At 64.1% G+C, this 57,671-nt stretch carries 49 protein-coding genes and 1 tRNA gene (2 of these 50 only partly in view); 27 read left to right on the forward strand and 23 right to left on the reverse strand.

Features of this window, described 5'->3' with window-relative positions; genetic code table 11:
* Positions 1–341, forward strand: the end of a protein-coding gene (locus LOZ77_RS15320) for a BON domain-containing protein (protein WP_230279841.1). Its footprint begins 1,045 nt before the window's first position; the window shows 341 of its 1,386 coding nt (coding positions 1,046–1,386); its start codon lies off the left edge, out of view; its stop codon occupies positions 339–341.
* A 62-nt stretch (positions 342–403) separates the two neighbouring features.
* On the opposite strand, the gene ppa is transcribed toward LOZ77_RS15320, so the two are convergent.
* Both ppa and LOZ77_RS15330 read right to left on the reverse strand, forming a co-directional pair.
* Positions 404–943 (reverse strand): inorganic diphosphatase, encoded by a 540-nt coding sequence (gene ppa, locus LOZ77_RS15325; protein WP_230279842.1) that lies wholly within the window; start codon positions 941–943, stop codon positions 404–406.
* Positions 944–1,116: 173 nt separating this feature from the next.
* Positions 1,117–3,099 (reverse strand): M61 family metallopeptidase, encoded by a 1,983-nt coding sequence (locus LOZ77_RS15330; RefSeq protein ID WP_230279843.1) that lies wholly within the window; start codon positions 3,097–3,099, stop codon positions 1,117–1,119.
* Positions 3,100–3,197: 98 nt separating this feature from the next.
* Here LOZ77_RS15330 and hisS point away from each other — a divergent pair, with 98 nt between their 5' ends.
* The 12 genes from hisS to LOZ77_RS15390 all read left to right on the forward strand — a co-directional run bounded on the left by hisS (position 3,198) and on the right by LOZ77_RS15390 (position 17,915).
* Positions 3,198–4,442: a histidine--tRNA ligase gene (gene hisS / locus LOZ77_RS15335; protein ID WP_230279844.1), complete on the forward strand. Its 1,245-nt coding sequence runs from the start codon at positions 3,198–3,200 to the stop codon at positions 4,440–4,442.
* 7 nt (positions 4,443–4,449) lie between these two features.
* Complete coding sequence (gene prfA, locus LOZ77_RS15340; protein WP_230279845.1) at positions 4,450–5,517, forward strand: peptide chain release factor 1; 1,068 nt, start codon at positions 4,450–4,452, stop codon at positions 5,515–5,517.
* 9 nt (positions 5,518–5,526) lie between these two features.
* Positions 5,527–6,378, forward strand: coding sequence for a peptide chain release factor N(5)-glutamine methyltransferase (prmC, locus tag LOZ77_RS15345; protein ID WP_370638023.1), 852 nt, complete (start codon positions 5,527–5,529; stop codon positions 6,376–6,378).
* A 298-nt stretch (positions 6,379–6,676) separates the two neighbouring features.
* Positions 6,677–7,321, forward strand: a complete 645-nt coding sequence (locus LOZ77_RS15350; protein ID WP_230279846.1) for a DUF4167 domain-containing protein — start codon at positions 6,677–6,679, stop codon at positions 7,319–7,321.
* Positions 7,322–7,350: 29 nt separating this feature from the next.
* The gene (lnt, locus tag LOZ77_RS15355) at positions 7,351–8,973 is read left to right on the forward strand and encodes an apolipoprotein N-acyltransferase (protein WP_230279847.1); all 1,623 of its coding nucleotides are present in this window, start codon (positions 7,351–7,353) and stop codon (positions 8,971–8,973) included.
* A gap of 68 nt (positions 8,974–9,041) precedes the next feature.
* Positions 9,042–10,301 carry a methionine adenosyltransferase gene (gene metK / locus LOZ77_RS15360; protein ID WP_230279848.1) on the forward strand — a complete coding sequence of 420 codons (1,260 nt, stop codon included), beginning with the start codon at positions 9,042–9,044 and terminating at the stop codon, positions 10,299–10,301.
* Between the two features lie 91 nt (positions 10,302–10,392).
* On the forward strand, positions 10,393–11,136 hold the full coding sequence (locus LOZ77_RS15365) for a lysozyme (RefSeq protein ID WP_230279849.1): 744 nt from the start codon (positions 10,393–10,395) through the stop codon (positions 11,134–11,136).
* 42 nt (positions 11,137–11,178) lie between these two features.
* Positions 11,179–12,900, forward strand: coding sequence for a bifunctional UDP-sugar hydrolase/5'-nucleotidase (locus LOZ77_RS15370; RefSeq protein WP_230279850.1), 1,722 nt, complete (start codon positions 11,179–11,181; stop codon positions 12,898–12,900).
* Positions 12,901–12,943: 43 nt separating this feature from the next.
* The gene (gene glnE / locus LOZ77_RS15375) at positions 12,944–15,670 is read left to right on the forward strand and encodes a bifunctional [glutamate--ammonia ligase]-adenylyl-L-tyrosine phosphorylase/[glutamate--ammonia-ligase] adenylyltransferase (RefSeq protein WP_230279851.1); all 2,727 of its coding nucleotides are present in this window, start codon (positions 12,944–12,946) and stop codon (positions 15,668–15,670) included.
* Between the two features lie 2 nt (positions 15,671–15,672).
* Positions 15,673–16,164 carry a peroxiredoxin gene (locus tag LOZ77_RS15380; RefSeq protein WP_230279852.1) on the forward strand — a complete coding sequence of 164 codons (492 nt, stop codon included), beginning with the start codon at positions 15,673–15,675 and terminating at the stop codon, positions 16,162–16,164.
* Complete coding sequence (locus tag LOZ77_RS15385; RefSeq protein WP_230279853.1) at positions 16,161–16,952, forward strand: ferritin-like domain-containing protein; 792 nt, start codon at positions 16,161–16,163, stop codon at positions 16,950–16,952. Before LOZ77_RS15380 ends, LOZ77_RS15385 begins: the two co-directional genes overlap by 4 nt.
* A gap of 213 nt (positions 16,953–17,165) precedes the next feature.
* Entirely contained in the window at positions 17,166–17,915 is a 750-nt protein-coding gene (locus LOZ77_RS15390) for a M23 family metallopeptidase (RefSeq protein ID WP_230279854.1), read from the forward strand.
* Positions 17,916–17,998: 83 nt separating this feature from the next.
* On the opposite strand, the gene LOZ77_RS15395 is transcribed toward LOZ77_RS15390, so the two are convergent.
* Together LOZ77_RS15395 and LOZ77_RS15400 are read right to left on the reverse strand one after the other, a co-directional pair.
* Positions 17,999–19,015, reverse strand: coding sequence for a PAS domain-containing protein (locus tag LOZ77_RS15395; protein WP_230279855.1), 1,017 nt, complete (start codon positions 19,013–19,015; stop codon positions 17,999–18,001).
* Positions 19,016–19,326: 311 nt separating this feature from the next.
* Positions 19,327–20,220 carry a UTP--glucose-1-phosphate uridylyltransferase gene (locus LOZ77_RS15400; protein ID WP_230279856.1) on the reverse strand — a complete coding sequence of 298 codons (894 nt, stop codon included), beginning with the start codon at positions 20,218–20,220 and terminating at the stop codon, positions 19,327–19,329.
* A gap of 143 nt (positions 20,221–20,363) precedes the next feature.
* Between LOZ77_RS15400 and murA the strand changes: the two genes are divergently transcribed.
* Positions 20,364–21,647 (forward strand): UDP-N-acetylglucosamine 1-carboxyvinyltransferase, encoded by a 1,284-nt coding sequence (gene murA, locus LOZ77_RS15405; RefSeq protein ID WP_230279857.1) that lies wholly within the window; start codon positions 20,364–20,366, stop codon positions 21,645–21,647.
* Between the two features lie 399 nt (positions 21,648–22,046).
* On the opposite strand, the gene arfB is transcribed toward murA, so the two are convergent.
* Genes arfB through polA form a run of 5 tightly spaced genes read right to left on the reverse strand, consistent with a single transcriptional unit; the run spans position 22,047 to position 27,886 of the window.
* Positions 22,047–22,469: an alternative ribosome rescue aminoacyl-tRNA hydrolase ArfB gene (arfB, locus tag LOZ77_RS15410; RefSeq protein ID WP_230279858.1), complete on the reverse strand. Its 423-nt coding sequence runs from the start codon at positions 22,467–22,469 to the stop codon at positions 22,047–22,049.
* The gene (locus LOZ77_RS15415) at positions 22,445–23,134 is read right to left on the reverse strand and encodes an RluA family pseudouridine synthase (RefSeq protein ID WP_230279859.1); all 690 of its coding nucleotides are present in this window, start codon (positions 23,132–23,134) and stop codon (positions 22,445–22,447) included. Before LOZ77_RS15415 ends, arfB begins: the two co-directional genes overlap by 25 nt.
* Positions 23,131–24,327, reverse strand: coding sequence for a pyridoxal phosphate-dependent aminotransferase (locus LOZ77_RS15420; protein ID WP_230279860.1), 1,197 nt, complete (start codon positions 24,325–24,327; stop codon positions 23,131–23,133). The genes LOZ77_RS15415 and LOZ77_RS15420 overlap by 4 nt, the downstream gene beginning before the upstream one ends.
* Positions 24,324–24,980 carry an aminotransferase class IV gene (locus tag LOZ77_RS15425; protein WP_230279861.1) on the reverse strand — a complete coding sequence of 219 codons (657 nt, stop codon included), beginning with the start codon at positions 24,978–24,980 and terminating at the stop codon, positions 24,324–24,326. Before LOZ77_RS15425 ends, LOZ77_RS15420 begins: the two co-directional genes overlap by 4 nt.
* A complete protein-coding gene (polA, locus tag LOZ77_RS15430) occupies positions 24,977–27,886 on the reverse strand; it encodes a DNA polymerase I (RefSeq protein WP_230279862.1) in 2,910 nt (969 codons plus the stop codon). Before polA ends, LOZ77_RS15425 begins: the two co-directional genes overlap by 4 nt.
* 267 nt (positions 27,887–28,153) lie before the next feature.
* Between polA and LOZ77_RS15435 the strand changes: the two genes are divergently transcribed.
* The gene (locus tag LOZ77_RS15435; RefSeq protein WP_230279863.1) at positions 28,154–28,426 is read left to right on the forward strand and encodes a hypothetical protein; all 273 of its coding nucleotides are present in this window, start codon (positions 28,154–28,156) and stop codon (positions 28,424–28,426) included.
* Between the two features lie 118 nt (positions 28,427–28,544).
* On the opposite strand, the gene LOZ77_RS15440 is transcribed toward LOZ77_RS15435, so the two are convergent.
* Both LOZ77_RS15440 and LOZ77_RS15445 read right to left on the reverse strand, forming a co-directional pair.
* The gene (locus LOZ77_RS15440; protein ID WP_230279864.1) at positions 28,545–29,627 is read right to left on the reverse strand and encodes a serine hydrolase; all 1,083 of its coding nucleotides are present in this window, start codon (positions 29,625–29,627) and stop codon (positions 28,545–28,547) included.
* Positions 29,628–29,716: 89 nt separating this feature from the next.
* Complete coding sequence (locus tag LOZ77_RS15445) at positions 29,717–29,899, reverse strand: hypothetical protein (RefSeq protein WP_230279865.1); 183 nt, start codon at positions 29,897–29,899, stop codon at positions 29,717–29,719.
* A 129-nt stretch (positions 29,900–30,028) separates the two neighbouring features.
* On the opposite strand from LOZ77_RS15445, the gene LOZ77_RS15450 reads away from it, so the two are divergent.
* Together LOZ77_RS15450 and LOZ77_RS15455 are read left to right on the forward strand one after the other, a co-directional pair.
* Positions 30,029–30,103: transfer RNA gene (locus LOZ77_RS15450), tRNA-Thr, on the forward strand.
* Positions 30,104–30,293: 190 nt separating this feature from the next.
* Positions 30,294–30,725, forward strand: coding sequence for a hypothetical protein (locus LOZ77_RS15455; protein ID WP_230279866.1), 432 nt, complete (start codon positions 30,294–30,296; stop codon positions 30,723–30,725).
* Between the two features lie 105 nt (positions 30,726–30,830).
* Here the strand turns inward: LOZ77_RS15455 and LOZ77_RS15460 are convergent, their stop codons facing one another.
* The 3 genes from LOZ77_RS15460 to LOZ77_RS15470 all read right to left on the reverse strand — a co-directional run bounded on the left by LOZ77_RS15460 (position 30,831) and on the right by LOZ77_RS15470 (position 32,224).
* Positions 30,831–31,196: a hypothetical protein gene (locus LOZ77_RS15460; protein ID WP_230279867.1), complete on the reverse strand. Its 366-nt coding sequence runs from the start codon at positions 31,194–31,196 to the stop codon at positions 30,831–30,833.
* Positions 31,197–31,215: 19 nt separating this feature from the next.
* Positions 31,216–31,506 carry a GNAT family N-acetyltransferase gene (locus LOZ77_RS15465; protein ID WP_230279868.1) on the reverse strand — a complete coding sequence of 97 codons (291 nt, stop codon included), beginning with the start codon at positions 31,504–31,506 and terminating at the stop codon, positions 31,216–31,218.
* A gap of 61 nt (positions 31,507–31,567) precedes the next feature.
* Positions 31,568–32,224 (reverse strand): YggS family pyridoxal phosphate-dependent enzyme, encoded by a 657-nt coding sequence (locus LOZ77_RS15470; protein ID WP_230279869.1) that lies wholly within the window; start codon positions 32,222–32,224, stop codon positions 31,568–31,570.
* Positions 32,225–32,246: 22 nt separating this feature from the next.
* On the opposite strand from LOZ77_RS15470, the gene LOZ77_RS15475 reads away from it, so the two are divergent.
* A complete protein-coding gene (locus LOZ77_RS15475) occupies positions 32,247–32,840 on the forward strand; it encodes a thiamine phosphate synthase (protein WP_230279870.1) in 594 nt (197 codons plus the stop codon).
* A 115-nt stretch (positions 32,841–32,955) separates the two neighbouring features.
* Positions 32,956–35,334 (forward strand): DNA translocase FtsK 4TM domain-containing protein, encoded by a 2,379-nt coding sequence (locus tag LOZ77_RS15480; protein WP_230279871.1) that lies wholly within the window; start codon positions 32,956–32,958, stop codon positions 35,332–35,334.
* Positions 35,335–35,539: 205 nt separating this feature from the next.
* On the opposite strand, the gene LOZ77_RS15485 is transcribed toward LOZ77_RS15480, so the two are convergent.
* On the reverse strand, positions 35,540–36,490 hold the full coding sequence (locus tag LOZ77_RS15485; protein WP_230279872.1) for a GGDEF domain-containing protein: 951 nt from the start codon (positions 36,488–36,490) through the stop codon (positions 35,540–35,542).
* A gap of 111 nt (positions 36,491–36,601) precedes the next feature.
* The gene (locus LOZ77_RS15490; RefSeq protein WP_230279873.1) at positions 36,602–37,237 is read right to left on the reverse strand and encodes a flavin reductase family protein; all 636 of its coding nucleotides are present in this window, start codon (positions 37,235–37,237) and stop codon (positions 36,602–36,604) included.
* 203 nt (positions 37,238–37,440) lie between these two features.
* Between LOZ77_RS15490 and LOZ77_RS15495 the strand changes: the two genes are divergently transcribed.
* The gene (locus LOZ77_RS15495; RefSeq protein ID WP_230279874.1) at positions 37,441–39,174 is read left to right on the forward strand and encodes a diguanylate cyclase; all 1,734 of its coding nucleotides are present in this window, start codon (positions 37,441–37,443) and stop codon (positions 39,172–39,174) included.
* On the opposite strand, the gene LOZ77_RS15500 is transcribed toward LOZ77_RS15495, so the two are convergent.
* Both LOZ77_RS15500 and LOZ77_RS15505 read right to left on the reverse strand, forming a co-directional pair.
* Positions 39,171–39,596 (reverse strand): thioesterase family protein, encoded by a 426-nt coding sequence (locus tag LOZ77_RS15500; RefSeq protein ID WP_230279875.1) that lies wholly within the window; start codon positions 39,594–39,596, stop codon positions 39,171–39,173. The two genes, LOZ77_RS15495 and LOZ77_RS15500, sit on opposite strands and share 4 nt — an antisense overlap.
* Positions 39,597–39,598: 2 nt before the next feature.
* Positions 39,599–41,686: a S9 family peptidase gene (locus LOZ77_RS15505; protein WP_255671139.1), complete on the reverse strand. Its 2,088-nt coding sequence runs from the start codon at positions 41,684–41,686 to the stop codon at positions 39,599–39,601.
* A 145-nt stretch (positions 41,687–41,831) separates the two neighbouring features.
* On the opposite strand from LOZ77_RS15505, the gene LOZ77_RS15510 reads away from it, so the two are divergent.
* From LOZ77_RS15510 to LOZ77_RS15525, 4 genes are all read left to right on the forward strand, one after another.
* Positions 41,832–43,634, forward strand: a complete 1,803-nt coding sequence (locus LOZ77_RS15510) for an aminopeptidase P family protein (protein WP_230281901.1) — start codon at positions 41,832–41,834, stop codon at positions 43,632–43,634.
* A 288-nt stretch (positions 43,635–43,922) separates the two neighbouring features.
* The gene (locus LOZ77_RS15515; RefSeq protein WP_230279876.1) at positions 43,923–44,441 is read left to right on the forward strand and encodes an EF-hand domain-containing protein; all 519 of its coding nucleotides are present in this window, start codon (positions 43,923–43,925) and stop codon (positions 44,439–44,441) included.
* A 39-nt stretch (positions 44,442–44,480) separates the two neighbouring features.
* Positions 44,481–45,239, forward strand: a complete 759-nt coding sequence (locus tag LOZ77_RS15520; protein ID WP_230279877.1) for a response regulator — start codon at positions 44,481–44,483, stop codon at positions 45,237–45,239.
* A gap of 60 nt (positions 45,240–45,299) precedes the next feature.
* Positions 45,300–46,688, forward strand: a complete 1,389-nt coding sequence (locus LOZ77_RS15525; RefSeq protein ID WP_230279878.1) for an ATP-binding protein — start codon at positions 45,300–45,302, stop codon at positions 46,686–46,688.
* A gap of 289 nt (positions 46,689–46,977) precedes the next feature.
* On the opposite strand, the gene LOZ77_RS15530 is transcribed toward LOZ77_RS15525, so the two are convergent.
* On the reverse strand, positions 46,978–48,564 hold the full coding sequence (locus tag LOZ77_RS15530; RefSeq protein ID WP_230279879.1) for a helicase HerA-like domain-containing protein: 1,587 nt from the start codon (positions 48,562–48,564) through the stop codon (positions 46,978–46,980).
* A 188-nt stretch (positions 48,565–48,752) separates the two neighbouring features.
* Here LOZ77_RS15530 and LOZ77_RS15535 point away from each other — a divergent pair, with 188 nt between their 5' ends.
* Both LOZ77_RS15535 and LOZ77_RS15540 read left to right on the forward strand, forming a co-directional pair.
* The gene (locus LOZ77_RS15535; protein ID WP_230279880.1) at positions 48,753–50,069 is read left to right on the forward strand and encodes a sensor histidine kinase; all 1,317 of its coding nucleotides are present in this window, start codon (positions 48,753–48,755) and stop codon (positions 50,067–50,069) included.
* Positions 50,070–50,124: 55 nt separating this feature from the next.
* A complete protein-coding gene (locus tag LOZ77_RS15540) occupies positions 50,125–51,258 on the forward strand; it encodes a mechanosensitive ion channel family protein (protein WP_230279881.1) in 1,134 nt (377 codons plus the stop codon).
* Between the two features lie 49 nt (positions 51,259–51,307).
* Here LOZ77_RS15540 and LOZ77_RS15545 read toward each other — a convergent pair whose 3' ends face one another.
* Both LOZ77_RS15545 and LOZ77_RS15550 read right to left on the reverse strand, forming a co-directional pair.
* The gene (locus tag LOZ77_RS15545) at positions 51,308–53,626 is read right to left on the reverse strand and encodes a CDC48 family AAA ATPase (protein ID WP_230279882.1); all 2,319 of its coding nucleotides are present in this window, start codon (positions 53,624–53,626) and stop codon (positions 51,308–51,310) included.
* Between the two features lie 421 nt (positions 53,627–54,047).
* Positions 54,048–54,518, reverse strand: coding sequence for a COG3650 family protein (locus LOZ77_RS15550; RefSeq protein WP_230279883.1), 471 nt, complete (start codon positions 54,516–54,518; stop codon positions 54,048–54,050).
* Between the two features lie 92 nt (positions 54,519–54,610).
* Here LOZ77_RS15550 and LOZ77_RS15555 point away from each other — a divergent pair, with 92 nt between their 5' ends.
* Complete coding sequence (locus tag LOZ77_RS15555; RefSeq protein WP_230281902.1) at positions 54,611–55,585, forward strand: agmatine deiminase family protein; 975 nt, start codon at positions 54,611–54,613, stop codon at positions 55,583–55,585.
* Here LOZ77_RS15555 and LOZ77_RS15560 read toward each other — a convergent pair.
* Both LOZ77_RS15560 and LOZ77_RS15565 read right to left on the reverse strand, forming a co-directional pair.
* Positions 55,582–56,139 (reverse strand): hypothetical protein, encoded by a 558-nt coding sequence (locus LOZ77_RS15560; protein ID WP_230279884.1) that lies wholly within the window; start codon positions 56,137–56,139, stop codon positions 55,582–55,584. The two genes, LOZ77_RS15555 and LOZ77_RS15560, sit on opposite strands and share 4 nt — an antisense overlap.
* A protein-coding gene (locus LOZ77_RS15565) for an HWE histidine kinase domain-containing protein (protein WP_230279885.1) crosses the window boundary here: on the reverse strand, positions 56,108–57,671 show its 3' portion. 995 nt of this gene lie beyond the right edge of the window; the window shows 1,564 of its 2,559 coding nt (coding positions 996–2,559); its start codon lies off the right edge, out of view — the gene reads right to left on this strand; it ends in the stop codon at positions 56,108–56,110. Before LOZ77_RS15565 ends, LOZ77_RS15560 begins: the two co-directional genes overlap by 32 nt.

Here is a 57,671-nt window from a genome sequence, read left to right on the forward strand (position 1 = left end):
CGAATATCGTGATCCGCTTCCTTGGCTGGCTGGATCAGGAGCAGACCGATTTCTACAAGGGCCGCAGCCTTGGTATACGCGCGGGCAAGATCGCGTTGGAGGATGCAGGTTTTGCGCTTCCCGAACCGATCTATCGCCTGCGCATGGACCCGCGCAGCGCGCCCGTCACCACGGTCGGCCCGTCTACGCAGGACGATGCGAAGCCAGCGGCCAAAGAACCGCGCCAGCGCATCATTTCACAAGAGGATTTGCGCCCCGAAAGCCACATCGCCGAGCTGGTAGAGCGCGAGCGGGCCGCGACCGGCGGGGACTTGCTCGATTCGGGCCGTCCCATCGAATAGGCAAAGCAAAAGGGCCGCCCGAACGACCGGGCGGCCCTTTCATAAATTCCGGTCCGGAAGGATCAGGCCGATTTCGCGTCATTGGCGCGTTCGATCGCTTCCTTGATCACGCGGCGGGCTTCTTCTGCGCCGCCCCAGGTGCCGATGCGCACCCATTTCTCGCTCTCAAGGTCCTTGTAGTGGGTGAAGAAATGCTCGATCTGCTTCAAAACGATCTCGGGCAGATCGTCGAGCTCTTCCACCTTGGTGTAATAGGGGAAGGTCGAATCGACCGGCACGCAAACCAGCTTTTCGTCGCCGCCATGCTCATCTTCAAGATTCAGGACGGCGATGGGGCGGGCGCGCACGACGCAGCCGGGAATGAACGGGCTGCGCGCAACGACCAGCGCGTCGAGCGGATCGCCATCGGGCGACAATGTGTGCGGGACAAAGCCGTAATTGGCGGGATAGCGCATCGGCGTATGCAGGATGCGGTCCACGAACAGTGCGCCCGATTCCTTGTCGAACTCGTACTTCACAGGCTCGCCACCGGTCGGAACCTCGATCACGACATTGAGGCTATTGGGCGGATTGTCGCCGGTGGGGATCATGTCGATGCGCATGGGTTTTCTTGCCTTCGCTGTTCTGAACGTCTGGTCGGGGCCGATACGCTGCGATGCGCCATACCGGACCCGCCGTTGCAGGATTGCCCGCGCGCTCTAGCGTCGTAAGGCGTCGCGGCCAAGGGGATTAACCCCGCTTGGCCAACGTCTCACCGAAATGCCGCAGCTGCGAATTAGCGCCGGGGCGAGAGGAATTCGTCAAGCAGGGTTTCGCCCTCGCCCTTCTTTACCAGCCAGGGCCAGCGCAGTCCGCCGGTATAGTCGATCGACACGGTGCGATAATCCCCACCCCGATTGACCAGCAGTTCGATCGGCGAACCGTCCTTTGCCTTGGTGATCGCGGCCTGCATCGCATCGGCGGAATAGGCCTTGCCATTGACCGCCTGAATGGTCTGGCCTGCGACGATATCGTTCTTGAAGGCGATCCCGTCCCACAACACGCCGCGCACCTTGCCATCGCCATTCACCGACATGCCCAGCGAGAAATACAGGTTCAGATAGTCGTATTCGGTCTGGATGCCCGCGCGGAAGGGGTTGGGTTCGTCCTTGAACACCAGTTCGTACCCACCGAGTTCGATGCCCTTTACCGGAGCGGGAGCGCCCGGCGTATAGACGCGGTCGCGCAGGAATTTGGCCCAGTCATAGGCATAGACGCTGTTAAGATCGGCGACCAGATCGTCGAAGCTGTATGTCTTTTCGCCATAATCGCCGTTTTGCGCGGCGAAAAAGATTTTGGCGAAATCCTCCAGCGATTTTGCGCCCTGGGTCTCGGTGCGGATCATCATATCCGCTTCCAGCCAGACCAATGCGCCTTCGTTGTAATATTCCTCTCCGCGAGAGAAGGAGGAGAAGGGTTTGGACTTGCGGTTGGCCGTGATCGGATCATGGGTGGTGTCGACCAGCGCGCGCCATGCGCGGCCCGGATCGGCTTCGGCATAGCTGCCCGCCGCATCGGCAATCTCGCCCAGCGTCAGCTCTTTGGTATTGATCCCCGAACGCGCGGCCAGCGGCAGATCCCAATATTGGGTCATGCCTTCATAGACCCACAGCAGGTCGTTGCGCATCGGCTGCCGGTAATCGGGCGTCCACGTCAGCGCGGGGCGGCGGAACTTGCCGTTCCAGCTATGCACCAGCTCGTGCGGGATGACATCGACGGAAAAGCCGTATTTGTCGGGATACTTTCCGCCTTCCGCGCTTTGGCCGCCTTCCCAGCTTTTGAATGTGCCCGGGTCCAGCGTGATTTCGGTGGAACGATGATGTTCCAGCCCGATGCCGCCCAGATCGTCGGACAGGGCGATCAGGAATTCATAATGGTCGAACGGGCGCGATCCGAACAGCAGGTCCGATTCGGTCATCATCGCCTTCATCGCGTCCAGCTCACCCTCGGGCATGACCAGATCGTCGGGATCGTGGGCGAACGCCTCGATCGTGACCTTGTCCGCGATTTCCCAGCTCTTGTGATACTTGCCCGCAAAGATTGGACTGTCGACCAGCGTCTGGTAATCGGTTTCGGCAAAGCTGACGACATCGCCCTTTTGCGTCTGCCCGTCGAGCGCGGTGGCGGTGGCCCAGCCCGCAGGCATGGTCACGCGGGGCTTCACCCTGATCTGGCGGACATAATGGCCCGCGGGATACAGCGTCATCTGGTTGAACTGCAGGTTCATCAGATCGTCGGTCATCACCACGCGCCCCTCGCTGCCGGTGACGGGGGAGGTATAGACCAGCTCTGCGGTGACTTCCTTCGCGCCGTCGGGCAGGAAGACGTGGAAGGCATAGACTTCGACATTATCGCGGCTCCACGCGACGGGCTTGCCATCGACGAGGAAGCGGATGCCGTTCAGCGCGTCGATCGTGCCGTCGGGGCCGTGATGGCCGGGCAGCCATTCGGGATAGAGCAGCGTCAGCGTCTTGGTGCCCGCGGCGACGGGGATCACCTGTTTCGTGCGGAACACGCGATGCGCCAGATCGGTCGCGTCGATGTCGATCTGGATCGTCCCGCCATAGGGCGTATCGACCGCATCGGGCACGCTGGCCGCGACGGGCAAGGCGGTGGGCGCAGAGCGGACGGCCTGCGCATGGGCGGGCGTGATTGAGAGCGGAAGGACGAGAGCGGATGCGAGCAGAGCGGCCCGCGCGCGAAGCGTGATGGTGATCATGGCCGGATGGATTGGCGGTTCATCGTATCAAATGCAACCTTCGTCGCGTGATACGTCGGCTTTTCACCGCCGATGCTTGGCGCTAAGGGCGCTGGCCTATGAGCACAGAAACCCCACCCTCTGGCAACAAGACCCCACAGGCCATTCGCGGCACGCAGGATATTTTCGAGGAAGCCGAGAGCTTCGCCTTTGTCGTCGAGACGTTCGAGCGTTTGCGCAGGCTCTATCGCTTTCGCCGCGTCGAGATGCCGGTGTTCGAAAAAACGCCCGTCTTCTCGCGCTCTCTGGGCGAAACGACCGATGTCGTGTCCAAGGAAATGTATTCGTTCGAGGATCGCGGCGGCGAATCGCTGACCCTGCGGCCCGAATTCACGGCAGGCATCGCGCGCGCCTATCTGACCAACGGGTGGAAGCAATATGCGCCGGTGAAGTTGGCGACCCACGGCCCGCTGTTCCGCTATGAACGCCCGCAAAAGGGGCGCTATCGCCAGTTCCACCAGATCGATGCCGAGATCATCGGCGCGGCCGAACCGCAGGCCGATGTCGAACTGCTCGCCTTTGCCGACCATTTGCTGAAGGAGCTGGGCATCGCGGACGGGGTGACGTTGCAGCTGAACACACTGGGCGATGCCGACAGCCGCGACGCATGGCGCGCCGCGCTGATCGACTATTTCGAGGCGCATCGGGCGGAATTGTCCGAGGATTCGCAGGACCGCCTGCAGCGCAATCCGCTGCGCATCCTCGATTCCAAGGACCCGCGCGATAAGGCTTTCGTCGCCGACGCGCCGCTGATCGACGAATATCTGTCGGGCGAGGCGCAGGAATTCTTCGGTGCGGTGACCGGCGGGCTGGACGCGGCGGGCGTGGCGTGGACACGCGTGCCCTCGCTGGTGCGCGGTTTGGACTATTACCGCCACACCGCGTTTGAATTCGTGACCGACCGGCTGGGCGCACAAGGCACCGTGCTGGGCGGTGGGCGCTATGACGGGCTGATGGAAGCGCTGGGCGGACCGCCTACGCCTGCGGTTGGCTGGGCTGCGGGGATAGAGCGGCTGGCGATGCTGGTGGGTGATCGGGACGCGGATGCCGTTGCGGATGCCATTGTGGTGGCAGAGGACGATGCCGCCATCGGCGATGCAATCGCCGCCATTGGCCACTTGCGCCGCGCAGGTATCTCTGCCGAGATGATGGCAAGCGGATCACCCCGCAAGCGGTTCGACAAGGCGGTGAAGATCGGGGCCGACGCCATTGTTGCCTTCGCCGTTCGCGATGGTGAAGTCGCGCGCCGCATCCGCGCCGAGGATGGCGTGATCGCGCGGATCGAACAGGCTCTGGCGAACTGATCGACGCATGAACGTTTCCGACACCCGCCTGTCCCAGATCGCGCAGCGCTTTGCCGAGCTCGAGGCGCGGCTGGCGTCGGGCACGCTGGAGGGTGACGAATTCGTCGCCGCCAGCCGCGATTACGCGGAGCTGGAACCCGTCGCGCGCGAGGCGGCGGGCGTTGCCGCGATGCGGGCCGAACTGGCCGAACTGCGCGAGATGCTGTCGGACCCCGAGATGAAGGCGATGGCCGCCGACGATATCGATCGGATCGAGCGCGAATTGCCCGATGCCGAGGCGAAGCTGGCGGTTGCCCTGCTGCCGCGCGATTCCGCCGACAGCCGCCCCGCCATGCTGGAAATCCGCGCGGGCACCGGCGGCGACGAAGCGGCGCTGTTCGCTGCCGACCTGTTCCGCATGTATGAACGCTATGCATCGGAACAGGGCTGGAAGGTCGAGACGATCAGCGCCAATGCGTCCGACATCGGCGGGTTCAAGGAAGTGGTCGCCAATGTCTCGGGCCAAGGCGTTTTCGCCAAGCTGAAATTCGAAAGCGGCGTCCACCGCGTGCAGCGCGTGCCCGTCACCGAAAGCGGCGGGCGCATCCACACCAGCGCCGCCACCGTCGCCGTCCTGCCCGAACCGGACGAGGTCGATGTGCAGATCGACCCCGGCGACCTGAAGATCGATATCTACAGGGCCAGCGGCGCGGGCGGGCAGCACGTCAACACCACCGATTCGGCCGTTCGCATCACCCATCTGCCCAGCGGCATCGTTGTCACCCAGCAGGACGAACGCAGCCAGCACAAGAACCGCGCCAAGGCGATGCAGGTGCTGCGCGCGCGTTTGTACGAGAAAATGCGCGACGAAGCCCATGGCGAGGAGGCCGAGGCGCGCAAGGCCATGGTCGGCAGCGGCGACCGTTCCGAACGCATCCGCACCTATAATTTCCCGCAAGGGCGCGTGACCGATCATCGCATCGGGCTCACCTTGCACAAGCTGCCCGAAGTGCTCGAAGGCCCCGGCCTTGGCGAACTGGTCGATGCGCTGATCGCCGAGGATCAGGCCAAGCGCCTCGCTGCCCAGAATGGATAAGGCGCATGCATGATGCGCATGGCTGATGTCGCCGCTGCGTTGCGCGACGGTGCGGCGCGGCTTGCCCCCGTGACCGATGCCGCGCGGCTGGAGGCCGAATGGCTGATGGCGCATGCGCTGGGCTGTTCGCGGTCCGATCTGCTGCTGCGCCATATGGCCGATGCCGCGCCGGATTCGTTCGACGCGCTGGTCACGCGCCGTGCGGGCGGCGAACCGCTGGCCCATGTGACCGGCGGGACCGAGTTCTATGGCCTGCCGCTACGGGTGACGCCCGATGTGCTGGTCCCGCGCTCCGACACCGAATTGCTGATCGAGCTGGCGCAGGAAGCGCGGGCAAACACCGCGCCGCAACGCGTGCTCGACTGCGGAACGGGGTCGGGTGCACTGCTGCTGGCGGCCTTGTCGGTCTGGCCCGAAGCCCGCGGCATTGGGATAGAGCGCAGCCTTGCCGCGATAGAAGTCGCGCGCGTCAATATGGCGGCTTTGCAAATGCAGAACCGCGCCGAAATCATGGAAGGGGACTGGACGCAGACAGGATGGGCGGACGCATTGGGCCGGTTCGACCTGATCCTTGCGAACCCGCCCTATATCGCGACCGCCGATCCCGACCTTGCCGCCGACGTCGCCGCCAGCGATCCGCATCAGGCGCTGTTCGCGGGCGATGACGGGCTGGACGATTATCGCTTGCTGGTCCCCGCGATGCCGACGCTACTGGCAAAGGGCGGCGTAGCGCTCTTCGAGATAGGGTCGCGACAGGCCGAAGCGGTCATCGAACTTGCGCAAACGGCGGGATTGCGCGCCCGCGCGCACAAGGATCTGGCCCATCGACCACGCGCCGTCGCGATGTGGTCCGCGATCTGACACGTTTCGGGGCATAGCGGGTAAAAACACTTGGCACTGGCCTGATTTGTCGATAGTCCTGCCTGTGACGAGCGATCGGAGGTCGATTTTCTCATCGCTTTTCACTCCTCTTTATCTGTGAGCCCGCGGCCGCTTTTATGCGGTTTCGGCATGACAGAGAGGGCGGTCTGACGCTTTGAATGGCGTTATGCCGCTGAAAGAGGGGGCTTACTCGACGCATTTGGTGTCGGGTTTTCCGGCTGAGTTAGCGACGCGAGCGGCAAATTCCGCAGCGCGCCGGACAGAGGAAAGAACTCAATTGAACAGCAATCGTGGCAATAACCGCCGCCGTGGCCGTAATAACAACCGGTCGCAGGGTGGCGGACAGCATCTAAACCGGATCGACAGCCGGGCACGTGGCAATGCGCCGCAGCTGCTCGACAAGTATAAAAAGCTTGCCGAGGAAGCGTCGCGCAACGGCGATCGTGTCCAGGCCGAATATTACTTGCAGTTCGCCGACCATTATTTCCGCGTCATCGCCGACGGCAAGGCCCGTCAGGACGAGCAGCGCCAGAAGCGCGAAGATGCGCGCGGCGATCGCGATTCGGACGACGATACGAACGAGGACGAGTACGACAATCGCGGCAATGACAGCGACCGCGAGCCGCGTTCGCGCCGCGAATCGTCGGACGACAATCCCTTCGTGCGCGACAATCGCCAGCGCCGTTCGCGCCGCCAGCGCGATGACGAACAGGCCGCCGATAATGACGAGACCGAGGATTCGGTGAAGAATTCGGGTGGTCTCGATCCTCAGGCTCTGCCGCCTGCGATCGGCGATACGGGCAGCGACGATGCGCCGGCCGAAAAGCCCAAGCGCACGCGCCGTCCGCGCAAGCCCAAAGTGGCCGAATCCGAAGCGGCCGGCGGCGACGATAGCGACATGCAGCAGGCCGTGAACGGCTGACACTGACGCGGGCGGGCACGGCGATGCAGATGGCGAAAGCCGTGTCCCTGCCTGCGCGCATCAAGCCGCTTGCCGATGCGCGCTGGTTCCGGCCAGCCGCAGCCCTGGCATGCGGGCTTTTCGCGGCAACGGGCTTCGTGCCGCTGGGTTGGTGGCCACTGGCGCTGGCGGCGCTTGCCGGATTGATGGCGCTGGGCTTCACCGCGCCGAATGCGGCCAAGGCGTTCCGCACCGGATGGCTGTTCGGCCTGGGCCATTTCACGCTTGGCCTGAACTGGATTGCGACGGCCTTTACCTATCAGGCGGCGATGCCCGTCTGGCTCGGCTGGGTCGGCGTGGTGCTGCTGTCGGGCTTTCTGGCGATTTTCACCGGCCTGATCCTGCTGGCGGCATGGGCGACGGCTGTGCATGGCCGCGACCGGCTTTCCCCCGCCGCTTTCCTGTTCGCCTTTGCGGCGCTGTGGATCGGCGGCGAATTCCTTCGCGCCACAATATTCACCGGTTTTGCATGGAACCCGCTGGCCGCGATCGCGCTGGGCGGGTTCGACCGGCCGGGACTGGCGGTAACGGCGCAATTTCTTGGCACCTATGCGCTGTCGGGGCTGGTCGTGCTGCTTGCCGGGTGCTGGTGGCTGGCGGTTCGGCAATATCGTCAGCCGCTGGTCGCAGGTGCTTTGGCCCTATTGCCAATCGCGATGATGCTGGGCCCCTGGCCCGTCGTTGGCCAGCGCGCGGGCACTTTGCCGTTCCGGCTGGTGCAGCCCGACATCCGGCAGGAAGTATTGAACGAGCCGCAATGGTACGAACGCCATTTCGTCAAAACCATCCAGCTTTCGGGCGTCGAGCCCGACGATAATCGCACGCGACTGGTGATCTGGCCCGAATCGGGCGTTCCCGACTATCTGCGCGAAGGATACCCCGAACGCTATTACCGGCAGGCGACCTTTGCCGCCGATCCCGCCATCGCCCGTGCGCGCATTTCGACCCTGCTGGGGCCGGGGGCATTGCTGCTGACAGGCACGATCGATCTGGTGATCCCGCCCGGCGGCAACCGGGCGACGGGTGCGGAAAACGTCGTGACCGCCATCGGACCGGACGGAGAGATCGCTGGCGGCTATGCCAAGGCGCATTTGGTGCCGTTCGGCGAATATCTGCCGTTGCGCCCCTTGCTGGAGCCGGTCGGGCTGACGCGGCTGGTGCCCGGCACGCTGGATTTCCGTGCCGGTCCGGGCCCCCGCACGCTCGATCTGGGCCGTTGGGGCAAGGCGGGCATCCAGATCTGTTATGAAATCGTGTTTTCGGGAGAGGTCGTTGATCCCGACCACCGCCCCGATTACATCATGAACCCGTCCAACGACGGCTGGTTCGGCGCATGGGGGCCGCCGCAACATCTGGCGCAGGCACGTCTGCGTGCGATCGAGGAAGGGATTCCCGTCCTGCGGTCCACCACCACAGGAATCAGCGCGGTAATCGATGCGGGCGGCGTGGTCCGCGCCCATGTCCCGCGCCATACTGCCGCGGCGATAGAGGGCAAGGTGCCCCCCGCGCTGGCGCCGACGCCCTTTGCCCGATGGGGACTCGCCCTCTCTCTGGGATGGGGTGTCCTACTATTCGGGATCGCGCTTGTTGCCTTGCGGCTGCGCGGGGTTTAATGCAGATATAAAGAACTCTTTATACGTGCATCGGGTCGTTTACGGCCTTTCAGATAGCGGGACAATCCATGCGTCAGAACTTCCTCTTCACCTCGGAAAGCGTGTCCGAAGGCCATCCTGACAAGGTTTCGGACCAGATTTCGGACGCCATCGTCGATCTGATGCTGGCCAAGGACCCCGAGGCGCGCGTCGCCTGCGAAACGATGACGACGACCCAACTGGTCGTGCTGTCGGGCGAAATCCGCTGCAAGCCGATGTACGATCTTTCGCGCGAGGAGTGGAAGTTCAACAACTACTGGGCCCCCGGCGCGCGCGATGAAATCGAAAGCGCAGTGCGCCGCACGGTCAAGGAAATTGGCTATGAACAGACCGGCTTCCACTGGGAAACGCTGACGTTCGAAAACCACCTGCACGGCCAGTCCGCCGAAATCGCGCAGGGGGTGGACGCCGACGAATCGACCAACAAGGATGAGGGCGCGGGCGATCAGGGCATCATGTTCGGCTTTGCCTGTGACGAGACGCCCGATCTGATGCCCGCCACGCTGGATTACAGTCACAAGATCCTGCAGCGCCTTGCCGACGACCGCAAATCGGGCGCGGCCCCTTTTCTGGAACCTGACGCCAAGAGCCAGGTGACCCTGCGGTTCGAGGATGGCAAGCCCGCCGCCTGCACCGCCATCGTCGTCTCCACCCAGCACAAACCCGGCTATCACACGGGCGAGAAAGAGGCGGAGCTGAAAGCCTATGTAAAGCAGGTGGTGGCCGATATCCTGCCGCACAATCTGCTGTCGGAAGAGACAGTCTATCACATCAATCCCACCGGCGCGTTCGAGATTGGCGGACCCGACGGCGATGCGGGCCTGACCGGCCGCAAGATTATCGTCGACACCTATGGCGGCGCGGCCCCGCATGGCGGCGGTGCGTTTTCGGGCAAGGACCCGACCAAGGTGGACCGTTCGGCGGCCTATATCGCGCGCTATCTGGCGAAGAACATCGTCGCCGCCGGTCTGGCCACGCGCTGCACGATCCAGCTGTCCTATGCCATTGGTGTGGCGCACCCGCTGTCGATCTATGTCGATACCCATGGCACGGCGGCGGACGGCGTTGCCGATGCGGCGCTGGAAGATGCGATCCGCAACATCGAATCGCTGGGCGGATTGACCCCGCGCGGTATTCGCACCCGTCTGCAGTTGAACCGGCCGATCTATCGCACTTCTGCCGCCTATGGCCATTTCGGGCGCAAGGCAGCTGACGGCATGTTCCCGTGGGAACAGACCGATTTGGTCGAAGAGCTGAAGGCCGCGCTGGCGACCCCTGTCACCGCCTGATTTTTTCAGCGCAGCGGAAACGCATCTTTTATTTTCCTACGGGCGTTTCGCCATGCAGCAGGGCGGCTTCCAACAAGGAGCCGCCCTTCCCATGCCCAGCTATCCCGCCAAGCCCTATAACCCCGCTGCGCCCGACCTGACCCCCCGCATCATCGCCGAACTGATCGCGCATGAAGGGATCGTCTGCGAAGCCTATCGCGATTCGGTAGGTGTATGGACGTGGAGTGTCGGCCTGACCGATGCGTCCGGTCACAAGGTGGAGCGGTACAAGGATAATCCGCAAAGCCTGTCGCATTGCATGGCCGTGTTCGTCTGGGCACTGCGTCGCCAGTATCTGCCCGATGTGCTGGCCGCATTCGGCGCGCACCAGCCCGCAGAGCACGAGCTGGCCGCGGCGCTGTCGTTCCACTGGAACACCGGCGGAATCGCGCGGGCCGAATGGATGCGGCTGGCCATGGCGGGCGACCGCACGGCTGCCCGTCCCGCCATGCTGAACTGGGCGAAACCCGCTTCGCTGCTGGGCCGTCGCCGCAAGGAGCAGGCCCTGTTCTTCGATGGCATATGGAGCGAGCAGGGCAAGGCGCTGGTCTATAGTGTCGCCAAGCCGTCCTATAGCCCCGTCAATGGTCGGCAAGTGCCGGTGGCTGATGTGCTGGCGGGCGTTTTCGCGGCAGAGGAGCAGCCGGTCATGGCGCCCGTGCCCGTGCCCGTGCCCGGACCAGTGGCCGAACCAGTATCGGCATCCACGTCCGTCACACCGCCTGCTTCCGCCGCGCCGGTCTGCACCGCCGAATCGCAAACGGGCTGGCTGCGCCGAATTTTCGGCTTTGGCTGATCGCGTCTGGCACTGCGCTGCGGTGCCGTTACACAAGGGGGCATGATTCGCCCCCTTATCGCTTCGCTGGCCGCGCTGGTCCTTACCGCCTGTGCCAGCGTTCCTGCCGGTCCCGCCGCCCCTTCTTCCGATCTTGCGCCGCTGACCGTGCGGATCATCGGAATCAATGATTTTCACGGCAATTTGCTGCCGCATAAGCGAAAAAGCGATGCCGGACCGCTGACGCCCGACGGCAGGGCGATCGATGCGCCTGTCGGCGGTGCGGCAGTATTAGCGACGGCGGTGCGGCAATTGCGCGCGCAGAACAGCGATTCGCTGGTCATTTCCGCAGGCGATCTGATCAGCGCCAGCCCGCTGGTCTCCTCGCTGTTTCTGGACGAGCCATCTATCGGGGTGATGAACCGCATCGGTCTGGAGTTCAATGCGGTCGGTAATCACGAGCTTGATCGCGGGTGGCAGGAATTGCTGCGCATGCAGAACGGCGGGTGCGAGCAATTCGGTTTGCGCGAACCCTGTCAGGTCGAAAACCCGTTCGAGGGGGCAGACTTCCCGTTTCTGGCCGCCAATGTGACCCGTCCCGACGGATCGCTGCTATTGCCAGCCTATGGCATCAGGCATTTCGGCAGCGGAGAGCGCGAGGTCGCGGTCGCCGTGATCGGCCTGCCGCTGCGGGGCGTGCCCGCGCTGGTATCGCCCACGGGGATCGAGGGGCTGAATTTCGGGGACGAAGCCGACGCGATCAATGCGCTGGTGCCAAAGCTGCTGGACGAAGGGGCGGACGCGATCATCGTCGCCATCCATCAGGGGTTCGAGGCGGATGGCTATTACGATTCGGGCGACGATTGCGGCGGGGCCATCGGGCCGCTGAACGATATCCTGAAACGGCTCGATCCGCGGGTGGACCTTGTGATTTCGGGTCATACGCACCGCTATTTCATCTGCGAATACAGCCAATTCGATCCGACCCGCGATTTTCTGGTGACCAGCACCGGATATGGATCGGGCATGGTTGCCGATCTGGTGGTGACCATCGATCCCGCAAAGCATGACGTGCGGGTCAAGGCCGCCGAAATGGTCATCGTGCAGTCCGAAGACCCGAATTTCCGCCGTTTCGCGCCCGATCCCGAAATCGCCGCCTATGTCGCGCAATATGAACAGGCTTCGCGCGCGGCGGCGGAACGCCCGGTCGGACGCATTTCGGGCCCCGCGCGCGAGGATGGCTGGGAAAATGCGCTGGGCAATATGATCGCGGATGCCCAGCTGGCCGCCACCCGCGCCAATGGCGCGCAGATCGCCTTTATGAACGAGGGCGGGGTGCGCACCGATCTGGTGCCCGAAACGGCGGATGGCACGGTGACATTCGCGCAAATCTATGCCGTGCAGCCATTCGGCAATGTGCTGATGACGATGGATCTGACCGGCGCGCAGATTGCCGCCGCGCTGGAACAGCAATTCACCGTGCCCGACGCGCCTGAAGTGCTGTCGGTGTCCGACGGTTTTACCTATCGGCTGGACCGCACCAAACCGGTGGGCCAGCGCGTTTCGGACATGCGTCTGGACGGCACGCCGATTGTGTCCGATGCCCGTTACCGCGTCACGGTGAACAGCTTTCTGGCAGGCGGCGGCGACCGGTTCACGGTGTTCGCCGAGCCGGAGAACAAGACAATCGGCCCGGTCGATCTGGATTCGTTCGAAGCATGGATCGACGGCGAAGGCGGGCGCGCCTTGCCCGCGACGGACCGGATCACGCTGATCGGCGGTTAAGCCGCGGCTTGCCTGCCGCGCCGCGCCGCGCCACACCGGAACGATGGTAGAGGAAACAACATCCGCCCGCTGGGACGATGCGCTGCACCGCGCGCGTGCCCATGCCCCGTTTCTGTCGGACCTGCTCGACCGCGAAACCGACCTCGCGGCACTGCTGGCAAAGGGGGAGGGGGAGGCCGCGCTGGCGGCGGCGCTGGCGCGCGATGATGCGGATGTGGGCGTACGGCTGCGGCGGCAGAGGCGCGGTCTGGCGCTGGTGCTGGGCGTAGGCGATCTGGCAGGCGCATTCCCGCTGCCGCGCGTGATGGCGGAATTGAGCGCCTTTGCCGACCGCTCGCTCGACACCGCGATCCGCGAGGCGGTCGGCCATCGCGTGCCCGATCGTGACGTTTGGGGCGACGCGCCCGTCGGCATGGTCGCGCTGGCGCTTGGTAAACAGGGTGCGGGGGAATTGAACTACTCCTCCGACATCGACCCGATCCTGCTTTTCGACCCGCAGACGATCCCGCGCCGCGAACGCGACGAACCCGCCGAAGCCGCGCAAATGGCTGCGCGGCGGCTGGTCCAGACGATGGGGGCGGCCACGGCAGAGGGCTATGTGCTGCGCGTCGATCTGAGGCTGCGGCCCGCATCGGAAGTCAGCCCGCTGGCCATCAGCTATGATGCCGCGATGACGCATTACGAAAGCTCTGCCCTTGCGTGGGAGAGAGCGGCGTTCATCCGCGCGCGCAGCGCATCGGGCGATGTCGCGGCGGGGGAAAGGTTTCTGAATGCGATCAAGCCGTTCGTCTGGCGTAAATCGCTCGATTTCGGTGCCATCGACGAAATTTCGCGCCTCGTCCGCCGTATCCGCGAAAGTTACGACGGCACGCCGCGCCCCGGCCCCGGCTATGATCTGAAACGCGGGCGCGGCGGCATCCGCGAGGTCGAATTCTATGCCCAAACGCATCAGCTGATCCATGGCGGGCGCATTCCCGAATTGCGGGTGCGCGGCACGCGGCAGGCGCTGGACGCGCTGGCGGCGGCGGGCATCATCGGCGCGGCGGATGCGCAGGAACTGGGCGAAAGTTACGACCGGCTGCGCGTGATCGAACACCGGTTGCAGATGGTGCGCGACCGGCAAACCCATTCGCTGCCCGCCACCGCCGGGGAACTCGACAATGTCGCACGGCTCGACGGGCTGGCCGATGGCGCGGCGCTGGTGGCAGAGCTGGACCATGTTACCGCCCGCGTGGGCGAACGGTTCGACCGGCTGCTCGAGGCGCATGGCGGCAAGGCGGAGCCTGCCGCGTCCGCTCCCGCCAATCTGGCAGAGCTGGGGTTTGAAAATCCCGCTGCCCTTGCCGAACGGATCGCGGGGTGGAAGGACGGGCGCGTCAAATGCCTGCGATCCGACAATGCGCTGGCCGCCTTTGCCGAGATCGAGCCCGCGCTGCTGACCGCTCTGGCGGGCGCGCCCATGCCCGAACGCGCGATCACGCGCTGGGAACAGATGCTCGCGCGGCTGCCCTCGGCGTTCAACCTGTTCAAGCTGCTGGCGGCGCGGCCCGGCCTGCTCGATACTCTGGCGCGGGTTCTGGCGCTGTCGCCCGCTCTGGCCGATGCGCTGGCGCGGCGGGGCGATCTGCTCGACACCCTGATCGACCGCACGGCATTCGCCCTGCCGCCATCGGTGGAGGAGCTGGAGCGCGAATATGCCGCCGATGCACCGGATTACGAGACTTTGCTGGACCGCGTGCGCCGTGAAGTGAGCGAGCGGCGCTTTGCCATGGGCGTGCAGCTTCTGGACCATGCGCATGACCCGCTGGCCATTGCGGCGGGCCTGTCGCGCACGGCAGAGGCGGCCATCGATGTGCTGGCCAGGGGTGCGGCGGATGAATTTGCAAATGATCACGGACGGATAGAGGGCAGCCAACTGGTCGTGCTGGGTTTCGGGCGGCTGGGGGGCGGCGTGCTGACCCATGCCAGCGACCTTGACCTTGTCTATCTGTTTACCGGCGATCATGCGGCGGAATCGGACGGGCGACGCCCGCTGGGCGCAACGCAATATTTCAACCGGCTGGCCCAGCGCGTCAGCGCGGCGCTGTCGGTCCCCACGGCCGAGGGTGCGCTTTACGAAGTGGATACGCGGCTGCGCCCGTCGGGATCGCAAGGATTGCTGGCGGTCAGCATCGATAGCTTTGCCCGCTATCAGCGCGAACAGGCATGGACGTGGGAGCATATGGCGCTGATGCGCGCGCGCGTGTTGCACGGTCCGCCGCAGGCCGCCGCCGTTCTGGACGCATTTGTGCGTGATCTGGTCGCCGATCCGCGCGACGGGGACGCCTTGCGCGGCGCCGTGCTGGAGATGCGGGGCGAAATGGCGCGGCACAAGCCGCCTGCGGGCCCGCTGGATGTCAAACTGTTGCGCGGCGGGTTGGTCGATCTGGAATTTCTGGCGCATTATCTGCAACTGCGCGAAGGTGGTGGTCCCGATGGCGCCTTTCTGACACCCGATCTGCGCGGGGCAGTGCACGCCTTGGCACAGGCGGGGCTGGTGCCGGGCACGCTGGTCGATGCGCATGATCTGCTGACGCGGCTGCTGGTATCGCTGCGGCTGGTCGCGCCCGATGCAAGGGAATTGCCCGATGCCGCGCGCGATGTGCTGGTCGCCAACGCGCTTGACGGAGCGGAGGGCGATTGGGACCTGCTGCTCGCCGCCCTCGACAAGGCGCGCCATGCGGTGGCAGGGGCATGGGCACAGATCTTTGGCGAAACACTGGAGCTTTGACGATGACTGCCACCCGCCCCGATGCCGGCGACGCCTTTCCCGCGATCGCACTGGAAACGCCCGATGGCAAAAGCGTGTCGATTGCCGATTTCGCCGGCAAGCCCGCCGTTGTGTTCTTTTATCCCAAGGACAACACCCCCGGCTGCACGACCGAGGCGAAGGATTTTACCGCGCTGAAGCCTGAATTCGACAAAGCGGGCATCGCTCTGCTGGGCGTGAGTAAGGACCCGCCCAAAAGCCATCTGAAATTTATCGAGAAGCAGGAACTGACCGTGCCGCTCGCCAGCGATACGGCAGCCGATAGCGGGCAGGACGGTTTGGCCGAGGCGCTGGGCATCTGGGTCGAAAAGAACATGTATGGCCGCACCTATATGGGGATGGAGCGGAGCACGTTCTTGGTCAAACCGGACGGCACCATCGCGCAGGTCTGGCGCAAGGTGAAGGTGAAGAACCACGCCGACACGGTGCTGGAGGCCGCGAAAGGCATCGCATGATGCGCAGCATCGGGCAGGCGGTGCGCGATGCGCTGTTGACTGCCGACCCCCGCGCCAAGGCGATGGCGGCGCGCGCCGTGGCGCGCGACTGGCGGCTGGGGCGGCTTTCGCCCCGATTCGACGTGACCATGCCGGATGAACCCGCGCGACCCGCCCATCCTGAACTATTGCCGCCCAATAAAATGCCCAAGCGCGGGCGCGGCGGATCGGACCGCGCGCGCATTGCGCTGTGGCATTCGCTGGCGCATATCGAATTCGTCGCCATCGATTTGGCGCTGGATATGGTGGGCCGCTTCGGCGGGCAGATGGGCAGTCAGTTCGTCTCCGATTTCCTGTCCGTCGCTGCGGACGAGGCGATGCATTTCGCCTTGCTCGACCGCAAGCTGGCGACATTGGGCAGCCATTATGGCGCATTGCCCGCGCATGGCGGATTATGGGAATCGGCGCGCAACACGGCGCATGACGTCGCGGCGCGGCTGGCCATCGTGCCGATGGTGCTGGAAGCGCGCGGCCTCGATATCACGCCGGTGACGCTGGAACGCGTGCGCGCGCAGGGGGATGAAAACGGTGCGCGAATCCTGCAGCGAATCCTTGACGACGAGATTCGCCACGTTGCATTCGGCGCCAGTCATTTCGACCAACTGTGCCGTGACAGCGGCGAACCCACTGTCGAAAAATGGCAATTTCTCATCAAAACCTATTTTCGGGGCAGCCTTAAGCCACCGTTCAACGACTCAGCGCGCGAGTCAGCCGGTTTATCGCGGGAGTTTCGGGCAGGTATTGTCTGATTAACCTTTTTCACCCTAGCCAGTAACTCATGAGACGGCGGGGGGTTCCGACGATCTCAATTTTTTCAAAGCAGCTTGTCTGCGCGTGCTCTGGATGCGTGCCCCGACGGGGACCGGATCGCGCAAGGACCGAAGCTGTGCCGGAGGGATCACCCGGCATCGTCTGCCCGGACGGATTATGGGCGCGATGCCGAGAAACAGAGGTTCGGCAGTATGCTTGGTAGTAATCGTTTCTTTCTTCCCGGTACCGCGCGTTTCATCGCGCTGGGCACCATGGCTGCGCTCTCGGCAGCGATGACTCCGGTCACCGCGCTGGCCCAGCCGGGGAACAACACCACGACGATCGCTGCCACTGCCACCGAAGTAGCCTCGAACTCTGTATCGCGTGATGTAAAACACGCCGATACCAGTGCCGAAAAGGCCGATCCCCGTTACCGCAATCTGTTCGCCCGCTGGAAATCGGTGGAGGTCGCACAGCAAGTGCCCGAACCGGTCGCCGGTCGGCAGGCCGTGAACATCCCTTCGCGCATGCCTTTGGCCGATGCGCGTCTGTCCAGTAATTTTGGTATGCGCACCCATCCCGTCACGGGTCGCCGCGCCGGTCACAAGGGTATCGACCTGGCTGCGCCGTCGGGCACACCGATCTATGCCACCGCAGACGGCACCATCGATATGGCGCAATGGTTCGGCGGCTATGGCAATTTTATCAAGATCGAACATGGCGGCGATATGGAAACGCGTTACGGCCATATGTCGAAGCTGAATGTCCGCGCCGGGCAGGACGTGAAAAAGGGCGATCTGATCGGCTTTGTCGGCAGCACCGGCCGTTCGACCGGCCCGCATCTTCATTACGAAGTGCGCATCGCGGGTGAGGCAGTCGATCCGACCCCCTATCTGCATGCCGATACTTTTATGGAAGCGTTCGCTTCGGCATCTGAAAACGGTGCTGGCGGACCCGAGTAAGCCTTTCGGATCAGATTTCAAAAGGGCCCGGCAGATCCGTTCTGCCGGGCCCTTTTGCATGTCGGGTTGCAAGGCTTCGCCCGTCAGGCCGCGCGCATCTTGCGGCTGGACGGGCGAAGGTGCTGCGGCCCTGCCATCAGGCGAAGGTGGCGAGCCAGCAGGTCCCAGTCGGTCTCTTCAGCATTGCCTTCGTCGCCGATGCCGATCCGGTCGAACACGGCGCGCATCTGGCTTTCCTTTTTCGCCAGTTCGGATTCCGCGCCGCGCTGGCGGGTAATGTCGATATTCATGCCGACATAGCCGGTGACGCGCCCGTCGGCGTCGATTTGCGGCGCGCCGGTGGTGGCAACCCATACGACCGATCCATCGGACCTGCGCCAGCGCCATTCTCCCTCGAACGCGGCCTTTTGCGCGACGATATCCTTCCAGCTTGTGACCACGCGGTCGAAGTCGTCCGGATGGATCGCGGTGATCCAGTGCGAACCTTCCCATTGTCCGTCGGCAAGGCCGGTCATCGCCTTGAACGCGCGGTTCACAAACAGGGTGTCGCCGCGCGCATTCGTGCGCCAGATGCCCACGGGCGACGCATTGGCCAGCGTGGTAAAGCGCCGCTCGGCATCCTCGAGCGCGTGGCGGTAGCGGGTCGTTTGCGTCACATCGCTGATATGGCCGACCAGCCCCACCGGACGACCCTCGCCATCGAATGCGCCGCGCATGCGGACTTCGATATGGCGGGTGTCGCCATCGGGACGCCGAATCGTGTGAAGCGAGGTGACGAGCCCGCGTTCGCCCCTGATCAGCCGGGCGAACTTGTCCCGCTCGGTGCTATTGCCCAGTGCGGCGAGGAATTCGTCGACGGGACGACCGAGCGCGTCGGCGCGGTTGATGCCCGTAATCCGTTCCCACGCGGCGTTCAGCGATACCCAGCGCCCGCTGTCGTCGATGCGGAAGATCACCTCGTCAATCGTGTCGAGCATACGCTCGCCTTCGGTGCAGCGGGCGGCCAGTGCGGCGCGGTCGCGGCGGCTGATGCCCGCCAGAACGGCCAGCGGCAGGATAGTGACGGCCAGCGTTGCGCAAAGCAGCCCCGCTTCGGCCATGCCGCCCAGCGGGAAGAGCGCGAGCGCTGCGGAAGACTGCGTGAAAACGCCTAGAGCGCATGCCGCCAAGGCCGCCCAAATCGCCGTTATCGACCAGACGCCGGCTAATGGCGCACCCCCGCCTTCGCACGGGGGCGGTGTTCCGGCTGGTCGATGATCTGGCAGAGCCATGGCTTGCAAACCCTTTGTCGCGCATCGCGGACTTGCGATACGCGCCCATGCTGTCGGCATGGGGTGCAAAGGGGATGCGAATCCGGACCTAGGGGGTTGCCCCTAGGTCCCGAAAGGAAACAGTACGGACTGCGCTGCCGTCAGTTCGCCAGCAGGCGTTCGGCAATGGCGCGCACTTCGGCGCCCATGTCGTCACGCTCCAACGCCAGCGCCAGCGTCGCTTCGACAAAGCCGGTCTTGGACCCGCAATCGTAGCGCTTGCCTTCGAAAGTGACCGCGTGGAACGGCTGGCTGCCGATCATCTTGGCCATGGCATCGGTCAGCTGGATTTCACCGCCCGCGCCCTTGTCCTGCGTTTCCAGCGTGCGCATCACTTCGGGCTGCAGGATATAGCGGCCCGACACGATCTTGTTCGAAGGCGCCTCGTCCACAGGGGGTTTTTCGACCAGTCCCTTCACCTCGGTCAGATTGCCCGATTCCTCGCCCGGATCGATCACGCCATAGGACGAGACCTGCGACATCGGCACTTCCAGCACCGACACCAGATTGCCGCCGACTTCGTTATAGGCCTCGACCATCTGCTTCATGCAGCCGGGCTTGCCCCACATCAGCTCGTCCGGCAGCAGGATGGCAAAGGGTTCGTCGCCCACGATGGCGCGCGCACACCAGATCGCGTGGCCCAGACCCATCGGCACCTGTTGCCGCACGGCGATCAGATCGCCCGGGGTGAACCGCGTGGGGTTCAGCACGGACAGATCCTTGCCGCGCTCTTCCATCGTCGCCTCAAGCTCGTAAGCGATGTCGAAATTCTCGACCAGAGCGGTCTTGCCGCGGCCCGTGACGAAGATCATCTGCTCGATTCCCGCCTCGCGCGCTTCGTCGACAGCGTACTGGATCAGCGGACGGTCGACGATGGGCAACAGTTCTTTCGGGATCGCCTTAGTCGCGGGCAGGAAGCGCGTGCCCAGTCCTGCGACGGGAAATACGGCCTTGCGGATCGGCTTGCGGCCAGACTTCGGAGCAGTTGCGACCATGAGTGAGATCATTCCTTTGTGCTGCAAAAAGCGAACTCTTTGTGTTTTCTAGGCATTGCCGCACAAAGGTTGCAAGTCCGTGTCTGGTGGACCGGTGCTCCCATACGGCTTGCGGTCAGTCTATTTCGGGCTAAAGCGGGTCGATGGACAAGATCGTTATTCAAGGTGGCAAGCGCCTTTCGGGCACATTGCCGATTTCGGGCGCGAAGAACGCCGCTCTCACCCTGCTGCCCTGCGCATTGCTGACCGAAGAGCCGGTGACATTGCGCAATCTGCCGCGACTGGCCGATATCGACCAGTTCCAGCATTTGCTGAACGGATTTGGCGTATCGACCGCCATCGCCGGTTCGCGCCCCGAAGATTTCGGGCGGGTGATGACGCTGCAGGCGACCCGTCTGACCAGCACGGTCGCGCCCTATGACATCGTGCGCAAGATGCGCGCCTCGATCCTTGTGCTCGGCCCGCTGCTGGCCCGCGCGGGTGAGGCGACCGTGTCCCTGCCCGGCGGCTGCGCGATCGGCAACCGGCCCATCGACCTGCATCTGAAGGCGCTGGAAGCCATGGGGGCGGAGATCGAGTTGGCCGCAGGCTATGTCCGCGCCCGCGCGCCCGATGGCGGATTGCCGGGCGGCGATTTCACCTTCCCCGTCGTATCCGTCGGCGCGACCGAGAATGCGCTGATGGCTGCGGTTCTGGCCAAGGGCACCACGCGGCTGGAAAACGCCGCGCGTGAGCCCGAGATCGTCGATCTGTGCAAGCTGCTGGTCGCGATGGGTGCGGATATTGAAGGCATCGGCGAATCGGAACTGACGATCCATGGCGTCGAGAGACTGCACGGCGCAACCTATCGCGTGATGGCCGACCGGATCGAGGCAGGCAGCTATGCCTGCGCCGCCGCGATCACCGGCGGCGAGGTGTTTCTGAAAGGTGCGGACGCCCATGATATGCGTTCGACCACACAGGCGCTGCGCGCAGCGGGCGTGGTGGTGGAAGAGCGCAAGGACGGCATCCAGATTTCGCCCAACGGTCCGCTGAAGGCGATCAATATCTCCACCGCGCCATTCCCCGGTTTCGCCACAGACATGCAGGCGCAGCTGATGGCGCTGCTATGCCTTGCCGATGGCGCGAGCGTGCTGAACGAAACGATTTTCGAAAACCGGTACATGCACGTGCCCGAACTGAACCGCATGGGCGCGCATATCGAGACGAATGGCCGCACGGCGGTGGTCCATGGCGTGAAAAAGCTGACCGGCGCCGAAGTGATGGCGACCGATCTGCGCGCATCGATGTCGCTGGTGATTGCGGGCCTCGCTGCCGAGGGCGAGACGACGGTGCACCGCCTCTATCACCTCGACCGTGGGTATGAGCGGCTGGAGGAGAAGCTGCAACTGGTCGGCGCGCAGGTGGAGCGAGTTGGCGGCGATTGATTGGGGGTCATGTCGGAAGGGCAGCTAATGCCTCATTGTGGACGCTAGCCTACAAGTTTACTTATGGGCGATGTCTCATATGAAGCTACACGCGCTAAACTTCCTTCTTCAGGTTGGGCTTGTTGTTAGCAACCTCGCCCTTTGGAGTTTGATGTTCGGCTTTTTCCCTGACCTCTCAAAATTCACAGCGGCACTTATCCTGCTCGCGGCGTTGTCAGTTTTTTACATTGTGTACTTTCAGCGTCGGTTATGCGGCCATGGAAGGATAACCGAAGGTGGACGGAACATGTGGTGGCCTCACGTGGTCAAATGCTGTCCTGAATGTGGGGACGAAGTCTAATGTAGTCGGGGTCGTGCGGCAGATTCCGCTTTCTACCGAATACCGGGCATTGTGCCGCCTCAATCCCAACTCTTCACCGCGCCACGCTTCGCCTTAACCTCCCCGCGTTCCTTCTTGCTCTTCAGCCGCTTCACCTTGCCCACGCGGTTGACGCGGCTTTTGGCGCGGGTTTTCGGTTGCACCATCGCCTGTTCGAGCAATTCGGTCAGCCGCTCGCGCGCGTCGCTGCGGTTGGCGTCTTGGGTGCGAAAGCGCTTCGCCTCGATCAGCAGATCGCCGCTGGCGGTCAGCCTGCTGCCAGCCAGCCGCTGCAACCGGTGAAAGACCGGCTGCGGCAGGTTCAGTGCATAGATATTGACGCGCAGCTGCACCGCGGTCGCCACCTTGTTAACGTTCTGCCCGCCGGGGCCGGAGGCGGTGACGAACCGCTCCTCGGCCAAGGCGTGCGCCCGATCGACTATGCCTCCGCCGCTGTGGGCCATTCGATAACCTCGGGAATCTCGGGGCACAGCCGCGCGAAATCGGCGGGCAGGGGCGCGACCGCGCTGATCGGCTCCTTGCCCTCGCGCTGCACGATCAGTTCGGCCGCGTGCAGCATGGTGCGGCCCGCACCCTTTCCCGTGCCATAAACCGGATCGCCCAGCAGCGGAAAACCCAGCCCCGCCAGCGCATGAATGCGGATCTGGTGCGTGCGGCCGGTTTCGGGCGCAAAGGCCACGGCGGTGACGCCATTCTTCACGCCCAGCTTCTTCCAATGCGTAACCGAGGGCTTGCCCTTCTTCGCCGCGATCATGCGCCAGCCTTTTTCCGCGCTGCTGATCTTGGACAGAGACAGCGCGATGGTGCCCTCATCCTCGGCCAGTTCGCCCGCGACAAGGCCGATGTAATGCTTGGTCACGGCCCGCGCCTCGAACGCGGCGGCAAAGCGTTTCAGCGCCTTGGGATTGCGGGCCAGCAGCAGGCAGCCCGACGTGTCGGTATCGATCCGGTGCACCGGAGCGGGATCGCGCTGAAAACCCAGACGCAGGACGGCCAGATGATCGTCAAGGCTGGGCCCGCCCGCGCGCGGGCGTTCGATGGGAAGGCCCGCCGGCTTGTCGATGACCAGCGCCTCGCCGTCCTCGAACAGGATTTCGATGTCTTTCATATGCTTTTGACTGCCGTTTCGATGCGCCGCATGGCTTCGCGCAGAGTGTCTGCGCCTGCGGCAAAGCTGATGCGGAAACCCGAAAGCCCGCAATGCGCGCCGCCGAATGAGGATGCGGGCACGATGGCAACGCCGTGGTCCAGCAGATGGAGCGCCAGCGCCATATCGTCCCTGAATGCCCCGCCGATCAGCGGCGCGGCATCGGTCAGGCAATAGAACGCGCCATCGGGCACGGGTGTCGACAGACCGGGAATGGCGTTCACGGCCGCGCACACCAGATCGCGGCGGGTGCGGAATATATCGCGCCATTCGCCCAGAAAATCCTGCGGCCCCTGCATCGCGGCGACCGCGCCCGCCTGGCTGATCGAGCAGGGATTGCCGCTGCTGTGCGATTGCAGCCGCTCCATCGCGCGGATCAGCCATTCGGGGCCAGTGGCGAAACCGATGCGCAGGCCCGTCATCGCATGGCTTTTCGATACGCCGGAGACGGTGAGAACCCTGTCGGCCAGATCGGGCCGCAACGCCGCCAATGTTGCATGCGGTTCGTCCGAATAGCGCAGCGGGGCGTAAATATCGTCGCTCATCACCAGAACTTGCGGGTGGCGGTCCAGCACCTCGCCAATGGCGAGCAATTCGTCCGCCGGAAACACCGCGCCGGTCGGATTGCCGGGGCTGTTCAGCAGCAGCCAGCGGGTGCGCGGGGTGATCGCGGCCTCCAGCGCTTCTGCCGTAAAGCGGAACGCGCTGGCGGGCGTGGTGGGTAGAGGGATCACATTGGCGCCCGCGAAACGCGCGATTTCGGGATAGCTGACCCACCATGGCGCGGGGATCACAACCTCGTCCCCCGCATCGAGGGTGGCGCATAAAGCGTGAAAGATCGCCTGCTTGCCGCCCGCGCTGATCGTGACATTGGCGGGGGTGGCCGCGATGCCCAGATCGCGCGTGAAATGCAGCGCGGCGGCGCGTTTGCATGCGCTGGTCCCGCCCACCGGCGTATAGCGGGTCTGCCCGTCGCGCAGCGCTTTCGCCATGGCCTCCACCACATGCGGCGGGGTGGCGAAATCCGGCTCTCCCACCGACAGCGATATGATGTCGCGCCCTTCCTCGCGCAGCGCGGTCGCACGGTCGGTCATCGCAGAGGTCTGCGAGGGCTGGATGCGTTCCAGCGCGGCGGAAATCAGCGGGCCGCTCATGCGCAGGGCACCAGCCGTGCGCGCATCAATCCGCGCAGGGAATTGCCGATCATCAGCCCTTCGCACAGATCGTCGGCGCGCAATTCAGCCTCACGCGCGCGGGCCTGTTCCAGCAGGGACCGGCGCAGCACGCCCGGCAGCAGGCCCAGCGACAAAGGCGGGGTCAGCAAGATGCCGTCCCGTTCGACGAAAACATTGGTGAAACTTCCTTCGGTGACCAGCCCGTCATGGCGCAGCAGAACAGCCTCCTGCGCGCCTTTTCCCGCAGCCTCCAGACGGGCCGCGTCATAGAAATTGCGTTCGCTGGTCTTGTGGCTCAGCCGCGGATCGTCTGCCGCGATATCCAGCGTGACCAGTGCCACCGGCACAGGTTCGGCCAGCGGCGCCGGAAAGTGGTTGAGGCGGATTGCGAATTGCCCGTCCCTGTGCAGCTCGATCTTCAGCCGTGCCTTGTCCCGATGGGTAAAGCACACGGCCTGCACCTCGTTCCGGATGGCGTGCCGGTCGCAGGCATAGCCAAGCTCTGCCGCGCTGTCCTTCAGGCGCTCCAGATGGAATTCGATCATCGGCACGCCCGCCTGCGGGTCATAGCCCATGGTCTCGATCAGCAGCGTATCGGGGGCGAGGGCGCGGGAAGGCGCGGCTACGCTCAATGCGCGGCTCCCCAGCTGTGGCCGGTGCCGATCTCGATCCCCAGCGGCACGGTCAGATCGACCGAGGGGAGCGCGGCTTCGGCCATCACCCGTTCGATGACGGGCGAGGCGGCGGCGACATCGCCTTCGGGCAGTTCAAAGACCAGCTCGTCATGCACCTGCAAAAGCATTCTGACATGGCCCAGACCCGCATCGTGCAGCGCGGGCATCATGCGGACCATGGCACGCTTGATAATATCGGCGCTGGTGCCCTGAATCGGCGCGTTGATCGCGGCGCGTTCGGCGCCCTGCCGCTCGTTCGGGTTCTTGGAATTGATGTTGCGGAAATGGGTTTTCCGGCCGAACAAAGTCTCGGAATAGCCCTTTTCGCGCACGCTTTCCAAAGTGTGGACGATATATTTCTGGATGCCGGGGAAGCGTTCGAAATAACGGTCGATCACTGCCTGTGCCTCGTCCGCATCGGTGCCAAGGCGGCCCGCCAGACCCCAGCGCGAAATGCCGTAAAGAATGGCGAAATTGATCGTTTTGGCCTTGGCGCGGGTGTCGCGGGTAACCTCGCCATACATTTCCTGCGCGGTGCGGGCGTGAATATCCTCACCGTGGGCAAAGGCCTCTTTCAACGGCGGCACATCGGCCATGTGCGCGGCAAGGCGCAATTCGATCTGCGAATAGTCGGCGGCCAGCAGCACATTGCCTGCCTCTGCCACAAACGCCTCGCGGATCTGGCGGCCGGTTTCGGTGCGGATCGGGATATTCTGCAGGTTCGGGTCGGTGGACGACAGGCGGCCCGTCTGCGCGCCGACAAGGGAATAGCTTGTGTGCACACGCCCCGTCGCTGGGTTGATCGCCTGCTGCAATGCCTCGGTATAGGTGGAGCGCAGTTTTGACAGCCCGCGCCATTCCAGCACCTTCGACGCCATCTCGACGCCTTCGCCCGCCAGCTTTTCCAGCACGGTCTGGTCGGTCGAAAACTGGCCGCTCTTGCCTTTCTTCCCGCCTTTCAGCCCCATCTTGTCGAACAGTATATCGCCCAGTTGCTTGGGGCTGCCGATGGCAAAACTTTCGCCGGCCAGCGCATGCACCTCACCCTCAAGCGCGGCGATCTGTTCGGCGAATTCGGCCGACAGGCGGGCCAGATGCTCGCGGTCCACCTTGATGCCGTTCCGTTCCATCATCGCGACGACGGGAATCAACGGGCGGTCGACATTCTCATAGATGCGCGTGCCGCCTTCGTCCGCCAGCCGCTGGCGCAGCACTTTCCAGAGGCGCCATGTGACATCGGCATCCTCGGCCGCATATTGCGTCGCCTTGTCCAGCGGCACGGCACCGAAGGGGATCGCCTTTTTGCCGGTGCCGCAAATGTCCTTGAAGGTCAGTGTCGTATGGCCAAGATGGGTTTCGGCCAGCGAATCCATGCCATGCGCCTGCCCGATCCCGCCGCCGCCGCGACCGGCGTCGAGGGCGAAGGAGAGGATCATCGTATCCTCTACCGGCGTCAAGGTGATGCCTACACGTTCAAGCACGGTCAGGTCATATTTGATGTTCTGCCCGATCTTGAGCACCGCATCGCTTTCCAGCAGCGGCTTCAGCCGGGTAATCGCATCGGCCATCGGCACCTGTTCGGGCTTTTCGGCGAACATATCGTCGCTGCCATGGGCCAGCGGGATATAGCACGCATCGTTCGGACCCAGCGCAAGGCTGATGCCGACCAGATCGGCCTGCATCGAATCGAGCGCGCTGGTTTCGGTGTCCACGGCCACCGCATGCGCGGCAAAGGCGCGGGCGATCCACGCGTCCAGCCGGTCGAGCGTGGTGACGCATTCATAGGATGCAAGGTCGATCGCGGGCCATTCGGGCAAGGGCTGCCGCGTGCCCTCGATCGTTTCATTGCCTGCATTGACGGGCTTTGCGGGGTTGAGGTCGGTCGGGCGCGAAGGGCTGCCCGCGCCCGCGCCCAGACGTTTCAGCAGGCTCGTAAACCCGTGCGTTTGCAGGAATTCGGCCAGCGGTTCCTTGGGAATGCCGTCGAGCGCAAATTCGTCGAGCGGCATGGGTAGGTCGCAATCTTCCTTCAATTGCACCAATTGGCGCGACAGGCGGGCCATGTCCGAATGCTCGATCAGGTTTTCGCGCATCTTGGATTTTTTCATGTCGGGCGCAGCGGCCAGCACGCTTTCCAGATCGCCATATTCGTTGATCAGCTTTTCCGCCGTCTTCGGCCCGATCCCGCGCACGCCCGGGATGTTATCGACCGAGTCGCCCATCAGCGCGAGGACGTCGCCCAGCTTTTCGGGCGGCACGCCGAATTTCTCGACCACTTGCGGGATTTCGATCCGCGCATTCTTCATCGTGTCGAGCATGTCGATGCAGCCGCCTTCCACACCGTCATCGGGATTGTCGCATTGGCCGACCAGCTGCATCAGATCCTTGTCCGACGACACGATGGTTACGTCCCATCCCTTGCGCGTGGCGGCACGGGCATAGGATGCGATCAGATCGTCGGCCTCCAGCATCTCCTCTTCGATACAGGGGAGCGAGAAGGCGCGGGTCGCATCGCGGATCAGCGGGAATTGCGGGCGCAGATCTTCGGGCGGAGGCGGGCGGTTCGCCTTGTATTCGGGATAAAGATCGTGGCGGAACGATTGCGATGCCTTGTCCAGAATGACGGCCAGATGCGTCGGCCCGTCCGCATCGTCGAGGTCCTGCGCCAGCTTCCACAGCATGGTGGTATAGCCATAGACCGCGCCCACCGGCGTCCCTTCGGGATTGGTCAGTGGGGGCAGCCGGTGATAGGCGCGGAAGATATAGGCCGAACCGTCGACCAGATAGAGGTGCGGCTTGCGCGCGGCACCGGGCGTACCGGATGCGGGGTTTTCGGCGGATGCGATTTTGGTGGCGTCGCTCATGGGTTGAGGCGGTAGCAGCGGAAAACGGGGAAATCATGCCCCAACTGTCGCGATGTCGGCAGGAATCCGCCGCAATCGCCCGATTTTTTGGCGATCGCGCCCTAATCTGGCCATATTCGCCGGTTAGGCAGACAATGCGGAACTATGCGTTGCCGCTTGCATCCTCTTTATGATGGGTTTATCTGTGCGCCACGAGGCCCGAGCGATCGGGTTTCGCGTGAAGCCACAATTCACTCTTCACGATCATTCGGAATAAGGATGCATTTTATGCGCAAGATCATTCTCGCCGCTGCCGCTGCCGGCGCTGCCCTGACCCTCGCTGCTTGCTCGGAAGGTACCGAGGAAGCTGCTGACGCGACCATGGACTCGATGGCTGCTGACGCCGAAGCCGGCATGGACGCTGTTGAAGCGACCGCCGAAGACGCTGCTGCCGACGCTGAAGCTGCGACCGACGCTGCTGTCGAAGCAACCGACGAAGCTGCTGCTGAAGTCGAAGCTGCTGTGCAGGACGAAACGCCCGCAGAAGCTGCTGCTGACTAATCGGCGGTTCGCTCTCCCTTTGGGGACTGCGACATAGAAAAGGCGCGGAAGGGATCATCCTTTCCGCGCCTTTTTCTTTGTCCGCCCTATGCGCCGCAATGGCGCGGGACAGTCATAATCAGTTGGTGCCAAGCCGGCTGTTGTCGTTCGCCGCATGACGTGCGGGCGCGCTGGCATAGCCGTTATACAGGGTGCGCGTAATCTCTGCGATCTTGGCATTGCGCGCGGCGGGGCCGCTTTGCCCCGTGACATAGATCGCCACCACCACGACGCGCCCGTCGGGCATGGTGATAAAGCCGACGTCGCTGGCGGTCTTGTTCAGGGTGCCGGTCTTGTGGCCGAAATTGGTCCCGCTGGGCAGACCGGCCTTGATCCGCGTGCTGCCGGTGATCGTGCGCGTCATCGCGCCGACCAGCAGGCCGCGACTTGCCGGAGAAAGCCATTTGCCCTGATGGATGCCCGCGATCAGCTGCACCATCTCGTCAGGCGGTGTGCTGTCGCGCACGTCGACATGGCGTGACAGGTCGAATTCCCAACGGTCGCGCACAAGCGTGGCGATATCGCGGTCGATACGGAAATTCATCAGGCCGGTGTTCTTGCGCACCCAGTCGTTCACGGCCTGCGGTCCGCCCACCACGGCCAGCAGCGCATCGGTCGCCTGATTGTCGGAACGGGTGATCATGCGTTCCAGCAGGGTCTGCGCGCTCATCATCTCGCCCTTGCGGACGGGGGCGACCTTGCTGGAAAACGGTTCGGAAGCGACCGGCACCAACAGCGGATAGCGATCGAACAGGCTGTATTTACCCGCATCCACGCCCGCCAGAAAAGTCGCGGCCACTGCGATCTTCGACGTGCTGGCCATGGGAAACGGCTCATTACCCTGGATAGAGACTGTCCGGCCCGTGGTCAGGTCAAGGGCGGCCACGCCGATGCGGCCCTGCGATTGCGGAGCAACGGCGAAAAGCTGGCGGCGGAACTGTTCGGGGACGGGATCGCCCGCCATTTGCGAATTGCGCTGCGAATCGAGGATGGCCCCTTCGGGCCCGTTGAGGAATTCCTCGAATGTCTGCGCTTGCGGATGCTTGTCCTGTGCCGGTGCGGCAGGCGCGAATCCCAGTGCGGAGGCGGCCAGAAAGCCGATTCCGTAACGACGAATGGCAACGCCCGCGCGGCGCAGCTTGTGCGATGACAGTCCCTTCATGGACGCAATCCTATCAAAGTCCCGATGTTCATAAGATGAACGAAGCGCGCATTTTGCTCAAGCACCGACAGAAACCTTGTGGACGGCGGCTAGGTTTCGTCGCGGTCCGGCACGCAATCGCCGGCATTCTGCGCGCTTTCGTGCGCATCCGATGCCGAAATGGCGCGCGCCTGTGCCTTGCGGCGGCGCAGATTGGCGCGAAGCTGCGCCGCAAGCCGTTCTTCACGCGTTTGGGCGGGGGTGTTGCCTGTGTTTTTGCCGTCACTTGCCATGGCGGTTTCATCGCATTCCGTTGCCGCGGTGACAAGCGGGCGAGGCTGTGCTTGACAAGCGCTGCGCACCCCGCCAATAGCGCGCCCTCGCAAGACGCCGATGTGCCTTTCGCATGTTCGTTGCGCCGGGCTGCTGTAGCTCAGTGGTAGAGCGCACCCTTGGTAAGGGTGAGGTCGGGAGTTCAATCCTCCCCAGCAGCACCATTCCCCGACATATGTCCTGCAATGATGCAGAATTTCGTGCAAGCGGCGTTAGCTTGGTGACATTGACTGTCACCTTCCTAAAACGCTTTGCGCGCGCCGCGTTTTCCCGACTTAACCTATCCGAAACGGCCAGCATGCTAGGGGGCAGACTGCCGTGGGGACAGGTTCAGGCCATGAAAGGGATAGTGCGATGAATGACCGCACCGGAAAACTCCGCACCGGATTTTCACGCCTTCGCAGCTTTCGCCGGAACGAGCTGGGGACCAGCTCTTCGGAATATGCGCTGATTCTGGGCGTCGTCGGCGTTGGTGTCGGCGCGGCGACGCTCGTGCTGGGCGCCAATGTCGGTTCTTCGATGAACGGCAAGGTGGGTGATTTCGATGTCGCCTATCCCGGTAAGACCAATGGAAGTGGTGGCGGTGGCGGCGGTGCTTCGCCTTCGCCGACACCCACACCTTCGCCGACACCCACACCTACTCCTACTCCGACACCCACGCCGACCCCGACCCCGACCCCTACACCCGGTAACGGTAACGGTAACGGTAACGGGAATGGAAACGGTAATGGCAACGGAAACGGAGGTAATGGGAACGGCAACGGTAACGGCAATAACAAGCCATAGCCTTGACGTCAGGGTCCGGAAACAAGCCGGCCCGGAACCGCGTGTTTGATCGCGCGATTCCGGGCCGGTTGTTTATCCGCCGACGATGTCAGCTCGGTCTGCCCTTCAATTGCATTTCGGATGACGACCGATATCGCGGATGTCGTAAACGCGTCCATCAGCCATGGTCACTTGCAGGCACTGTTCCGACGATGACCGGTTCCAGATCGTATAGCCGGTCGATCCGGACTTGAACCCGTCGACATTGCGGAAACCGCGACGCTGCAGTTCGGTCTCCATGCTCGATCCGCGCATGCCTTTCACATCGTCAAAGCGCACTTTTTCAGTGTTGCCGCCATGACCCGAATGGTGGTGCGGCGTGTTGTGTTCGCGCTGTTCCGTTCCCGCGCTATAGCCGCTGGAATAGGCGTCGGAGCATTGATAGTTCTGATAGGACTTGCTGTGGAGACCGTTGCCGGCGACGACGGGCAAAAAACTTCAGATTTTAAGTTCAGGCGCGCAGATCGGACCATTCGGGATGGCGGCGGAACGCTGCCTCGACATAGGAGCATTGCGGCACGATGCGGAAACCCTCGCTGCGCGCATCCGCGATCAGCGCGTCGACCAGACGGCCCGCAATGCCGCGCCCGCCGATTTCGGGCGGAACCAGCGTGTGATCGGCCACCAGCACATCGCCGCGCTTTTGATAGGTCAGCCGCCCGATGGCGTTGCTGTCCGCCGGATGGGCCCGATATTCACCGCGGGTTTCCTCGTCATGGCGGGTGATTTCCAGATCGTCCATCGTGGCTCCTTTCAGGGGGGTTTCTTTGAAACGGCAGCGCTCGACAGGCGTTCCGCCAGCCCTAGCCGCGTGCGCCAAACAGGGCGGAGCCGACGCGCACATGGGTCGCGCCCAGCATGATCGCGGTTTCGAAATCCCCGCTCATTCCCATCGACAGGCCGGAAACGCCATTGTCCGCGGCGATCTTGGCTAGCAGCGCGAAATAAGGGGCGGCCTCCAAATCGAAGGGGGGCACGCACATCAGCCCCGCGATGTCGATGCCCGCATCGCGCGCCGCCGCCAGCAGGGCAGGCGTGTCGGCAATCGGACAGCCGCCCTTTTGCTCCTCTGCCCCGATATTCACTTGCACGAAGCACGGAATGCGGCGGTCCGCCTTGTCCATCGCCTTGGCCAGCGCGGTGACAAGGCCGGGCCGGTCGAGCGAGTGGATCGCATCGAACATGGCCACCGCATCGTCCGCCTTGTTCGACTGCAACTGGCCGACAAGGTGCAATTGCGCATCGGGAAATGCATCGCGCAGAGCGGGCCATTTCTCTTGCGCTTCCTGCACGCGGTTTTCGCCGAACAGGCGGTGGCCCGCGTCCAGCAGCGGGCGGATGCGCTCTGCCGGACGGGTCTTGGAAATGGCCACCAGCGACACCTCTGCCGGCTTGCGGCGGGCGATTTTGGCGGCGTGGGCGATCCTGTCGCGGGTTTCCTGAAGCGCTGGCACGGTCATCGCGCGCTGCTATAGCGGGGATGTGACGATCCGCCAGCCCCCCAATTCCCGTAAGCCCGCCAAATCGCAACGGCTGCCATGGCTGTGGCTTGTCAGCGATGCGCGCAACGATGCCGCGCTGGAACGGGTGCTGCGCTGTCTGCCGCGGGGAAGCGGGCTGGTGTTCCGGCATTATCAACTGCGTCCCGAAAAGCGGCGGCAGCGGTTCGACCGGCTGGCCCGTATCGCGCGGGGCAGGGGGCATGTGGTCGCGCTGTCGGGAACGGCGCGGCAAGCGCGCGACTGGGGCGCGCAGGCGGTGTATGGCCCGCCCCAGCGGCTGGGCGGCGCGGCGGGGTTGTTGCGGCTGGCGACGGTGCATTCGATGCGCGAACTGGGTGCGGCGCGGCGGGCGGGGGCGGATCTGGTGTTTGTCTCGCCGGTGTTTCCCACGCGGTCGCATCACGGCGGCGCGGTTCTGGGGCCGCTGCGTGCCCTGCTGCTGGCGCGGCAGGCGGGCGGCGGCGCGATCTTGCTGGGCGGCATGGACCGCGCCCGTTTCCGTGCCTTTGCCGCGATCCACCATGTTCATGGCTGGGCCGCTATCGACGGACTGTCCACACGGTTTTCCACGTGACGGCGCACAGGTAATCCACAGATCGCGGCGAAACCCCCGCTGCGATTGACCCGGATTCCGCCAGCGCGGATAATCGCGCACCATTCACCCGCTTGAAATACGAAGGGAACGCGCGATGGCGACACGCGCAAAACAGGCGCCGGACTGGCGTGCGGCGATCAGGGCCAGTTTCAACCGCAGCGCCGAGCTGGTCGGCGCGGTGGCGCTGATCCTGCTGGCACTGTTTCTGGCGCTGGCGATGGCCAGCTATTCGCAGACCGATCCCTCGCTTTCGACGGCAGCGGGCGGGCAGGCGCAAAACTGGATGGGCGGCGCGGGTGCTGTCGCGGCCGATCTGCTGTTCATGATGTTCGGCGGCATGGCCGTTCTGTTGCTGCCCCTGCTTTATGTCTTCGCCCGCCGCCTGTGGCAATTGGCCGAGCACGAAGAGGAGGAAAGCGCCGTCAGCTGGAAACGCCGCTGGGGTCGCCCCTTGCTGATGCTGGTGGCGGCCATGCTGCTGCTGTCCAGCGTGCTGGCGCTGCTGTTCGACGGGCCGGTGTGGGACCTTCCGGCGGGGCTGGGCGGGCTGTCGGGCCTGCTGGGCGCCAAGGCGATACAGGGGCTGGGCGGACTGGCTCCCGATCCGTGGTCGGACTGGCTGGTGCTGGCGCTGTCGATCGTGGCGCTGGCGGCGGGCGCGGGTCTTGCGGGCCGCGTGTTTGCCATCGACTGGGCCGGATTGCTGACCCTGCCCGCGATGCTGCGCCGCGAACCGGCAGAGGAGGGCGAGGTCAAGCCGAAGCCAGTCAAACCCGCGCGTCAGCCGAAACAGGCGGTGGAGCGCGCGCCTGCCATCGACGATTTCGACGATGACGACATCCCCTTCGACACGCCCGAGCCCGCGCCGCGCCGCGCGCCCGAAATCGCGGACCCGTCCCTGGCGCCCAAGCCTGCCGCCGCGCCCAAGAAACCCAAGCAGCGCGAATTGTTCGGGCAGGATTTCCAGCTGCCCAGTTCGGACCTGCTGGCCGAACCGCCGGACCAGTCGGGCAAGGTGATCGACAAATCCGCGCTGGAGGCGAATGCCCGCCTGCTGGAAACCGTGCTGGAGGATTTCAACGTCAAGGGCGAGATTACGGCGGTGCGCACCGGCCCCGTCGTCACCATGTACGAGCTGGAACCCGCGCCGGGGATCAAGGCTGCCCGCGTCATCGGCCTTGCCGAGGATATCGCCCGTAACATGAGCGCGATTTCGGCGCGTGTATCGGCCATTCCGGGCAAGACCGTGATGGGCATCGAACTGCCCAATGCCGACCGGCAGACCGTGGCGCTGCGCGAGCTGATCACCAGCGCCGCTTTCGTCGATCACAAGGGGATGCTGCCGATCATCCTAGGCAAGGATATCGCGGGCGAGCCGATCGTCGCCGACCTTGCGGCCATGCCGCATCTGCTGGTCGCTGGCACCACCGGTTCGGGTAAGTCGGTCGGCCTCAACTGCATCCTTCTGTCGCTGCTTTACAATTTCACGCCCGAGGAAGTGCGCCTGATCCTGATCGATCCCAAGGTGCTCGAACTCAAGAGCTATGACGACATCCCGCACCTCCTCTCGCCCGTGGTGACAGAGCCGCCCAAGTCGGTGCGCGCGCTGAAATGGGCGGTCGAGGAGATGGAGCGCCGCTATCGCATGATGTCGAGCATCGGCGCGCGCAACCTCGTCAGCTTCAACGAACGCGTCCGCAATGCCGCGGCCAAGGGCAAGCCGCTGGGCCGCCGCGTGCAGACCGGCTTCGACCCCGAAACCGGCGAGGAAATGTTCGAGGAAGAACAGCTGGATTACGAAGTGCTGCCCCAGATCGTGCTGGTGGTGGACGAGCTGGCCGACCTGATGATCACCGTCGGCAAGGAGATCGAGGTTCTGATCCAGCGCCTGAGCCAGAAATCGCGTGCGGCGGGCATACACCTCATCATGGCGACGCAGCGCCCGTCGGTCGATGTCATCACCGGCGTGATCAAGGCGAACATGCCGACGCGTATTTCGTTCCATGTGACCAGCCGGATCGACAGCCGCACCATTCTGGGCGAACAGGGCGCCGAACAGCTGCTGGGCAAGGGCGACATGCTGTACAAGGCCAGCAGCCGCCCGATCACCCGTGTCCACGGCCCGTTCGTATCGGACGAGGAAGTGGAGGCCGTGGCTGAACACTGGCGCGGGCAGGGCGAACCTTCCTATGTCGACAGCGTGACCGAAGAGCCCGAGGATGGCGGAGGCTTTGCCTTTGACGATCTGGAAGGCGGATCGGACAATCCCGAGGACCGCAAATATATGCAGGTCTGCCAGATGGTGTTCGAAAACCAGAAGGCATCGGCCAGCTGGATCCAGCGCCAGATGGGCGTGGGGTACAACACCGCGTCCAAGTGGATCGAGCGGATGGAAAAGGACGGGCTGGTCGGTCCGGCCAACCATGTCGGCCGCCGCGAAATCTATCGCGACCGCGACGGGCAGGCGCTGTAGGCGGCGCGATCAGGGTGACAAAGGTGACACCGTGTCACCCTGCCGTCACCCTGCTGGCATCCGGCGCAAGCCCGCGCAAAAGCTGGCGTTGCGGCCCATTGGGTCACATATCGGGCCAATGGCGGAAAGCGGACAATGCGAAAGAGCGTTGAGCCCGAACGCTAGCGCGCGATCGCCGTGTAGGACAGCGAAAGCCGCGCGCGCATCATGCCGCCGCGCTGCCGAAGAACATGTCTTCGGGACTGCTGATCGTTGCGGTGCCGCGCCCGTTCGCCTTGGCGGCATATAGGGCGGCATCGGCGCAGGACAGCACTTCCGACAGCGAATAGCCCGGTGTGTCGATGGCGGCGACGCCAACGGTGCCCGTCACATTGATCGGTTTCGACCGGAACATCATGTCCAGCCGCAACGCATCGACCAGCCGTTCGGTGGTCTTCCCGATTGCGGCGACCATGTCTGCATCGGTGAACAGCACGACGAATTCGTCGCCGCCCAGCCGCGCCGCAAAGCTGGAGCGCAGCCATGGTTGCCGCATCGCCTGCGCTGCCGCGCGCAACATCTCGTCCCCAGCCTTGTGGCCGTAACCGTCGTTGATCTGCTTGAAATGGTCGAGGTCGAACAGCGCAAGGGCGAAGGGGCGGAATCGTTCGGACGACAGGCATTCGAACCGCCGGGTGAAATGGCGACGGTTGGGCAGTTCGGTCAGATCGTCGGTCAGCGACGCCTTTTCCAGCCGGCGTTCGATTTCATGGCTGGCGCTGACGTCCTGAAACGCGCCGACGATGGCGCTGATCCTGCCGTCGCGGAACTGCGGATCGCCCAGCGCCCGCACGCGCTTCGTCTTGCCGCAGGCGGATGTGAAATCCAGTTCGAGATCATAGGCGATCCCGTCATTGATCGCGCCGTCCAGCGCGCGCATCAGCCTTTGCCGGTCATAAAGGGGATAGAACGAGAGCGCCTTTTCGACATCGGGCACGGGGCCATATTCCATGTCGTGGATGGCAAAAACCTGTTCCGACCAGTCCAGACAGTCATCGGCAAGGTCGAGCCGCCAGAACCCGATCTGCGCCATTTGTTCGACGCGGCGGATGATCCGGCCCAGCTCGTCGAAACCGTTACCATATGCCGATCGCGTGCCCGAAGTGGCCGCGGCCATCAGTTGCCTGTACAGATACATTCCCATGCAATCTGAATAGCTTGCACAGGCTTAGGGGATGCTGACCAAATATGGTTAAGATAACAATTGTCAGGCCATAGGGGAATGTCCCTAGGCCTCCCGATCGGGCAGCGGCCAGCCGACGCGTTCCTCGACGAAAGTGTCCTTGTTGCGGATATAGCCGCCTGCCCCGAAGGCGCGGCCGACCAGCGCCATGGCCTGCGTGTCGACGCGCGGACGTTCGGCGGGGCCGGTCAGGAATTCGTCACCGATATGCAGGGCCAGAATCTCGCCCAGTATGATCGTGAAATTGCCGCCCGTCTCGACCGGCTTCCACAATTTGCATTCCAGCGCGGCGGGGGCGCTGGCGATCAGCGGGGTGGCGACCGTGCTGGCGGGGCGCGTGGCGATGCCGAGCGCTTCGATCTCGCTCACCTCGCGCGGGGCTTCGGCGGCAGTATCGACCATGGTGCGCGTATCCGCCTCGCGCACGAGGTTGATGGTGAATTCGCCCGTGGCCATGATGTTGCGCGCGGTATCCTTGGGATCGCCCTCGGCGCGTTGCCCGATGCCCAGCACGCAGATCGGCGGTTCCGATCCCAGGACATTGAAAAAGCTGTAGGGAGCGGCGTTCAGCACGCCGTTTTCGCTGCGGCTTACGACCCATGCGATGGGGCGCGGCGTTACCGTATTGACCAGCAGGCGATAGCGGTCTGCGGGGGCCATATTCTGCATGTCGAATTTCATGGCGAAGACCTAGCGATCAGGCAGGCAGTTGGCTAGCCGCGGCGAAAAAACGCAATAGAGTGTCGGAAAAGACTTTCCTGCGAACAATTGTTACTTAGAATTTCGAGCATGTTAACCGGTCCGTAGGGCGGTGATGACATAAGCCGCTCATGTGGGGCGTAATTCACAGATTCGCGGTTAAGGCCTGCCTTCTGGTTGCGCTTATGCTTGGTGCCGCCGGGGCGCAGGCACAGGGCTTGTCGCCTGACGATATCCGGCCGTCCTGTCACGCGGCAGGAGGGATCGATCCGACCGAATTTACCGGCGGTGCGCAGCTCGCCGAAATCCCGTGGGACTGCGGCGACCAGAGTTTCGGAGCGGCGGGAAGTCGTGGCTGGCTGTTTTTTTCGGCGAGCGATCTGAAAACCGCCGACGGAGCGACGCATTTCGTGACCAGTATTGCGCGGTTCGACCGGCTGACGCTGATCGAACTGTCGGGCCACCGGATTGCGCGCCGCCAGACATATGCGATGGAAGACATTGCGACCTTCGTGAACGGCACGAATTTCGCCATTCCGCTCTCCGCCGCCGCAGACCCGTCGACCGGCGAACAGGCCACTTCGATCCTGGTCGCATTCGACGGCCCTGCCAGCCGCGCCTTGCTGGCGGCGGGGGTTCTGGAAAAAAGCACGGGCGGTCCGACTACGCTGGGCTGGACGGAACAGACGATGACGGTGCTGGCCATTCTGGTCGGCCTGCTGATTGCGCCCGTTATTTACAATTACGCGTTCTATCTGGTGCTGCGCGAACGGTTCATATTGTGGCACATCGCGATGGTTCTGGGGATGAATGCCTATCTGGTCGTGTCTAGCGGGATCATCCATCGCTTTGTCAATCCGGGGGCAGAGGCGCTGGTCATGATGAACCATATGTCGTTCCTGTGCACGGTCACGGCAGGCGCGGCGTTCAGCGTCAATTTCATCGAACCCTATGCCATGACGCGAAAGATGCGCGACATCATCATGGCCACGGGCGTTGCGACATTGATATTCGGCACATGGGCCAGCCTGCCGCTGGACATGATGAAGCCCTTTGGCAACCGGCTTTATCTGGTGGGGTTCCTTCCGATTCTGGCGGTCTTTATCATCGGCATGGTCCATGCAGCGCGGCGGCGAAGCCGCGCCGTCTGGTTCCAGATCTATGGCTGGACGCCGATCATGATCGTCGGCGCAGAACGTATCGTGCGCAGCTTCGGCGTCTATCCCGTGCCCGACTGGCTGGACCAGATCATATTCCTGACACTGGGTTTCGAAGTCATCATGGCTACGCTGGGCGTGGTGGACCGGTTCGACGTGCTGCGCCGCGACCGCGACAAGGCAGAAGCGCGGATCGATTCGCTGGCCTCTCTGGTCGATCGCGACGCGTTGACCGGCCTGTTCAACCGCCGCGCGCTGGAAGCCCGCTATCCCGATTTGCGGGCCGATGGCTATACGGCGCTGGCGGTGATCGACCTTGATAATTTCAAAAGGGTCAACGACCGGTATGGCCATGCCATGGGCGACCGCGTGTTGCAGGAAACGGCGGCGGCGCTGTCGGCCGATCCGGATACGATCAGCTTCCGCCTTGGGGGCGAGGAGTTCCTGATGCTGATGCGCGGGGCCGATGTGGTCGAACGCGCCGAACGCATGCGCCGCGCCATATCGATCCGCATCGTGAACGAGATCGACGGCATCGACGCGCCGATCACCGCTTCGCTGGGGCTGGTCGATACGACGCCGGGCGTGGCGACGACCTTGCGCCGCGTCTATGCCCATGCCGACCGGCTGCTCTATGAAGCCAAGAACAGCGGCCGCAACCGCATGCTGAGCGAACGCATCCAGCTGTTCGACGCACCCGTCCGGCGACGCCGAGGCGACCGCCGTGCGGGCGAGCGAAGGTCTGCGGGGGCCGAGAGTTAATCCGCCTGCGGCACGAAGGGCGCGGCGACTTCGGCGGGGATGCGCATGATGCGGCCGCTGGCCTTGTCGATCATCGCCCAGTCGGACCGGACCGATACGATGGGCTTGCCCACCGGCTTTCCGTCCCGTTCGCGGACAAAATCGACCAGCCGTTCGAAACGCGCACCCTTGGGCCCGCGTTCGATGCGGGTTTCGCCGATCACGCTTTCCCCAAGGGCGATATTGCCGCGATAATCGACCTCGTGCCGCGTCACGACCCACAGATAGGCCGCCTGATGGTCGGGCGGGGCGACGGCTTCCCAATGGGCGCCGGCAATGTCCTGCACCCAGTTCAGCCAGATCGCATTGTTCACATGGCCCATGAAATCGATATGTTCGGGGCCTGCGGTGAACGTCACGCGCCAGGTGGAAACCGGCTCCATCCCTATGCGTCCAGCATATCCATCTGCCACAGGATAAAGGCGAATTCCTCCGCCGTTTCCTTCAGCGAATCGAACCGGCCCGACTTGCCGCCGTGCCCTGCGCCCATGTTCACTTTCAGCAGCAATTCATTGTCGTCGGTCTTCAGCTCGCGCAGTTTCGCGACCCATTTGGCCGGTTCCCAATAGGTGACGCGCGGATCGTTCAATCCGGCCGTCACCAGCAGCGGCGGATAGGCCTGTGCGCGGACCTGATCATAGGGGCTATAGCTCTGGATCAGGGTAAAGGCGGCGGCATCCTCGATCGGGTTGCCCCATTCCGGCCATTCGCCCGGTGTCAGCGGCAGGGTCGCGTCCAGCATGGTCGACAGCACATCGACAAAGGGCACATGCGCCACCACCGCGCCCCACAAATCGGGATCGGAATTCAGCACCGCGCCCATCAGCTCGCCCCCTGCCGATCCGCCCGATGCGGTCACGCGGCCCTTCGACGTATAGCCCCTGTCGATCAGCCCCTTTGCGACATCGACGAAATCGTTGAACGCATTGGTCCGCTTTTCCAGCTTGCCGTCCAGATACCATTGGCGGCCCAGATCGTCGCCGCCGCGGATATGGGCGATGGCATAGATAAAGCCGCGATCCACGAGGCTAAGCCGCGCCGTGCTGAAATAGGGCGGCATCGCAATGCCATAGGCGCCATAGCCGAACAGATGCAGCGGCGCCGACCCGTCCAGCGGCGTATCGGCGCGCATCATCAGCGATACGGGCACTTCGGTCCCGTCGCGCGCGGTGATCACCACGCGTTCGGTGCGGTAATTCGCCGCATCATAGCCCGACGGGATTTCCTGCACCTTCAGCACGGTCAGGCTGCCGGTCGCGACGTCATAGTCAAAGGCGGTCGCGGGCGTGACCATGGAATTATAGGACACGCGCAGCACATCCATGTCCCATTCGGGATTGTTGCCCATCCCCGCGACATAGCTTTCCTCGGGGAAGGTGATCGGGGTGATCTTGGCCGGATCGGCGTAATCGCGGATCTCGATCTGGTCCAGTCCGGCGCGGCGCCCCTCGATCACATAGAATTTTTCGAACAGGTCGAGGCCGGTGATATAGAATTCGTCCGATCCGGCGATCAGCGTGGTCCAGTCCGCCGGGCTGGACATGGGCGCGGTGGCGACGCGGAAATTGACGTGATCGTCATTGGTCAGCACGAAGATCGTGTCGCCCTTGATGTCGATGTCATATTCGACGCCCTTGGCCCGCGCCTTCACCAGAATCTGCGGCGCGGTGGGATCGGCGGCAGGCACGATCCATGCTTCGCTCGTCTCGTGATCCGATGTCGCGATGATCAGCCATTGCTCGTTCGCGGACAGGCTGGCTCCGCAGCGGAAACCCTCGTCATCCTCGTGGAAAATCTCGACATCGGTGTCGAGCGGGGTGCCCAGCGTGTGGAGCCGGACATTGTCGGTGCGCCATTGCTCGTTCGCCAGCGAATAGGCGATCTTTGTATCGCCCGCGACCCAGACAAGCGCGCCCAAAGTGCCGGGGATCGTATCGGGCAGCATCTCGCCCGTGGTCAGATCCTTGATCCGCGCCTCGTATCGTTCCGACCCGTCGGTGTCGGTCGAAAAGGCCAGATTCGTCCCGTCGGAAGAGATCGAGAAGCTGCCGAGGCTGAAATAATCCTTCCCCTCGGCCAGCGCGACCTCGTCCAGCAGCAGCACCTTGCCCTCGGTCCCGTCGCGGCCCCCGCTGGCGGGTTTGCGCCACCATTGCTTGTATTGCGCGCCCTTTTCATATTCGATCCAGTAATACCAGTCGCCATCCTTTTGCGGGACGGAGCTGTCGTCTTCCTTGATGCGGGCGCGCATTTCGGCGAACAGCTTTTCGGTCAGCTTTTCGTGCGGGGCCATGCGCGCCTCGAACCAGGCGTTCTCGGCCTTCAGATGCGCCAGCACTTCGGCATCCTCGACCTTGGGATACAGCGGGTCGCGCAGCCATGCATAGGGATCTTCCACCGTCATGCCGTGATGGGTGAAGCTGTGCGGCTTTTTCGCGGCCACGGGTGCGGCGGGAAGGGCAGTGTCGGTCACGCTTGATGCCTGCTTTCTGTGATATTCTGGTGATCCGCGGGGGCGGGTTTCCCCTGCGGCTGGAACTCGTCGCCCGGTGAAACTATGTTCGGTGCATTGAAGCCGCAAGGCAGACCCCCACACGTTTCAGGAATTTTCCATGTTGATGCAGACCCATGAAGCCCGACTCGCCGCCCTTCGCGAAGAGTTGAAGCGCCGCGAACTCGACGGATTCGTCGTGCCCCTGTGCGATGAGCATATGAGCGAATATGTCGGTGCCTATGCCCAGCGGCTGGAATGGCTGACGGGTTTCGGCGGATCGGCGGGGTCTGCCATCGTGCTGACGTCACGGGAAAACGGCAATGGCGCCGCGATCTTCACCGATGGCCGCTATACGCTGCAAGTGCGCGAGCAGGTGGACGGGAAGCTGTGGGATTATGTCGGCGTGCCCGCGACATCGCCCGCCGACTGGCTGGCCCGCAATGTAAAGGCAGGCCAGCGCATCGGTTTCGACCCGTGGCTGCATGCCCACGCACAGGCACAGGAACTGAAAAAGGCAGTCGAGAAGAAGGGCGCCGAGCTGGTCGCCGTGGCGGACAATCCGATCGACGCCGTGTGGCAGGACCGGCCCGCGCCTTCCGCCGCGCCCGCCGTCCCGCATGAGGATGCGCTGGCAGGCAAGGCCAGCAGCGCCAAGCGCGAGGATGTCGCCGCATGGCTGGCGGAAAACGGGGCCGACGCGGTGGTCATCACCGCGCTCGATTCCATTGCATGGCTGTTCAATCTGCGCGGCAAGGACGTGGACCGCACGCCGGTGGCGCTGTCCTTTGCCGTGGTCAATGCGGATGGCAGCGCGGAACTGTTCATCGCCCCCGAAAAGGTGGACAGCCAACTGGTCGCCCATCTGGGCAATCACGTCGCGCTGCGCCCGCGCGCCGATTTCGAAAGTGCGCTGGGCGATTATGCGGGCAAGACCGTCGCGGTCGATCCGGTCCGCGGGGTAGAGGCGATCTTTGCGGCCCTGCTGGCCGGCGGGGCGAAAGTGATGAAGGCGACCGATCCGGTCGTGCTGCCCAAGGCGGTCAAGAACGAGGCGGAGCGCGCCGGCCATCGCAGCGCCCAGCATCGCGACGGCGCGGCGGTGTCGCGCTTCCTGCACTGGCTGTCGGTCGACGCGCCCAAGGGCGGCGTTTCCGAAATGTCGGCGGCAGACCGGCTGCGCGGGTTCCGCGAGGAAACCGGCCAGCTGCGCGACCTGTCGTTCGACACGATTTCGGGCAGCGGCCCCAATGGCGCCAGCCCGCATTACCGCGTGAGCGAGGAAAGCAACCGTACGCTTGAGCCGAACAGCGTCTATCTGGTCGATTCGGGCGGGCAATATCCCGATGGCACCACCGATATCACCCGCACCGTGTGGGTCGGGCCCGATGCCGCCCCGCAGGAGGTGAAGGAACGCTTCACCCGCGTGCTGAAGGGCCATATCGCACTGGACCGCGCGGTATTCCCCCAGGGCACGACCGGCCACCAGCTCGACGTGCTGGCGCGCCAGTTCCTGTGGGAAGTGGGCCTTGATTATGCACATGGCACGGGGCACGGCGTGGGCAGCTATCTCGCCGTGCACGAAGGGCCGCAGAACATTTCCACCCGCGCCGTCGCGCAGCCGCTGATCGCGGGCATGATCTGTTCGAACGAGCCGGCCTATTACAAGGCAGGCGAATACGGCATCCGGATCGAGAATCTGGTGCTGGTGGAGGACCGCGCGATCGAAGGCGCGGAAAACGCCATGCTGGGGTTCGAAACGCTGACCTTCGTGCCGATCGACCGCAATCTGATCGATGTCGACCTGCTGACCGATGCCGAAATCGCGTGGATGGATGCCTATCACGCGAAAACCCGCGCAATCGTCGCGCCGCAGCTGTTGGGCAGCGATATGGCATGGCTGGAGGCGCAGACGGCTCCGCTGCGATAGGGCGACCGGCGCTGACCATGAATGGAATGACAGGAAACTGCCGGTTTTCTTGAACGGAGATGAACGACCGCATCCGGCTGATACCATTTGCGACAAAATGGCCGGATGCGGGGATAATGTTGCGACACGGGGGCTGTAGAACGGTCAACAGAAGTCGCGGGGCGGAACCGCAACCGGGTTTGTCCCTGATGTCCCCCTCCCCCAAGCCCGATGGTCTGGTCCGCGACTTCACCCCGTTTTCGGAACGATGTGTTCCGTTATGATGAAATGTAGAGAGAGGCATTGATCATGATGAAGAAGACCATTCTGGCCGCAAGTGCGGCAATTCTCGCCATCGGCGGCGCGGCCTATGCGGCGCAACCTGCCGACCGCAACGCCGATATGACCATGGCCGAGGCTAAGGCGAAGTCGGACGAGATGTTCACCCGCATGGATGTGAACGGCGACGGCAAGATCGACAAGGCCGACCGCGAGGCGAAGCAGGCCGAACGTTTCGCTGCCAAGGACACCAATGGCGACGGCGTGCTGAGCGAAGAGGAATTTGCAGCGCGCGGCGAACGCGGCGACGGCGAACGTTCCGGTCACAAGGGCCATCGCGGCGGCAAGCGCGGCGGCGGTATGGCGATGATGAAAATGGCCGACACCAATGGTGACCAGGCCGTCACCAAGGCCGAATTCGACGCAGCCTTCACCAAGCACTTTACCATGATGGACACCGACAAGAACGGCACCGTCACGGCAGAGGAACGCAAGGCTGCGCGCGACAAGATGCGCACCATGATGCGAGGCGCCGGTGCGGCCCGCTAAGCCAGAACCGGACGTGAACACCGCGGGGCGTGGAAGCTGATGGCTTCCGCGCCTCAAGGCGTTGCCGCCGCGCCCGACCGCATCTTGCTGGTCGACGATGAAAAGGCGCTGCGCGAACCGCTGGCCGCCTATCTTGCCAAGCAGGGTTTCGCCGTGCGCGAGGCCGAGAGCGCCGCGCAGGCGCGGTCCATGCTGCAGGGCGAACCGGCCGATCTGGTCCTGCTCGACATCATGATGCCGGGTGAGGACGGGCTGTCGCTGTGCCGCCATCTGGTCGAGGCGAAGAGCATGCCCGTCATCCTGCTGACCGCGCGGGGTGAGGCGACCGACCGTATCGTCGGGCTTGAAATCGGCGCCGACGATTATGTCGTCAAACCGTTCGAACCGCGCGAGCTGGTCGCGCGGATCCGTTCGGTGCTGCGCCGCGCCGCCCGCGTGGAGTCCGCGCCCGAGATCGAGCGCGACTTCATGTTCGAGGGCTGGCGGCTCGATCCGCTCAAGCGGCGGCTGACCGATCCCGAGGGTGCGGTGGTGGCGATCTCGTCTGCCGAATTCCGCCTGTTGAAGGCGTTTCTGGACCATCCACGCCAAGTGCTCGACCGCGACCGCCTGCTCGACATGGTGCAGGGGCGCGAGGCGCATCTGTTCGACCGCAGTGTCGACAATGCAATCAGCCGCCTGCGCCGCAAGGTCGAGGTGGACCGCGCCGATCCGCAGCTTATCCTGACGGTGCGGGGCGGCGGCTATATGCTGGCTGCCGATGTGTCGCGGCACGATCCGATCGACGCCGGAGGCTGAGCGCGGATGGTGCGCCTGCTTTCTCCCAGAAATCTAGCTCCCAAAAGTCTTCAGGGTCAGATGCTGCTCGCCATCGCGGCGGCATTGCTGGTGGCGCAGGCCATCGGCGCCGTGCTGGTATGGCGCGCGCAGATCGAACGGACCGAGGCGACCACTGCCCATGCGCTGGCGTTCCGCATCATCGCGGGGCGCGTGATTACCGAGGATAGGGACAATCGTGTCGGCCGCCGCCTGTTCCGCGACCGGCTGCTGCGCGGACCGGACGACGGGCTGGGCCCGCGCGGCGGCGTCGGACCGATGCGGCTGGAAGAGGCCGGCGGGCTGGCGCGCTTTGAACAGGATCGCGCCGACAGCGACCTGACCGAGCGGCTGGCGGAAATCCTGCACGAACAGGGCCTCTCGGTAGCGGAACTGGCGGTGTTTTCGCGCAGGCTCGACGATGACGATCGCGCATCGAACTATGTCAGCCGCCGCATGCGTGACCAGCCACGCCCGCCGCGCGTGATCGTGGCCGCCGTGCGCATGACCGCCGACAGCAATCTGATCCTGGCCCGCGTGTTCGAACCGCCCAAGGCGCGCGCATTGGGCTGGCCCCTGATCATGCAGACGCTGCTGATCTATCTGGTGCTGGTCGGCGTGGTCGCACTGGTCCTGCGCCGCATTACCGGCCCGCTGCGCGCCCTGACCGAACGGGTGGAGGCATTTTCGTCCAATCCCGCATCGCCGCCCGCCGGACAGGTGGAGCCGCAGGGTCCGCTGGATACCCGCCGCCTGATCGCGGCGCATAATGCGATGGAAGCACGGATCGGCGCGCTGCTCGACGAAAAGGACGTGATGCTGGGCGCGATCGGCCACGACCTCAAAACCCCGCTGGCGGCGCTGCGGGTGCGGATCGAATCGGTGGAGGACGATGCCGAACGCGCCGCATTGTCGGCCACGATCAAGGATATCACCGACACGCTCGACGATATCCTCTCGCTTGCCCGCGTGGGCCGTCCGTCCGATCCGTTGGAAGTGACCGAACTATCCGCCCTCGTCGCCAGCGTGGTCGAGGAATATGAGGATATGGGCGAGAATGTCGTGCTGGGCGATACGCAGCGCATCGTTCTGCCGCTGCGCGCCACATGGCTGCGCCGCGCGCTGCGCAATCTGGTCGGCAATGCGCTGCGCTATGCCGGCGGGGGCGAGGTGTGCGTCGAAAAGCGCGGCCAACAGGCGATTGTGCGCGTGATCGACGAAGGCCCCGGCATTCCAGAGGACGAGATTGCCTTTATGCTGGAGCCGTTCCAGCGCGGCGACCCGTCGCGCAACCGCGGCACCGGCGGCGCGGGTCTGGGCCTGACACTGGCACGCGCCATCGCCGAACAGCACGGCGGCACGCTGACCATCACGAACCGCAGCGACGCGAAAAGCGGGATCGTGGCCGAACTGGCGTTGCCTGTTTTATAAGGCCCTCAAACGCCGGGCGGGGCGCATCCGCGCCCCTTGGCTTCCTCGCATAAGCTCGGGCGCGCGTTCGCGCTTGCCGGAGTCGCTTCGCGCCCGGAGATTTGGTCTGACAGATTTGAATGGGCGCAAGAACGGGGCGCGAAGCGACTCCCGCAAGGCCGAACGGCCGCCGCGCCTTATTGGCGCGAAGCCAAGCGGGCCGGATGGCCCGCGCCCGGCGTCTGAGGGACTAAAACAAACACTCCCCGCCCGGCGTTTGAGGGACTAAACAAACACTCCCCCCAATTTCCTACCTCATCAACCCGCCGATCAGATTGCGCACGAACCGGCCCGCGACGGCGCCGCCAAGGCTGGTCGCGATCGTGCCTGCCGCTGCGGTGGCGGCGCTGCGGGTGGCGTTGGCGCTGGTTTTGCGGCCGGTGATCTTGGCGGCGATGACCACGGCGGCGCTGCTGGCGGCGGCACCGGCGGCGGCCTTGCTGGCCTTTTCCCACAGGCTGGGGGTCTTGCGCGCCCGTTCGCGCACTTTCTCCTCGCCCTTTTCCTCCACCTCCTGCGCGGTTTCGGCGGCATCGGCGGCCTTGGCCAGCAGCACTTCCTCGGCGCTTTCGCGGTCGATGGCGGTGTCATATTTGCCTTCGACCGGACTGATCGACTGGATGATCGCGCGTTCCTTCGCCGTGATTGGGCCAAGGCGCGAACGCGGCGGTTTGATCAATGTGCGCTGCACCACCGATGGCGCGCCATCGGCCATCAGCGTCGACACCAGCGCCTCGCCCGTTTTCAGCTCTGTAATCGCCTCTGCGACATCCAGATCGGGATTGATGCGGAACGTTTCCGCCGCCGCCTTGATCGCCCGCTGGTCGCGCGGGGTAAAGGCGCGCAGCGCATGCTGCACCCGGTTGCCCAGCTGGCCCGCCACATCCTCGGGAATGTCGATGGGGTTCTGCGTCACGAAATAGACGCCCACGCCCTTTGACCGGATCAGCCGGACGACCTGTTCGATCTTGTCCTCCAGCGCCTTGGGCGCGTCTTCGAACAGCAGATGCGCCTCGTCGAAAAAGAACACCAGCACCGGCTTTTCGGGGTCGCCCACCTCGGGCAAAGTCTCGAACAATTCGGACAGCAGCCACAGCAGGAAGGTGGCATACAGCTTGGGGCTGCGCATAAGTTTGTCGGCCGCAAGGATGTTCACCGTGCCGCGACCCTGTTCGTCCACGGTCAGGAAATCGTCGATCTCCAGCGCGGGTTCGCCGAAGAACATGTCGCCGCCCTGCGTGCGCAGCGACAGCAGGTTGCGCTGGATCGCGCCCACCGATTGCTTGGTCACATTGCCGTATTTGCCCGACAGTTCCGACGCATTCTCGGCGCAATGGGCCAGCATGGATTGCAGATCGTCAAGGTCGAGCAGCAGCAGCCCCTGTTCGTCGGCATAGTGGAACGCGATATTCAGAACGCCTTCCTGCGTATCGTTCAGACCCAGCAGGCGGGCCAGTAGCAGCGGCCCCATTTCCGATATGGTGGTGCGGATCGGATGCCCCTGTTCGCCGAACAGGTCCCAGAACACTGCCGGATTATCGGAATAGGCATAATCGTCCATGCCCAGTTCCTTGGCCCGCCCTTCCAGCGATGCGGCATGTTTGAACGTGGACGAACCGGCCATGGCGATGCCCGACAGATCGCCCTTTACGTCGGCGACGAACACGGGCACGCCGCGCGCCGAAAAGCTTTCGGCCAGCCCCTGTAACGTCACCGTCTTGCCCGTGCCGGTCGCGCCCGCGATCAGCCCGTGGCGATTGGCGCGTTTCAGGTTAAGCCATTGCTGTTCGCCATTGGCGCCCAGACCGATGAAGATGCTATCCGTGCCGTCTGCCATAAATCGTCCCGCTTGCGTTCGGTATGTCCATGATGTCCGCGATAGGGGCGGCGTGGTCAAGCCTGCGTTCGGGGGCGACAGCACTTGGCAAAAATGCAGCCATCATTCACATATGTCGTGCAATGGGCGGAAAATTGCGGGGGCCGTAAAGGCGCTCTGCCGCGCCCCCTTTTGAACCGGAGAGATGCTTGACCGCCGCAGCCCAGACCAATGCCTTATCGCGCAGCAAGCGCAAACGCCTGTGGTCCGCGCTGCTGGTGCTGGGCGCGGTGGCGCTGGGCATTTTGTGCGCGGTGCTGCTGGTGTGGTCGACCATCAACACCGAACGCGCCGCCCGCCTGCAATCGGCCCGCTATACCGAAGTGATGTCGGCGCTGCGCGACATCAACCGCGCGGCGCTGAATGCCGAAACGGGGCAGCGCGGCTATTTCATCACGCTCGACCGGCGATATCTCGCGTCTTATGAATTCGGGCGCGACCTGTATCCGCGCGCGCTGGAACGGCTGAAACTGCTGTCGCAATCGAGCGAGGACCCGCGGATCGAGCGGCTGGTGGCCGAGGTGGAAGAGGCAGGCGATGCCAAGATGGACGAGCTTGCCGGCAATGTCGAACTGATCGCCGCAGGCCAGATCGTCGAGGCGCAGCAAAGCATCCTCAGCAATCGGGGGCGGCTGGATATGGAGCGGCTGAACGACGCGCTGACGCGGCTGGAAGCGGTGGAGCGCGGATTGCAGGAAAGCGCTGCGGCAGAGGCGTTCAGCGCGGAGCGGCGGGTGCTGCCGCTGCTGGTGATTGCCCTGGCGCTGATGGGCGCGGGTCTGGGGTTCGGCTTCGTGCTGGCCATGCGCGCCGCGCGGGCGGAGGCGGCCGCAAGCCGTGCCGCCGAGCTGGAGGAAGCGCGCGACCGCGCCGATTTGCTGGCGCGCGAATTGAACCATCGCGTCAAGAACCTGTTCGCGGTGATCCTTGCCATCGTGCGGATGAGCGGGCGCGGACAGCCCGAGGCAGCGCCCGTGGTCGACAATATCGCCGCGCGCATTCACGCCCTGCTGGAAGCGCATAATGTGACGCAGGGCCCTGATGGCGGCGCCGGTGAGGGCGAGGCCGATATGGGCATGCTGGTCGGCAAGGTGCTGGCCCCCTATCGCAGCGAGGGGAATGCCGCCGATATCGATGGCGAGGATGTCGCCCTGACCGCGCGGCAGGCGACGCCGGTGGGTCTGGTCCTGCACGAGCTGGCCACCAATGCGGTCAAATACGGGGCATGGTCAGGGAACAGGGGATCGGCAGAGAAAGGCAGGATCGCCATCGACTGGACGCGCAAGGGCGATGACGTGCTGCTGACATGGACCGAAACCGGCCCGTCGATCGCGGTTCCCGACGGGCACGAGGGGTTCGGTTCGATGCTGATGCGCAGCGCCGCGCGCCAGCTGGACGGAGAGATCGAGCGCCGCTTCGAGGCGGGCCGCATGGTCGTGGAAATGCGCATTCCGCAAGGCGGGTAAGGGCTGCGGCATCCCGATGTTGCATTGCAGCATCGGCATGGGTTAGCCTGTTTGCATGAGCCTTGAGACATTGCGCAGCTGGATCCATGCGCAGGTAGGCAGCAATAGCGCCAGCGAATGGATCATCGCCCTTGCCGGAGCGGCGCTTGCCGTCGTTCTGGCGCTGATCGCCCACCAGATCGCGTTTCGCCTGTTGCGACGGTTCGCGCGGGCCAGCGATAGCGAGGCGGACGACATGGTGCTGCGCCGCATCGCGCGCCCCACGCGCTATGCGCTGATCGCGCTGGCACTGGTGCTGGCCGCGCGCGAGATCGACGCGCTGGAGGATATCTGGCAGCGACTGGCCGGTTTCGTGATGCCTGCGCTGGTCGGCTGGATCGCGATTACCCTGTTCCATGCGCTGATGGGCACCATGATCATGCGTGCCGATATCTCGGTCGAGGATAATCTGCAGGCGCGGCGCAAGCGCACGCGGCTGACGATCTTTTCGCGGATCGGTACATTCCTGATCATCTTTATCGTGATTTCGCTGATGCTGCTGTCGATCCCCGGCGTGCGCGACATCGGCATTACGCTGATGGCGTCGGCGGGTCTTGCCGGTCTGGCCGTGGGCGCAGCGGCGCAGCCTGCCCTGAAATCGCTGATCGGCGGGTTCCAGCTGGCGCTAACCGAACCGATCAGCATCGGCGATGCGGTGATCATCGGCGGCGAATGGGGCTGGATCGAGGAAATCCGCATGACCTATGTGGTCGTGAAGGTCTGGGACGAGCGGCGGCTGGTGGTGCCGACGTCGAAATTCCTCGACGAGATTTTCCAGAACTGGACCAAGAAGACATCGCAGCTTCTGGGTACGGTGATGTTCTATGTCGATCCGCTGACAAAGCTGGACCCGATCCGCGAGAAATTCATGGAAATCGTCGAGGGCAATTCGCGCTGGGACAAAAGGGTCAGGCATATGCAGATCACCGAACTGACCCGCGATGCCATCGAAATCCGCTTCCTGATGACGGCCAAGGATTCGCCGACATTGTTCGACCTGCGCTGCGACGTGCGCGAGGCGCTGATCCAGTGGATCGCCGCCGAAATGCCCGAAGCCATCGTGCGCCAGCGTATCCTGACGCCCGAACCCGTGCGGGTGGAAAGCGGGGGCGCGGACATCGGCAGTCCCGGCGGGAAAGCGATGGGCTGAACGGCGGGGCGCATTGCCCCGCCGTTCGCTCGGTTGGCCTTGGGGCCGGTCAGCTTTCCTCGTCGCCGTGCTTGCTGTCGCGCGTGCTGGTCAGCATGCCCGGTGCGATAAAGCCGATGGGATTGGTTTCCGCCGCGCGGCGTTTCAGCTCGCCGCGCATCTTGGCATATTCCTGCTCCATCTTGGCGGTGACCGTGGCGCGCGAATCCTCCAGCGCATCGGCGAAATCCGCCGCGCTGACGCCGGTGACCGCCGCCCCTTCGCGGCGAATGGCGTTAAGGCCCGCACGCCGCACCACATCTTCCAGATCGGCGCCGGTGAAACGCTCGGTCTTGGCGGCAATCGCGGCCAGATCGACATCGCCCGCCAGCGGCATCTTCGATGTATGGATTTTCAGGATATGCAGGCGGCCCGGTTCGTCAGGCGCGCCGACATAGACCAGCTCGTCGAAACGGCCGGGGCGCAGCAGTGCGGGATCGACCAGCGTGGGGCGATTGGTCGCGCCGATCACCACGGTCGATTGCAGCTCCTCCAGCCCGTCCATCTCGGCAAGGATGGTATTGACCACGCGCGCCGTCACCTGCGGCTCGCCCGCACCGCTTCCGCGCGCGGGGACAAGGGAGTCGATCTCGTCGATAAAGATCACGCAGGGCGCAACCTGACGCGCGCGGGCGAACAGGCGCGAGATCTGCTGCTCGCTCTCGCCATACCATTTGCTAAGCAGGTCGGACGATTTCATCGAGATGAAATTCGCCTCCGCCTCTTTCGCGACGGCCTTGGCCAGCAGAGTCTTGCCGGTGCCGGGCGGACCATAGAGCAGGAAGCCCTTGGCCGGACGGATGCCCAGACGCTTGAACGCCTCGGGGTTTTTGAGCGGCAGTTCGACGCCTTCGCGCAATTTGCCGACCGCTTCGTCCAGACCGCCAAGGTCGGACCAGCCGACGGTGGGGGCCTGCACCATCACTTCGCGCATGGCCGAAGGCTGGATGCCCTTCAGCGCGTCGGTGAAATCCTTGCGCGTAACCGACAGATCGTCGAGCACTTCGGGCGGGATCGTGCGTGCGTCGAGGTCGAGCCTGGGCATGATCCGCCGCACTGCCTCGATCGCGGCCTCGCGGCATAGCGCGGCCAAATCGGCGCCCACGAAGCCGTGGGTGGTGCGGGCCAGTTCCTTCAGGTCCACATCCTCGTCCAGCGGCATGCCGCGGGTGTGGATGGCAAGGATTTCCTTGCGCCCGTTCTCGTCCGGAACGCCCACGATGATCTCGCGGTCGAAGCGGCCGGGGCGGCGCAGCGCCTCGTCAATCGCGTCGGGGCGATTGGTCGCGGCAATGACGACAAGGTTCGACCGCGCATGCAGCCCGTCCATCAGGGTCAGCAATTGCGCGACAAGGCGCTTCTCCGCCTCGCCCTGCACGTTCTGGCGTTTGGGCGCGATCGAATCGATCTCGTCGATGAAGACGATTGCGGGCGATGCCTTTTCGGCTTCCTCGAAAACCTCGCGCAGGCGCTTTTCCGATTCGCCATAGGCGCTGCCCATGATCTCGGGCCCGTTGATCAGGAAGAAATTGGCATCCGATTCGTTGGCCACCGCTTGGGCCAGCCGCGTCTTGCCGGTTCCCGGCGGGCCATGCAGCAGCACACCCTTGGGCGGGTCGACGCCAAGGCGGGTGAACAATTCGGGATAGCGGAGCGGAAGCTCGACCATCTCGCGCAATTGCTTGATCGTCTCTTCCATGCCGCCGACATCGTCGTAATTGACGGCGGCCCGCGCGTCGCGCGGCTCCTCGAACTCGGCCTTCAGCTCGACCTCGGTATTCTCGTCGATATGGACGATGCCCTTGGGGCTGGTGGACACGACCGAGAGGCGGATCTGCGTCAGCGCGAAGGCGGGGGCGTTGAACATGCGGGCGACTTCGGGCGGCATGTCCTGCACGCGCTGCTGCCCGCGCGTGGCGACCAGATCGCCCTGCGTCAGCGGACGGCCAAAGAAATTGCGCTTCAACGCCTGCGGCGGACCTTGCAGCCGCATTTCGCGCTGTGCGGGGGCAAAGACGACGCGCGTGGCAGGGCGCGATTCGGCCTTGCGCACGATGACATGCTCGCCCGAACCGACCTCGGCATTGCCGCGTTCCAGACCGTCGAGCCGGATCACGTCCAGCCCTTCGTCTTCGGCATAGGGGAGCAGGGCGCGCGCAGGGGTCAGCCGTTTGCCTTCGACCTCGATAATATCGCCTTCGGTAATGCCCAGCCTGCCCATGGCTTCGCGGGGGATGCGGGCGATGCCGTGGCCCGATTCCTCCTGCCGGGCCGCAGCCACCTGCAATCTCACTTCGCGCGCGTCGAGCGCCGCATCTGCATCCGCCATCAAAGATTCCTCAAGCCAGCAGTTCTGTCATGCAGCGAACGCCTTGCAAGAAGCGCATCCGCCGGAACGGGAAACATGGGGACTGGGGATGCCAGTTGCAAATGGCGATGTGGGGCATTTTGCCGCTGCGCCGCGAAGCTGCGGGGCGGGAGGAACGCACCGGCGAATCGCCGCGGAAATAAGGCAAAAAAATGGCCCGGTCGTTGCCGACCAGGCCTGAAAGTTTTGGGAGAGGATGCCTATAAGGCCCCTTCTATCTAGGTGACGGCCTCCCATTGCGCAAATGCGAAAAGGGCGCACGCAATTGCATTTCATGCAACTATCGCTGGAAACCGCGCATTCCTTGTGCAATTCGTGCCCAAAAAACGGGCAGGTGCCTTTTGCTCTTTGCATATCGCCATAGCGATGCTGCAATGCAGCATCAGCCATCCATCGGGCGCGCGCATCCCGCAAGCGCCTGATCGCCCAAAGTAACCTGCGCCGTGAATGGGTAATTGCGGTCGCTCATCCCGTCCGAACAGGGCGCGACCGTCAGTTCGATGGCGAATGGCTGGTCCCCCATCATGCCCGACAGGCGGCGCATCTGGGTTTCAACCAGCTCCTCCTCGATCGCGATGGCGCTGCCTTCGCTGTGTTCCGGGGTCGAATAGCGCAGGGCGATGCCGCCATTGCCGGAACTGACCGTGTGCACCGCCCAGAACGGTTCGGTGCCCAGCGCGCGGAATTCGGCGGGAATATGCGATTCGCCGGTCGTCTGGCGGTGCAGCTTTTCCGCGGCTTGCTCCGGCGGGGCAGTGGCCTGTTCCTCGTCAGGCTGGGCGCAGGCAGCCAGTGACAGGGCAAGGGCCACGGCGCAAAACCGCATGTTCGGCAGGGGGGCTATCGCAGTCATGCGTATTATATTAGCAGCGCCCCGCAACACAGGCGAGTGCCCCCATGGTGCGCGCCCAGCGACAGAGGTGAATTGTGGCCGCAGGCTGGCAGATGCCGTCCGAATGGGCAAAGCAGGATTGGCTGTGGATCGGGTTTCCGCACGATCCGGTCGAATGGCCCGAAGTGCTGCCGCGCGCGCAGGAACAGATCGCTGCCTTTGCCAATGCGGTCGCCGAAAGCGGTCAGGACGTGCGCCTGCTGGTCCGCGATGCCGCGAACGAGGCGCGGGCGCGGCAATTGACCACCGCTGCCGTCACGCTGGAACGCCGGACATATGGCGATGTCTGGCTGCGTGATACCGGCCCGCTGGTGGTGCGCGGCGCGGATGGCGCGCGGCGGGCGATGCGGTTTGGCTTTAACGGCTGGGGCGGCAAGTTCGAGATGGAGGGCGACCAGACCATCGGCGCAGAAATCGCCGCCGATGCGGGGCTGGAGGTGCAGACCGCCGACTGGATATTGGAAGGCGGGGCCATCGACAATGATGGCACCGGCACCGTCGTCACCACCGAACAATGCCTGCTGAACCCCAACCGCAATCCGCAGCTGACCCGCAGCCAGATAGAGGCGCGGTTACAGCGCGATCTGGGCTTTACCCGCGTTGTCTGGCTGGGGCAGGGGCTGCTGAACGATCATACCGACGGCCATGTCGATAATCTGGCCCGTTTCGTGGGGCCGAACCGCATCGCGATCCCGCGCGCGACCATGGCCGACGATCCGAATCGCGCGATCTATGACGATGCCCGCCAGCGCGCGGCAGAGGCGGGGCTGGATGTGATCGAAATGCCTTCACCCGGCCTGGTCAGCGCGGGCGAGTTTGCCGAACCGGCAAGCTATATGAACTTTACCATCACGACCCATCTGGTCGCGGTGCCGGTGTTCGGCACGCCGCAGGACGGTGCGGCGATCGAATTGCTGCAATCCCTGTTCCCCGACCGGCGCGTCGTCGGCCTGCCTGCCGATGCCGTGCTGGCAGGCGGGGGCGGATTCCATTGCGCCAGCCAGCAAATGCCTTCCGCGGCGGATTAATCGATTTCCCTTGCGTTCAGCCACGGGTTGTTCGCGCTCATCAGGTTCAGCCACGCCTTGGGCTTGCGCATCAGATCCTTGGGATAGCTGATCGTCAGCCCCACGATCTGCGCGATGGCGCCGACGAAATGGATGCAATTGCGGTTTTCAAGGTCGTATCCCTTGCCCGGCAGATTGGCCCATGTGTCGACTTCTTCGCGGATGCGCCAATAGGTCTTGTCGGGGATCACCACGCTGAAATGGCGATTGGTCGATTCGACATATTTGTCCTTCTCGACCATGATCTCGCTCTCCACCGGACCGGACAGGATCGCGGGGGTGACGCGCTTGGCGGTAAAGCCGTAATTTTCGCGGATCTCCTCACCCGTCGCGTCCAGCGTGCCCGTCAGCACCACGAATGTGTGCGGATAGCGGCCAAAGAACATCGAACCGTTGAAGCTTTGGAAATGGACCGTGACGCTGGCCCATGCAGGCAGGGCGAACAGCGCCGCTGCCAGCGCCAGCAGCGTGGCGATCAGGCGGTCAGTCCCCGGGCGGCGGGGGAAGCTGTGCAAGGGCTTCGGCGATTTGCTGGCTGGCATAGGGTTTCAATATCACCGGTATATCTGCGAATTCGGCGGGTATCGTATCGTCGCCCCCATAGCCCGAGGCGAATACGAAGGGGATAGCGGCGTTCTTCAGCCGTGTCGCGGTGGGAAGCGAATTTTCCTTGCCCAGATTGAAGTCGAGCATCGCCAGTTCGATTCCGCCATCGTCCAGCGCCGCCGCAGCGGCGGCGTTGGTGGAGGCAAGCGTCACATCTGCCGCGCCCAGTTCGCGCAGCTTGTCCTCGGCATCCAGCGCGATCAATGCGCTATCCTCGACCAGCAGGACATGGCGGCCCTCGATCACCGAGCCCTCGTTTCTTGGCGCGGCCTTGCTTTCGATGCGCGCCTCGCTCCCCTCGACCACGCCGGCCACATGGCGGCCGGGCAGGGTGAATTGCGCCAGCAGGCCGGCGGTGCGGTATTCGACGCTGGCCGCGCCGCCCAGTTCGTGGGGAATCGAATCGTGGATGATCGTCGTGCCGAAACCGCGCCGCGTGGGGGCAGTCACGGCGGGGCCGCCGCTTTCTTCCCAGCGGATCGCCAGATTGCGGTCGGCGTCCAGCGACCAGCCGACGGTCACCGTGCCCCCGTCGCTCAGCGCACCATATTTGGCGGCATTGGTGACCAGCTCGTGCACCACCAGCGCCATGACGGTAAAGGCGGACGGGGTAATGGTGACATCGGGCCCTTCGACCACCAGACGCTGTTCCGCTCCGCTGAGATAGGCCGAAGCCTCGGTCGAGATCAGCTCTTTCAACCGGCCCGGGCCCCATTGCTCCGCCGTCAGCTGGTCATGCGCGCGGGCCAGCGACTGGACGCGGCTGTCGAGTGTGCCGACGAAATCCCTGACGCTCGCCGCCTCGCGGTTGGTCTGCCCGATCAGCGCGCGGATTAGCGCAAGGATATTGCGCACGCGGTGGTTCAGCTCCGCGATCAGCAATTTCTGCTGCTCGCCCGCGCGGCGGCGTTCCTCGCTCGCCGCTTCGGTCAGGCGCAGCACCACTTCCAAAAGGCTGGTCCGCAGCGCTTCGGCCACGCGGATTTCGGCTTCCTCGAACCTCTTCGCCTCTCCGCGCACAAGGTTCGACCATTCCTCGAAACTCTGGCGCGGGGTCAGGCGGGGGCCATTGGGGCCATATTCGATATTTTTCGCCTGATTGCCCGCCCAGCGGACCGAACGCAGCTGTTCGGCACGGAACAGCACCACGTAATCGCGCGGACGGCGCGACACGGGGATGGCCAGCATGCCCGCCGCCTTATGCGCGAACTCCGCCGCGTCGGGCAGGATTTCGGCAATGCGCTGCGTGGTAAAGATCTGCCCGACCTCGCGCCGTTTCAATTCGCGCACGATCCGCTCGAACTCGTCCTGCGTGGGGGTCAGGCCCGACATCGATACCGAACCGTCGATCACCACGCCTACCCCGTCGGCGGGAATCGCATCCAGCACGATATCGCCGATCCATTCGGCGTCGTTCAACCGCGCGGCATCCTGCGCGGCA

The organism is Croceicoccus sp. Ery15, assembly GCF_020985305.1.
Classification (GTDB): Bacteria; Pseudomonadota; Alphaproteobacteria; order Sphingomonadales; family Sphingomonadaceae; genus Croceicoccus.

Coding starts and splice junctions, on each gene's coding strand:
- ppa (WP_230279842.1), bottom strand. CDS start 943: ATGCGCATCGACATGATCCCCACCGGCGACAATCCGCCCAATAGCCTC.
- LOZ77_RS15330 (WP_230279843.1), bottom strand. CDS start 3,099: ATGATCACCATCACGCTTCGCGCGCGGGCCGCTCTGCTCGCATCCGCT.
- hisS (WP_230279844.1), top strand. CDS start 3,198: ATGAGCACAGAAACCCCACCCTCTGGCAACAAGACCCCACAGGCCATT.
- prfA (WP_230279845.1), top strand. CDS start 4,450: ATGAACGTTTCCGACACCCGCCTGTCCCAGATCGCGCAGCGCTTTGCC.
- prmC (WP_370638023.1), top strand. CDS start 5,527: ATGATGCGCATGGCTGATGTCGCCGCTGCGTTGCGCGACGGTGCGGCG.
- lnt (WP_230279847.1), top strand. CDS start 7,351: ATGGCGAAAGCCGTGTCCCTGCCTGCGCGCATCAAGCCGCTTGCCGAT.
- metK (WP_230279848.1), top strand. CDS start 9,042: ATGCGTCAGAACTTCCTCTTCACCTCGGAAAGCGTGTCCGAAGGCCAT.
- LOZ77_RS15365 (WP_230279849.1), top strand. CDS start 10,393: ATGCCCAGCTATCCCGCCAAGCCCTATAACCCCGCTGCGCCCGACCTG.
- LOZ77_RS15370 (WP_230279850.1), top strand. CDS start 11,179: ATGATTCGCCCCCTTATCGCTTCGCTGGCCGCGCTGGTCCTTACCGCC.
- glnE (WP_230279851.1), top strand. CDS start 12,944: ATGGTAGAGGAAACAACATCCGCCCGCTGGGACGATGCGCTGCACCGC.
- LOZ77_RS15380 (WP_230279852.1), top strand. CDS start 15,673: ATGACTGCCACCCGCCCCGATGCCGGCGACGCCTTTCCCGCGATCGCA.
- LOZ77_RS15385 (WP_230279853.1), top strand. CDS start 16,161: ATGATGCGCAGCATCGGGCAGGCGGTGCGCGATGCGCTGTTGACTGCC.
- LOZ77_RS15390 (WP_230279854.1), top strand. CDS start 17,166: ATGCTTGGTAGTAATCGTTTCTTTCTTCCCGGTACCGCGCGTTTCATC.
- LOZ77_RS15395 (WP_230279855.1), bottom strand. CDS start 19,015: ATGGCCGAAGCGGGGCTGCTTTGCGCAACGCTGGCCGTCACTATCCTG.
- LOZ77_RS15400 (WP_230279856.1), bottom strand. CDS start 20,220: ATGGTCGCAACTGCTCCGAAGTCTGGCCGCAAGCCGATCCGCAAGGCC.
- murA (WP_230279857.1), top strand. CDS start 20,364: ATGGACAAGATCGTTATTCAAGGTGGCAAGCGCCTTTCGGGCACATTG.
- arfB (WP_230279858.1), bottom strand. CDS start 22,469: ATGGCCCACAGCGGCGGAGGCATAGTCGATCGGGCGCACGCCTTGGCC.
- LOZ77_RS15415 (WP_230279859.1), bottom strand. CDS start 23,134: ATGAAAGACATCGAAATCCTGTTCGAGGACGGCGAGGCGCTGGTCATC.
- LOZ77_RS15420 (WP_230279860.1), bottom strand. CDS start 24,327: ATGAGCGGCCCGCTGATTTCCGCCGCGCTGGAACGCATCCAGCCCTCG.
- polA (WP_230279862.1), bottom strand. CDS start 27,886: ATGAGCGACGCCACCAAAATCGCATCCGCCGAAAACCCCGCATCCGGT.
- LOZ77_RS15435 (WP_230279863.1), top strand. CDS start 28,154: ATGCGCAAGATCATTCTCGCCGCTGCCGCTGCCGGCGCTGCCCTGACC.
- LOZ77_RS15440 (WP_230279864.1), bottom strand. CDS start 29,627: ATGAAGGGACTGTCATCGCACAAGCTGCGCCGCGCGGGCGTTGCCATT.
- LOZ77_RS15445 (WP_230279865.1), bottom strand. CDS start 29,899: ATGGCAAGTGACGGCAAAAACACAGGCAACACCCCCGCCCAAACGCGT.
- LOZ77_RS15455 (WP_230279866.1), top strand. CDS start 30,294: ATGAATGACCGCACCGGAAAACTCCGCACCGGATTTTCACGCCTTCGC.
- LOZ77_RS15465 (WP_230279868.1), bottom strand. CDS start 31,506: ATGGACGATCTGGAAATCACCCGCCATGACGAGGAAACCCGCGGTGAA.
- LOZ77_RS15470 (WP_230279869.1), bottom strand. CDS start 32,224: ATGACCGTGCCAGCGCTTCAGGAAACCCGCGACAGGATCGCCCACGCC.
- LOZ77_RS15480 (WP_230279871.1), top strand. CDS start 32,956: ATGGCGACACGCGCAAAACAGGCGCCGGACTGGCGTGCGGCGATCAGG.
- LOZ77_RS15485 (WP_230279872.1), bottom strand. CDS start 36,490: ATGGCCGCGGCCACTTCGGGCACGCGATCGGCATATGGTAACGGTTTC.
- LOZ77_RS15490 (WP_230279873.1), bottom strand. CDS start 37,237: ATGAAATTCGACATGCAGAATATGGCCCCCGCAGACCGCTATCGCCTG.
- LOZ77_RS15495 (WP_230279874.1), top strand. CDS start 37,441: ATGCTTGGTGCCGCCGGGGCGCAGGCACAGGGCTTGTCGCCTGACGAT.
- LOZ77_RS15500 (WP_230279875.1), bottom strand. CDS start 39,596: ATGGAGCCGGTTTCCACCTGGCGCGTGACGTTCACCGCAGGCCCCGAA.
- LOZ77_RS15510 (WP_230281901.1), top strand. CDS start 41,832: ATGCAGACCCATGAAGCCCGACTCGCCGCCCTTCGCGAAGAGTTGAAG.
- LOZ77_RS15515 (WP_230279876.1), top strand. CDS start 43,923: ATGATGAAGAAGACCATTCTGGCCGCAAGTGCGGCAATTCTCGCCATC.
- LOZ77_RS15520 (WP_230279877.1), top strand. CDS start 44,481: ATGGCTTCCGCGCCTCAAGGCGTTGCCGCCGCGCCCGACCGCATCTTG.
- LOZ77_RS15525 (WP_230279878.1), top strand. CDS start 45,300: ATGCTGCTCGCCATCGCGGCGGCATTGCTGGTGGCGCAGGCCATCGGC.
- LOZ77_RS15530 (WP_230279879.1), bottom strand. CDS start 48,564: ATGGCAGACGGCACGGATAGCATCTTCATCGGTCTGGGCGCCAATGGC.
- LOZ77_RS15540 (WP_230279881.1), top strand. CDS start 50,125: ATGAGCCTTGAGACATTGCGCAGCTGGATCCATGCGCAGGTAGGCAGC.
- LOZ77_RS15545 (WP_230279882.1), bottom strand. CDS start 53,626: ATGGCGGATGCAGATGCGGCGCTCGACGCGCGCGAAGTGAGATTGCAG.
- LOZ77_RS15550 (WP_230279883.1), bottom strand. CDS start 54,518: ATGACTGCGATAGCCCCCCTGCCGAACATGCGGTTTTGCGCCGTGGCC.
- LOZ77_RS15555 (WP_230281902.1), top strand. CDS start 54,611: ATGCCGTCCGAATGGGCAAAGCAGGATTGGCTGTGGATCGGGTTTCCG.